At 62.2% G+C, this 56,978-nt stretch carries 54 protein-coding genes (2 of these 54 running past the window's edge); 31 read left to right on the top strand and 23 right to left on the bottom strand.

Features of this window, described 5'->3' with window-relative positions; genetic code table 11:
* From OCW50_RS06105 to OCW50_RS33185, 3 genes are all read left to right on the top strand, one after another.
* Nucleotides 1-8 carry the 3' end of a hypothetical protein gene (locus tag OCW50_RS06105; RefSeq protein WP_173950363.1) on the top strand. It extends 349 nt beyond the left edge of the window, so only the last 8 of its 357 coding nucleotides appear in the window; the start codon falls outside the window, past its left edge; it ends in the stop codon at nt 6-8.
* A 200-nt stretch (nt 9-208) separates the two neighbouring features.
* Complete coding sequence (locus tag OCW50_RS06110; RefSeq protein ID WP_262296818.1) at nt 209-916, top strand: glutathione S-transferase N-terminal domain-containing protein; 708 nt, start codon at nt 209-211, stop codon at nt 914-916.
* A gap of 82 nt (nt 917-998) precedes the next feature.
* Nucleotides 999-1,709 carry a DnaJ domain-containing protein gene (locus OCW50_RS33185; RefSeq protein ID WP_315974401.1) on the top strand — a complete coding sequence of 237 codons (711 nt, stop codon included), beginning with the start codon at nt 999-1,001 and terminating at the stop codon, nt 1,707-1,709.
* 194 nt (nt 1,710-1,903) lie between these two features.
* Here the strand turns inward: OCW50_RS33185 and OCW50_RS06120 are convergent, their stop codons facing one another.
* Nucleotides 1,904-3,502 (bottom strand): SPOR domain-containing protein, encoded by a 1,599-nt coding sequence (locus OCW50_RS06120; RefSeq protein WP_262296819.1) that lies wholly within the window; start codon nt 3,500-3,502, stop codon nt 1,904-1,906.
* 255 nt (nt 3,503-3,757) lie between these two features.
* Between OCW50_RS06120 and OCW50_RS06125 the strand changes: the two genes are divergently transcribed.
* The 4 genes from OCW50_RS06125 to OCW50_RS06140 all read left to right on the top strand — a co-directional run bounded on the left by OCW50_RS06125 (nt 3,758) and on the right by OCW50_RS06140 (nt 7,519).
* The gene (locus OCW50_RS06125) at nt 3,758-4,093 is read left to right on the top strand and encodes a phasin family protein (protein ID WP_262267886.1); all 336 of its coding nucleotides are present in this window, start codon (nt 3,758-3,760) and stop codon (nt 4,091-4,093) included.
* 290 nt (nt 4,094-4,383) lie between these two features.
* Nucleotides 4,384-4,776, top strand: a complete 393-nt coding sequence (gene clpS / locus OCW50_RS06130) for an ATP-dependent Clp protease adapter ClpS (protein WP_262297022.1) — start codon at nt 4,384-4,386, stop codon at nt 4,774-4,776.
* Nucleotides 4,777-4,805: 29 nt separating this feature from the next.
* Nucleotides 4,806-7,271 carry an ATP-dependent Clp protease ATP-binding subunit ClpA gene (gene clpA / locus OCW50_RS06135; RefSeq protein ID WP_262267885.1) on the top strand — a complete coding sequence of 822 codons (2,466 nt, stop codon included), beginning with the start codon at nt 4,806-4,808 and terminating at the stop codon, nt 7,269-7,271.
* Nucleotides 7,268-7,519, top strand: coding sequence for a hypothetical protein (locus OCW50_RS06140; protein ID WP_262267884.1), 252 nt, complete (start codon nt 7,268-7,270; stop codon nt 7,517-7,519). The genes clpA and OCW50_RS06140 overlap by 4 nt, the downstream gene beginning before the upstream one ends.
* A gap of 72 nt (nt 7,520-7,591) precedes the next feature.
* Here OCW50_RS06140 and OCW50_RS06145 read toward each other — a convergent pair whose 3' ends face one another.
* Nucleotides 7,592-9,553, bottom strand: a complete 1,962-nt coding sequence (locus OCW50_RS06145; RefSeq protein WP_262296820.1) for an HWE histidine kinase domain-containing protein — start codon at nt 9,551-9,553, stop codon at nt 7,592-7,594.
* Between the two features lie 566 nt (nt 9,554-10,119).
* On the opposite strand from OCW50_RS06145, the gene OCW50_RS06150 reads away from it, so the two are divergent.
* Nucleotides 10,120-10,707, top strand: coding sequence for an NADPH-dependent FMN reductase (locus tag OCW50_RS06150; RefSeq protein ID WP_262267882.1), 588 nt, complete (start codon nt 10,120-10,122; stop codon nt 10,705-10,707).
* 88 nt (nt 10,708-10,795) lie between these two features.
* On the opposite strand, the gene OCW50_RS06155 is transcribed toward OCW50_RS06150, so the two are convergent.
* From OCW50_RS06155 to OCW50_RS06165, 3 genes are all read right to left on the bottom strand, one after another.
* Nucleotides 10,796-11,971 carry a GNAT family N-acetyltransferase gene (locus tag OCW50_RS06155; RefSeq protein WP_262296821.1) on the bottom strand — a complete coding sequence of 392 codons (1,176 nt, stop codon included), beginning with the start codon at nt 11,969-11,971 and terminating at the stop codon, nt 10,796-10,798.
* Nucleotides 11,972-12,047: 76 nt separating this feature from the next.
* Entirely contained in the window at nt 12,048-12,800 is a 753-nt protein-coding gene (locus OCW50_RS06160; RefSeq protein WP_262296822.1) for a glycerophosphodiester phosphodiesterase family protein, read from the bottom strand.
* Nucleotides 12,797-13,267, bottom strand: a complete 471-nt coding sequence (locus OCW50_RS06165; RefSeq protein ID WP_262296823.1) for a RidA family protein — start codon at nt 13,265-13,267, stop codon at nt 12,797-12,799. The genes OCW50_RS06160 and OCW50_RS06165 overlap by 4 nt, the downstream gene beginning before the upstream one ends.
* A 125-nt stretch (nt 13,268-13,392) precedes the next feature.
* Here OCW50_RS06165 and OCW50_RS06170 point away from each other — a divergent pair, with 125 nt between their 5' ends.
* Nucleotides 13,393-14,232, top strand: coding sequence for a cell envelope integrity EipB family protein (locus tag OCW50_RS06170; RefSeq protein ID WP_262267878.1), 840 nt, complete (start codon nt 13,393-13,395; stop codon nt 14,230-14,232).
* A gap of 685 nt (nt 14,233-14,917) precedes the next feature.
* On the opposite strand, the gene OCW50_RS06175 is transcribed toward OCW50_RS06170, so the two are convergent.
* Nucleotides 14,918-16,186, bottom strand: a complete 1,269-nt coding sequence (locus tag OCW50_RS06175) for a DNA polymerase IV (RefSeq protein WP_262267877.1) — start codon at nt 16,184-16,186, stop codon at nt 14,918-14,920.
* Nucleotides 16,187-16,199: 13 nt separating this feature from the next.
* Nucleotides 16,200-16,490: a DUF3572 domain-containing protein gene (locus OCW50_RS06180; RefSeq protein ID WP_262267876.1), complete on the bottom strand. Its 291-nt coding sequence runs from the start codon at nt 16,488-16,490 to the stop codon at nt 16,200-16,202.
* A gap of 100 nt (nt 16,491-16,590) precedes the next feature.
* Between OCW50_RS06180 and OCW50_RS06185 the strand changes: the two genes are divergently transcribed.
* Together OCW50_RS06185 and OCW50_RS06190 are read left to right on the top strand one after the other, a co-directional pair.
* Nucleotides 16,591-16,974: a response regulator gene (locus OCW50_RS06185; protein ID WP_262267875.1), complete on the top strand. Its 384-nt coding sequence runs from the start codon at nt 16,591-16,593 to the stop codon at nt 16,972-16,974.
* A 609-nt stretch (nt 16,975-17,583) separates the two neighbouring features.
* Nucleotides 17,584-19,425, top strand: coding sequence for an adenine deaminase (locus OCW50_RS06190; RefSeq protein ID WP_262296824.1), 1,842 nt, complete (start codon nt 17,584-17,586; stop codon nt 19,423-19,425).
* 193 nt (nt 19,426-19,618) lie between these two features.
* Here OCW50_RS06190 and OCW50_RS06195 read toward each other — a convergent pair whose 3' ends face one another.
* The 3 genes from OCW50_RS06195 to OCW50_RS06205 form a co-directional block, all read right to left on the bottom strand.
* Nucleotides 19,619-20,740 (bottom strand): FUSC family protein, encoded by a 1,122-nt coding sequence (locus OCW50_RS06195; protein WP_262296825.1) that lies wholly within the window; start codon nt 20,738-20,740, stop codon nt 19,619-19,621.
* Between the two features lie 67 nt (nt 20,741-20,807).
* Nucleotides 20,808-20,990, bottom strand: a complete 183-nt coding sequence (locus OCW50_RS06200; RefSeq protein WP_262296826.1) for a hypothetical protein — start codon at nt 20,988-20,990, stop codon at nt 20,808-20,810.
* 68 nt (nt 20,991-21,058) lie between these two features.
* Nucleotides 21,059-21,433, bottom strand: a complete 375-nt coding sequence (locus OCW50_RS06205) for an SPW repeat domain-containing protein (RefSeq protein ID WP_262296827.1) — start codon at nt 21,431-21,433, stop codon at nt 21,059-21,061.
* A gap of 139 nt (nt 21,434-21,572) precedes the next feature.
* On the opposite strand from OCW50_RS06205, the gene OCW50_RS06210 reads away from it, so the two are divergent.
* The 19 genes from OCW50_RS06210 (at nt 21,573) to OCW50_RS06295 (ending at nt 38,654) form a co-directional block, all read left to right on the top strand.
* The gene (locus OCW50_RS06210; protein ID WP_262296828.1) at nt 21,573-21,836 is read left to right on the top strand and encodes a hypothetical protein; all 264 of its coding nucleotides are present in this window, start codon (nt 21,573-21,575) and stop codon (nt 21,834-21,836) included.
* A gap of 126 nt (nt 21,837-21,962) precedes the next feature.
* Complete coding sequence (locus tag OCW50_RS06215) at nt 21,963-22,598, top strand: SGNH/GDSL hydrolase family protein (RefSeq protein WP_262296829.1); 636 nt, start codon at nt 21,963-21,965, stop codon at nt 22,596-22,598.
* A gap of 117 nt (nt 22,599-22,715) precedes the next feature.
* Nucleotides 22,716-22,877: a hypothetical protein gene (locus OCW50_RS06220; RefSeq protein WP_262296830.1), complete on the top strand. Its 162-nt coding sequence runs from the start codon at nt 22,716-22,718 to the stop codon at nt 22,875-22,877.
* A 175-nt stretch (nt 22,878-23,052) separates the two neighbouring features.
* Nucleotides 23,053-23,664, top strand: a complete 612-nt coding sequence (locus OCW50_RS33190) for a hypothetical protein (RefSeq protein ID WP_315974402.1) — start codon at nt 23,053-23,055, stop codon at nt 23,662-23,664.
* A gap of 240 nt (nt 23,665-23,904) precedes the next feature.
* A complete protein-coding gene (locus OCW50_RS06230; RefSeq protein ID WP_262296831.1) occupies nt 23,905-24,996 on the top strand; it encodes an ABC transporter ATP-binding protein in 1,092 nt (363 codons plus the stop codon).
* Nucleotides 24,989-26,122 carry an ABC transporter substrate-binding protein gene (locus tag OCW50_RS06235; protein ID WP_262296832.1) on the top strand — a complete coding sequence of 378 codons (1,134 nt, stop codon included), beginning with the start codon at nt 24,989-24,991 and terminating at the stop codon, nt 26,120-26,122. The genes OCW50_RS06230 and OCW50_RS06235 overlap by 8 nt, the downstream gene beginning before the upstream one ends.
* Before the next feature lie 92 nt (nt 26,123-26,214).
* Entirely contained in the window at nt 26,215-27,048 is an 834-nt protein-coding gene (locus OCW50_RS06240) for an ABC transporter permease (RefSeq protein WP_262296833.1), read from the top strand.
* Complete coding sequence (locus OCW50_RS06245; protein ID WP_262296834.1) at nt 27,045-27,926, top strand: ABC transporter permease; 882 nt, start codon at nt 27,045-27,047, stop codon at nt 27,924-27,926. The genes OCW50_RS06240 and OCW50_RS06245 overlap by 4 nt, the downstream gene beginning before the upstream one ends.
* A gap of 13 nt (nt 27,927-27,939) precedes the next feature.
* Entirely contained in the window at nt 27,940-28,782 is an 843-nt protein-coding gene (locus tag OCW50_RS06250; RefSeq protein WP_262296835.1) for an endonuclease/exonuclease/phosphatase family protein, read from the top strand.
* A 592-nt stretch (nt 28,783-29,374) separates the two neighbouring features.
* Nucleotides 29,375-30,655, top strand: coding sequence for a tyrosine-type recombinase/integrase (locus tag OCW50_RS06255; RefSeq protein WP_262296836.1), 1,281 nt, complete (start codon nt 29,375-29,377; stop codon nt 30,653-30,655).
* Nucleotides 30,652-31,287 carry a hypothetical protein gene (locus tag OCW50_RS06260; protein ID WP_262296837.1) on the top strand — a complete coding sequence of 212 codons (636 nt, stop codon included), beginning with the start codon at nt 30,652-30,654 and terminating at the stop codon, nt 31,285-31,287. Before OCW50_RS06255 ends, OCW50_RS06260 begins: the two co-directional genes overlap by 4 nt.
* A 90-nt stretch (nt 31,288-31,377) precedes the next feature.
* On the top strand, nt 31,378-31,548 hold the full coding sequence (locus OCW50_RS33330; RefSeq protein ID WP_373371327.1) for a helix-turn-helix transcriptional regulator: 171 nt from the start codon (nt 31,378-31,380) through the stop codon (nt 31,546-31,548).
* Between the two features lie 10 nt (nt 31,549-31,558).
* Nucleotides 31,559-32,536, top strand: a complete 978-nt coding sequence (locus OCW50_RS06265; RefSeq protein WP_262296838.1) for a hypothetical protein — start codon at nt 31,559-31,561, stop codon at nt 32,534-32,536.
* A complete protein-coding gene (locus tag OCW50_RS06270) occupies nt 32,533-32,778 on the top strand; it encodes a DUF6074 family protein (protein WP_262296839.1) in 246 nt (81 codons plus the stop codon). Before OCW50_RS06265 ends, OCW50_RS06270 begins: the two co-directional genes overlap by 4 nt.
* The gene (locus tag OCW50_RS06275; protein WP_262296840.1) at nt 32,775-33,248 is read left to right on the top strand and encodes a winged helix-turn-helix domain-containing protein; all 474 of its coding nucleotides are present in this window, start codon (nt 32,775-32,777) and stop codon (nt 33,246-33,248) included. Before OCW50_RS06270 ends, OCW50_RS06275 begins: the two co-directional genes overlap by 4 nt.
* 1,215 nt (nt 33,249-34,463) lie before the next feature.
* Nucleotides 34,464-35,918: a GmrSD restriction endonuclease domain-containing protein gene (locus OCW50_RS06280; RefSeq protein ID WP_262296841.1), complete on the top strand. Its 1,455-nt coding sequence runs from the start codon at nt 34,464-34,466 to the stop codon at nt 35,916-35,918.
* Nucleotides 35,902-37,011, top strand: a complete 1,110-nt coding sequence (locus OCW50_RS06285) for a DUF3696 domain-containing protein (RefSeq protein WP_262296842.1) — start codon at nt 35,902-35,904, stop codon at nt 37,009-37,011. Before OCW50_RS06280 ends, OCW50_RS06285 begins: the two co-directional genes overlap by 17 nt.
* A 3-nt stretch (nt 37,012-37,014) precedes the next feature.
* A complete protein-coding gene (locus OCW50_RS06290; protein ID WP_262296843.1) occupies nt 37,015-37,887 on the top strand; it encodes a hypothetical protein in 873 nt (290 codons plus the stop codon).
* A 314-nt stretch (nt 37,888-38,201) separates the two neighbouring features.
* The gene (locus tag OCW50_RS06295; protein ID WP_262296844.1) at nt 38,202-38,654 is read left to right on the top strand and encodes a very short patch repair endonuclease; all 453 of its coding nucleotides are present in this window, start codon (nt 38,202-38,204) and stop codon (nt 38,652-38,654) included.
* On the opposite strand, the gene OCW50_RS06300 is transcribed toward OCW50_RS06295, so the two are convergent.
* From OCW50_RS06300 to parE, 10 genes are all read right to left on the bottom strand, one after another.
* The gene (locus OCW50_RS06300; RefSeq protein ID WP_262296845.1) at nt 38,624-39,085 is read right to left on the bottom strand and encodes a restriction endonuclease; all 462 of its coding nucleotides are present in this window, start codon (nt 39,083-39,085) and stop codon (nt 38,624-38,626) included. The genes OCW50_RS06295 and OCW50_RS06300 overlap by 31 nt on opposite strands.
* A complete protein-coding gene (locus OCW50_RS06305) occupies nt 39,076-40,983 on the bottom strand; it encodes a DEAD/DEAH box helicase (RefSeq protein WP_262296846.1) in 1,908 nt (635 codons plus the stop codon). The genes OCW50_RS06300 and OCW50_RS06305 overlap by 10 nt, the downstream gene beginning before the upstream one ends.
* Complete coding sequence (locus tag OCW50_RS06310; protein WP_373371317.1) at nt 40,980-42,479, bottom strand: putative Ig domain-containing protein; 1,500 nt, start codon at nt 42,477-42,479, stop codon at nt 40,980-40,982. Before OCW50_RS06310 ends, OCW50_RS06305 begins: the two co-directional genes overlap by 4 nt.
* Nucleotides 42,480-43,012: 533 nt before the next feature.
* The gene (locus tag OCW50_RS06315) at nt 43,013-44,332 is read right to left on the bottom strand and encodes a DNA (cytosine-5-)-methyltransferase (protein ID WP_262296848.1); all 1,320 of its coding nucleotides are present in this window, start codon (nt 44,330-44,332) and stop codon (nt 43,013-43,015) included.
* Between the two features lie 349 nt (nt 44,333-44,681).
* Nucleotides 44,682-45,194, bottom strand: coding sequence for a hypothetical protein (locus OCW50_RS06320; protein ID WP_262296849.1), 513 nt, complete (start codon nt 45,192-45,194; stop codon nt 44,682-44,684).
* Nucleotides 45,195-45,810: 616 nt separating this feature from the next.
* Nucleotides 45,811-45,978: a 50S ribosomal protein L33 gene (rpmG, locus tag OCW50_RS06325; protein ID WP_173950390.1), complete on the bottom strand. Its 168-nt coding sequence runs from the start codon at nt 45,976-45,978 to the stop codon at nt 45,811-45,813.
* A 203-nt stretch (nt 45,979-46,181) separates the two neighbouring features.
* Nucleotides 46,182-46,907 (bottom strand): NUDIX hydrolase, encoded by a 726-nt coding sequence (locus OCW50_RS06330; protein WP_262297023.1) that lies wholly within the window; start codon nt 46,905-46,907, stop codon nt 46,182-46,184.
* The gene (locus OCW50_RS06335) at nt 46,885-47,367 is read right to left on the bottom strand and encodes a DUF983 domain-containing protein (RefSeq protein ID WP_262267862.1); all 483 of its coding nucleotides are present in this window, start codon (nt 47,365-47,367) and stop codon (nt 46,885-46,887) included. The genes OCW50_RS06330 and OCW50_RS06335 overlap by 23 nt, the downstream gene beginning before the upstream one ends.
* A 15-nt stretch (nt 47,368-47,382) precedes the next feature.
* Complete coding sequence (gene rnr, locus OCW50_RS06340; RefSeq protein WP_373371328.1) at nt 47,383-49,662, bottom strand: ribonuclease R; 2,280 nt, start codon at nt 49,660-49,662, stop codon at nt 47,383-47,385.
* A gap of 739 nt (nt 49,663-50,401) precedes the next feature.
* Entirely contained in the window at nt 50,402-52,462 is a 2,061-nt protein-coding gene (parE, locus tag OCW50_RS06345; protein WP_262296851.1) for a DNA topoisomerase IV subunit B, read from the bottom strand.
* Between the two features lie 244 nt (nt 52,463-52,706).
* On the opposite strand from parE, the gene OCW50_RS06350 reads away from it, so the two are divergent.
* On the top strand, nt 52,707-52,895 hold the full coding sequence (locus OCW50_RS06350; protein WP_262267859.1) for a hypothetical protein: 189 nt from the start codon (nt 52,707-52,709) through the stop codon (nt 52,893-52,895).
* Here OCW50_RS06350 and OCW50_RS06355 read toward each other — a convergent pair.
* The 3 genes from OCW50_RS06355 to OCW50_RS06365 all read right to left on the bottom strand — a co-directional run.
* On the bottom strand, nt 52,892-53,389 hold the full coding sequence (locus tag OCW50_RS06355; protein WP_262267858.1) for an MgtC/SapB family protein: 498 nt from the start codon (nt 53,387-53,389) through the stop codon (nt 52,892-52,894). The genes OCW50_RS06350 and OCW50_RS06355 overlap by 4 nt on opposite strands.
* Nucleotides 53,390-53,394: 5 nt before the next feature.
* Complete coding sequence (gene topA, locus OCW50_RS06360) at nt 53,395-56,103, bottom strand: type I DNA topoisomerase (protein ID WP_262296852.1); 2,709 nt, start codon at nt 56,101-56,103, stop codon at nt 53,395-53,397.
* A gap of 137 nt (nt 56,104-56,240) precedes the next feature.
* A protein-coding gene (locus OCW50_RS06365) for an isovaleryl-CoA dehydrogenase (RefSeq protein ID WP_262296853.1) crosses the window boundary here: on the bottom strand, nt 56,241-56,978 show its end. Its footprint extends 897 nt past the window's final position; only the last 738 of its 1,635 coding nucleotides appear in the window; its start codon lies beyond the right edge, outside the window; it ends in the stop codon at nt 56,241-56,243.

Here is a 56,978-nt window from a genome sequence, read left to right on the forward strand (position 1 = left end):
TGCACTGAATCCTGATCGGCTTCCGGTCCGGGTGCGTGTGCAAGCCGGGCCGCCCGCTCGAACGCATCGTGCGAACCCAAAGGGTCCGCCCCGAACGATTGGCCGCTTACGGGTTTGAGCATCGGATCCGCTCCCGAAAGTGGGTCCACTTTTGGGTGCGATGCTCTAGCATCCCTCCATCACGACTCACGCCGATGATGGAGTTCCCATGGCTGATCTTTCGTCCTTTCCGATCGCGACCCGCTGGCCTGCCCGGCATCCCGACCGGATCCAGCTCTATTCCACGCCGACGCCGAACGGGGTCAAGGTCTCGATCATGCTCGAGGAGACCGGCCTGGCGTACGAGCCTCATTTCATCAATATCGGCCAGAACGAGACCTGGACCCCCGAGTTCCTGTCCCTGAACCCCAACGGCAAGATCCCGTCCATCATCGATCCCGACGGACCCGGCGGTCGGCCGCTTGCCCTGTTCGAATCCGGCGCGATCCTGCTTTATCTCGCCGAGAAGACCGGCAAGTTCCTGCCATCGGATCCCGCGAGGCGGTATGAGACCGTCCAATGGGTGTTCTTCCAGATGGCGGCCGTCGGTCCGATGTTCGGTCAGCTGGGCTTCTTCCACAAGTTCGCCGGCCGGGAGATCGAGGACAAGCGTCCGCTCGAACGCTACCGCAACGAGTCGAAGCGCCTGCTCGGGGTGCTCGAAACGAGGCTCGAAGGGCGCGACTGGATCATGGGGGAGGATTACACCATCGCCGATATCGCGCTGCTCGGCTGGGTCCGCAACCTGATTGGGTTCTACGGTGCCGGGGAACTCGTGGAGTTCGACACCCTGAAGCGCGTGCCGGCCTGGCTCGAACGTGGCTTGGCCCGGCCGGCGGTCCAGCGCGGCCTGGACATCCCCAAGCGGCCCGAATAGCCCTTCGCCGCAGGCACCATTCCCCGAACGGCAATTTACATCCGCCCCATCCCGGCCCACATGTTGGGATGGGGAAAAAACGATGATGCTGCTTCTTGGAATCCTGGCGGTCGCGCTTCTGTGGTGGCTCGCCAAGTCTTATACGCTGACGGACCCTAAGTCCCTGGCCAAGGGCGTGAAAGCGGCGGCCGGCATCGCGGCGCTCGGTGCGGCCGTGCTCCTGGGCGTCAAGGGACGCTTCGACATGGCGCTCCTCCTCGGCGGCTTCGCCGCCTGGGCCTTGGGGTGGGGCGCCCTGAATCTCCCGGGGCCCTGGAGCAAGCTCCAGCAGGCGCGAGGCCGTTTTTCACGCATCCGGTCGGCCATGATCGAGATGGAAATCGACCACGCCACCGGGGCCGTGGAGGGCAGCATCCTGGTCGGGGCGTTCGCGGGGCGCCGCCTCTCCAGCCTCGACCCCGAGAGCCTGCGCCGTCTCTACGATGAATGCAGCGCCCACGACCCCCAGGGCGTGCCGCTCCTAGAGGCGTATTTTGATCGCCGGTTTGCCGGCTGGCGTGAAAACGCTCAGGGAGATCGCGACACGCGGACGCGCACCCAGGCGCATTCGGGCATAATGACGAAAGAGGAAGCCTATCAGATCCTGGGCCTTCAGCCGGGTGCGAGCCTCGACGAGATCCGAAAAGCGCACCGGACGCTGATGAAGAAACTCCATCCCGACCAGGGGGGGACGGCGTATCTCGCGGCTCGCGTGAACGAGGCGAGAGAAGTCCTGCTGGGCCGACATCGCTGATACTCCACGCGCGATCCGGTGTGTCTGGAAGCTGCGACGGCGCAGGAACGCACGCCGTCGCGAAGTTCGCTAAAGCCTCGGACCCAAAAGTGGACTTGCACTTTTGGGATCCATCCGATGCTTTCTTCTTGAATGAGAGCATCGGTCAGGACGGAAAACCGGATCCACTTTTCCGTCCGATGCTCTAGGTTCGGTCAGCCACGTGCGGCGAAGCAGTTGATGCCGGCCTTCTTGAGCTGCTTGCAGGCATTGGCAGCATCGTTCGACTCGGAGAATCCGGAGAATCGGGCCCGGTACAGGGTGCTCCCGTCGACCGTCACCTTCTCGGTGAACGGGGAGGCCTTGCCCAGAACCTTGCCGAACCGGCTGCGAGCGGAGTCGAGCATGGCCTTGGCCTTATCTTCATCGTCCGTCGCACCCAGCTGAACGACCCAGCCGGCGACGGCCTTCCGGGGCTCGGGAGCCTCGGCCTTGGGAGCCTCAGGCTTGAGGGAGGCCGTCTTGGTCGCCGCGGGAGCGGCGGACGGTGCGGGCTCGGAAGCCTTCGCCTCGATCTTGGCCTGGAGAGCCGCCTTCTGGGATGCCGGGATCGGCGCGGATGTCGGAAGGGCCGCATAGGCCTGGGCGTTCAGCGGCAGGGGTTCCTGGCCCTTCTGCCACCGGACCGAGGAGGGCGTGGTGGTCGAACTGGCCCCGGCAGCCGAGGCCACGACCGGCCGCAGCGTGTTCAGGTCGAGCGGCTTGCGGTCGGGGGCGGCCTGAGGCGTCGAGGCCTGAGGAGTCGAGGCTTGGGCGACCGGTGCCTGGGCAATGGCCGAGGCCACCTTGACGGGTGCTGCGATGGGGGCGGGCTCGACGGGACGCGGCGCCGGAGCCTCGGCCACCATGGCGGGCTGGTTCTCGACCACTGAAGGTGCGGTCCGGGCACCCGCATAGGCCCGCGGCAGATGATTCTCGATGAGCCCCGCCATCTTCTGGTCACGGGATGCGCCGGAGCGGCCGCCGAGCACCACGGCCACGATGCTGCGGGTGTCGGTGTTCACCGAGGTCAGAAGGTTGAAGCCGGACAGGCGGGTATAGCCGGTCTTGATCCCGTCGACGCCGTCGATCTTGCCGAGCAGCCGGTTGTGGCCGCGGATCGTGCGCTTGCCATACTGGAACGATTGAGTCTGGAAGTAGGCGAAGTACCGTGGGAACCGGTCCTGGATCGCGCGGCCGAGGATCGACAGGTCGCGGGCCGTCGTGATGTTCGGCGGCTCGTGCGGCAGACCGTGCGGATTGTAGAAGGACGACGAGCTCATGCCGAGCTCCCGCGCCTTGCGGGTCATCATCTGAGCGAAGGCGTCCTCCGAACCTGCGATATTCTCGGCGACCACGACGGAGACGTCGTTCGCCGAGAGGGTCACCATCGCCTTGATCGCGTCGTCGACCTCGATGGTCGAGCCGGGGCGGAGGCCGAGCTTGGTCGGCGGCTGGCTGGCGGCATAGGCGGAGACGGTCAGGGGGGTGTCGGCGCGCATGCGGCCGCGCTCGAGCTGCTCGAACAGGAGATAAAGGCTCATCACCTTCGTGAGGGATGCCGGGATGCGCGGTTCATCGACGTTCTCACCTTGGAGAATTTTGCCCGTCTTGGCATCGACGACGATGGAGGCGGAAAGGGGGCTGTAACCACCACCGGCCGGGCTGGCCTTGCGGCGTGCCGCATCCGCCGGGGAAGCGACCGCGACGGCAAATGACGCAACGATACCAACAAGAGCCCATGTCTTTCGGCGTCCCATCCAAACCGAATTCATGCTGCAACAATCCCTGTTTCGTTTGGTTCTAGGCCCTTGCGCCCGGTTCTCTCGGAGGAACCGTTGCCGGCGCAACACATACCCTGACGGTAAGAGATTGCGGTTACGGGCCGGTTAACGGAGGAAAGGAGAGGAATCTGATTTTTGTGCATTGCACAATAAAACTTGACAGAATTTTGTGCGCTGCACATATTGACTTCGTTGGCTGACCAGCGGCGCCAACGGTCATTTAACGCCTTATTGCCGAGGTTCACAATGCTTCAGCCGTTTACCCAGATTCAGAAGTTCGGCCAGGATAACCTGGATGCCACCGTGAAGGCGCTCGGTGCCTTCTCCAGCAACAGCCAGGCCATCGCAGCCGAGACGGCGGATTTCGCCCGCAAGTCCTTCGAGCAGACCTCGTCCACGGTCGAAAAGCTGCTCGGCGTGCAGACCCTCGACAAGGCTGTTGAAATCCAGACCGCCTTCGTCAAAGGCGCCTATGACAGCCTCGTGAGCCAGGCGGCCAGGATGAGCGCCCTCTATTCGGCCCTCGCGACGGAGACGATGAAGCCTTACGAAGGGCTACTGTCCAAGGCGGCAGCCGCGTAACGAGCGGATCGAAAGGTTTTCTCCCATGAGGCGCCCGGGCTTGTCCCGGGCGTTTTGCGTTGGGCCAGGCATGCCTTCAGGGCTTGGCTTGCAGGGCTTGGCTTGCCAATGCGGCCGGTGGCGCGGGCATGGCCAAGATGTCGCTCTTTTCATCACGGCTGCGACCACCCATCTGGTTGATCTGGCAAACCGAATGGAGCGACTATACATTTGGCTTGATGCCGATCGCCCGGAACAGGACGGGCGGGAGGCCGAGGGCCGAAAACAGAAGAAGGGGCGGTCGTTCGAATATGCTGCGGTTAGCACAAGGTAGTTTGACCCTGTCGGAGACGCATCCGGTATCCGCTGCCGGCGGGGCACAGCCGCCTGGCGGCGACGACGGCGGTCGCTCGAACACGGCCATCATCACGAAAACCAAACCGCGCACGAAACGGCCGAACCTTTACCGCGTTCTTCTCTTGAACGACGATTACACCCCGATGGAGTTCGTGGTGCACGTGCTGGAACGGTTCTTCAACAAGAACCGCGAGGATGCGACCCGGATCATGTTGCACGTACACCAGAACGGCGTCGGGGAGTGTGGAGTTTTTACGTACGAAATTGCCGAGACGAAGGTGACCCAGGTGATGGATTTCGCCCGGAAACATCAGCACCCTCTGCAATGTGTCATGGAAAAGAATTAGCCGAGCCCCGTCTCATAAAGGACAAGCCGTTGCCGAGCTTTTCTCGCAGTCTTGAACAAGCCCTTCACCGCGCTCTCGCTCTCGCAGGAGAGCGCCGCCATGAATACGCAACCCTCGAACACCTCCTCCTGGCCCTGATCGACGACCAGGATGCTGCGGCCGTCATGCGAGCCTGCAATGTCGATCTCGATGTTCTCCGGCGTAACCTGGTCGATTATGTCGACAGCGAACTGGCCAATCTGGTGGCCGACGGGCGTCAGGATTCGAAGCCTACCGCCGGGTTCCAGCGCGTGATCCAGCGGGCCGTGATCCATGTCCAGTCCTCCGGCCGCGACGAGGTGACCGGCGCCAACGTGCTCGTGGCGATTTTCGCCGAGCGCGAGAGCCACGCCGCCTATTTCCTGCAGGAGCAGGACATGACCCGCTACGACGCGGTCAACTACATCAGCCATGGCATCGCCAAGCGTCCCGGCCTCACGGAGAGCCGGTCTCCGCGCGGCTCCGAGGAGGAATCCTCGAGCGAGCGGCCGACGCAGGAGGAGGGTGACGCGCGCCAGAAGAAAAAGGGCGATGCTCTCGATGCTTACTGCGTCAATCTCAACAAGAAGGCGAAGGAGGGTCGGATCGACCCGCTGATCGGCCGCGAATCCGAGGTCCAGCGGACCATCCAGGTCCTGTGCCGCCGCCAGAAGAACAATCCGCTCCTGGTCGGCGACCCGGGCGTGGGCAAGACCGCCATCGCGGAGGGCCTTGCCCGCAAGATCGTCCAGGGGGAGGTCCCGGAGGTGCTCAAGGGAGCCACCGTGTTCGCCCTCGACATGGGGACCCTTCTGGCCGGAACCCGCTACCGGGGCGACTTCGAAGAGCGCCTGAAGCAGGTCATGAAGGAGATCGAGGCCCATCCGAACGCCATCATGTTCATCGATGAGATCCATACGGTGATCGGCGCTGGCGCCACCTCCGGCGGCGCCATGGATGCGTCGAACCTCCTGAAGCCCGCCCTGGCTCAGGGCAGCCTCCGCTGCATCGGCTCGACCACCTACAAGGAATACCGCCAGTATTTCGAGAAGGACCGGGCCCTCGTCCGCCGCTTCCAGAAGATCGACGTCAACGAGCCGTCCGTGCCCGATGCGATCGAGATCGTGAAAGGCCTGAAGCCCTATTTCGAGGACTTCCACAAGCTCAAATACACCAACGACGCCGTGAAGGCGGCGGTCGAGCTGTCGGCCCGCTACATCAACGACCGCAAGCTGCCGGACAAGGCGATCGACGTGATCGACGAGACCGGCGCGTCCCAGATGCTCCTGCCCGAAGGCCGCCGCAAGAAGACCATCGGCATCAAGGAGATCGAGGCCACCATCGCCACCATGGCCCGGATCCCGCCCAAGACCGTGTCGAAGGACGACGCCGAGGTGCTCGCGCACCTGCAGGATACCCTGAAGCGGGTCGTCTACGGCCAGGACAAGGCCATCGAGGCCCTGTCCTCGGCGATCAAGCTGGCCCGGGCCGGCCTGCGCGACGCGGAGAAGCCTATCGGCTCCTACCTGTTCGCCGGCCCGACCGGTGTCGGCAAGACCGAAGTGGCCAAGCAGCTGGCGGCCTCGCTGGGGGTGGAGCTCCTGCGCTTCGACATGTCGGAGTACATGGAGCGCCACACGGTCAGCCGCCTCATCGGTGCGCCTCCCGGCTATGTGGGCTTCGACCAGGGCGGTCTGCTGACCGATGGCGTCGACCAGCACCCGCATTGCGTGCTCCTGCTCGACGAGATCGAGAAGGCGCACCCGGATCTGTTCAACATCCTGCTCCAGGTCATGGATCACGGGAAGCTGACGGATCACAATGGCAAGCAGGTCGACTTCCGCAACGTGATCATCATCATGACCACGAATGCGGGCGCCGCCGACATGGCCCGTCCGGCCTATGGCTTCACTCGCTCCAAGCGTGAAGGTGACGATACGGAAGCGATCAACAAGCTGTTCACGCCTGAGTTCCGCAACCGTCTCGATGCCGTCATTTCCTTCGCCCACCTGCCTAAGGAAGTGGTCCAGAAGGTGGTCGAGAAGTTCGTCATGCAGCTCGACGCGCAGCTGGCCGACCGCAACGTGTCGATCGAACTCACGGACGATGCCCGGGACTGGCTGGTCGAGCATGGCTACGACGAGGCCATGGGGGCTCGCCCGATGGGCCGCCTGATCCAGTCGACGATCAAGACGCCGCTGGCGGACGAGGTTCTGTTCGGACGCCTCAAGAACGGCGGAGCCGTCCGCGTGGTGGTCAAGACGGACGAGATCGGCCTCCAGAGCCTCGGCTTCGAGTATGTCGAGGGTCCGGTCAAGCCGAAGCCCGAGAAGGACGTCACCAACGCGGCCAAGAAGAAGCCCAAGGCCAAGTCGGCTGCATCGAAGACGAAAAAGGCCGTGAAACCGAAGGGATCCGATGGTAATGGAGGCGGAGGTGTCCGCACCGTTCCGAAAGTTCCGTTGGTTCGAGCATGACGAGTGAGATTCACGAGGGACCCCTCGAGGCGTCCCGGACCTATGACGCTCCGGCGAAGCTGTCCTGGCGCGAGAAGCGCTACCAGCGTCGGCGCCGGCGCGTCTGGTTCGAGGAAGTTCTGGGTTGGATCCTCGTGCCGGTGATCCTGCTCGGCTGCTATTGGCTGCTGAACCTCGGCCTGAACGCGGTCGGCACATCGCCGGCTGCGATCATGGAAGGGATCGAGGCGATCATCTCCAGCCTGTGAGATCCATCGCCTGAGACTTCTTACGTAGAAAGCCGTACCGGCCCACAGCCGGTGCGGCTTTTCCGTTGGCGCTCACGCAAAGGCGGCTTCGACCGTGCAGATGATCCCGGCCGGAGCGAACGTGATCTGGGCCTCGCCGTCGAGATCCTGCGCCAGGCTCCGCTCGATCAGGCGGGTGCCGAAGCCGCGCCGCCGCGGAGCTTTCACCGGCGGGCCGCCGGTTTCGGTCCAGCTGAAGCGCAGGCGCTTCTCACCATTCTGCTCGACCAGCCATACCACGCGCACCTCGCCCGAGGCGTTGGAGAGAGCGCCGTATTTCACCGCGTTGGTCGCCAGTTCCTGCAGGGCCATCGCGATGGCGAGCGCCATCCGGGGCGAGAGGCGGACATCCGGGCCCTCCACGTGCAGCCGGTTCTCGCGCTCGTGGCGGTAGGGAGCCAGCGCTTCCCGCACGATCTCGACCAGTCCGGCTCCCTCCCAGTTCTCACGCGTGAGCACGTCGTGGGCGCGGGAGAGCGCCAGCAGGCGCGCTTCCATGGCCGAGCGGGCCGCTTCCGCGGTTTCCGCATTGCGCAGGCTCTGGGAGGCGATGGATTGCACGGTCGCCAGGGTGTTCTTCACCCTGTGATTCAGCTCGTTGATGAGAAGCTCCCGATGCTCCTCGGCCTTCTTCCGCTCCGTAATGTCAACGCAGACGCCCGGGAACCGAATGGGCTGACCGGCCGCCCTGTAGCAACGTCCCTGGGCGAAGACCCAATGCACCTGCCGGTTCTTGTCGATGGTGCGGTACTCGGCGGCCAGGGTCCGACCCGTCTCGACCGCGTCCCGGATCAGGTCTCCGATCCGCCCGATGTCGCTCGGATGAATGCCCTTGAGGAAGCTGGCGAGCGGGGCGCCCCTGGCGGCGGCTTCCGGGTCGACGCCGTAGAGCGTGGCGAAGCGCTCGTCCGCATAGACGAGATCGGACTGGATGTCCCAGTCCCAGGTTCCCACGACACTCGACGCCTCGAGGGCGAGTTGAAGGCGCTCTTCGCTCTTGCGCAGGGCGGCTTCGGACCGGATGCGCTCGATGGCGTCCCAGGTTCGCTCGGCGACGTCCTCGATGAGCTTGACTTCGCTCTCGCTCCAGAGGCGCGGCTCCCGGTTGTGAACGTAGAGGGCCGCGACCATGCGCCCGCGTTTGATCAGGCTGACGGTGACCACGGAGGCGAACTCGAGATAGGCGAAGGCGGCCAGGTGTTCGGGCGAATTGGTCCGCGGGTCGGCGGCGGCGTCATGGACGATCAGGGTTTCACCGCGCTTGAGGGCGCCATGAATCTCCGGGCCGAATGACGCCAGGTCGTGCGTCCCGGTCCGGTGCTCGACCGTTCCGTCCGTCCAGTTCCGCTCCGTGGTGAAGTAGCGGGCGGTCTCCTCCACCTCTCCATAGCCGACGCGGCTGGTTTGCAGGTGCTCGCCAAGCATCGCCTGGGCGGCCGTGATGACCTCGAGCAGCTCGTTCAGCCCGCGCAGGCGGTCGCTCAGGTGGACCAGAAATCCCAAGCGCCGTTCGCCCTGGACCTTCGCGGTCGTGTCGTGGACGATACACAGGATGCCGCCGACGCCGCCGGTCTCATCGTGGATCGGGCTGTAGGAGAACGTCCACCACGTCTGCTCGGGATATCCATTACGCTCGATGGTGATCGGCAGATCTTCGAAATAGCTCGCCTGGCCCAGGAGGGCTCGTTGGGCAATCGGGCCGACCGTGCCCCATGCCTCGGCCCAGACATCCCGAAAGGAGCGCCCGAGGGCCTCGGGCTTCGATCCCAGCATCGGAGCATAGGCATCGTTGTAGAAGCTCGTCAGATCGCGTCCCCACGCCATGTAGGTCGGAAACTTGGAGTGCAGGATCATGCTGACGGCCGTGCGCAGGGAATGCGGCCATGTTTCGATCGATCCGACCGGTGTGGCCGACCACGCGTGGCCGCGGATGCGCTCGCCCATGACCCCGTCGCTGGAGAGGAAGACATGGGGAGGTTTCACATGTTCCTGCATCAAGGATGCTCACGGGTGACGCAGGCGGAACAAGGGCTCATGAAAATCTGGAATGTCAGCGGGACGTCGTGTGGTCCATAGTGCACATATGAACCGATGTCCTGCTTTTTCTAGACGGGCGGTCGAGACCGGGTGACGCAACTTCGGGCGGGATCGGCAGCCTTTCCTCGGTTCGACGCGCCGGGTCCCGAACCCTGACGCATCGTGTGGGCCCTCTGGGTCCGCCCCGAACGATGCGCCGCTTCAGGATGGGGCATCGGACAATCGGGATGGCCGGCAAGAGGCGAATGATGACCGGCCGGCCATGACCTGTGGAGGGTGCATCATCCGCTCACACCACCCTCCACGTCTTCACCGGGACAAGCCCGGTGAACGCGATCGGAAGACCGCCGAGCGCATCGGGCGGACGAAAGCGGGCCGCACTCAACGGTGCGCCGGCCAAGAGTGGAGCATCGGACGGGAGAAGTGGGTCCACTTTTCCCGTCCGATGCTCTAGCGTCCCAAGGAGGGGCTCCACGGGAGCGGCCCGCTCCGGGGCGCGAAGTCAGACAGCGGAAGAGGTCGACGTGACGAAACTGATCGGCATTTCGGGAAGCCTGCGCCAAGCTTCGTACAATTCCGCTCTGCTGCGGAACGCCGCCGGCCTGATGCCCGAGGGCGCGGAACTGGTCGTCGAGACCATCCGCGGGATCCCGCTCTACGACGGGGATGTGGAAATCCAGGACGGCATTCCGGCCAGGGTGACCGAGCTGAAGGACGCCATCGCGGCTGCGGACGGCCTTCTCCTCGTCACGCCCGAATACAACAACTCGATCCCCGGGGTGTTCAAGAACGCCATCGACTGGCTCTCCAGGCCGGACTCGGACATCAAGCGCGTCTTCGGCGGCAGGCCGGTGGCGGTCATCGGCGCGTCGCCGGGCGGGTTCGGCACGATTCTGTCCCAGGATGCGTGGCTCCCGGTCCTGCGGACGCTCAGAGCGGATTTCTGGGCCGGGGGACGGCTGATGGTGTCGCGGGCTCAGACGGTCTTCAACCAGGACGGCAGCTTCGCCGACCAGAAGGTCGAGGACCAGCTCCGCAAGTTCCTCGAGGGGTTCACCGCGTACGCGACGGCGGCAGGGCGAAACGCTAAGGTGTCTCGAGCCGGCGGCTAGAGCTGCTTCCACTCACGTGGAATCACCTCTCTTCTTGGCTATGCCGCATTTTTGACGGCGAACCGGATCCACTTCGCCGAAAAATGCTCTAATCCTCTTCGCGGTGCCGGAACGGCGTGGCCGCCGCCAGTTCGCCGGCAGCTTCGGAGACGTAGAGACGCTCCTGATCGAGATAGGCCTGAACGGCCCGGCGCAGGGAGGGGTCCGCGATGTCGTGCGCGGAGGATGTGATGACGGGCTTGTAGCCCCGGGCGAGCTTGTGCTCGCCCTGGGCTCCGGCCTCGACGCGATCCAGCCCGCGCGCAATGGCGAAATCGATGGCCTGATAGTAGCAGACCTCGAAATGCAGGAAGGGATGGTCCTCGATGCACCCCCAGTTGCGTCCGTAGAGCCGCCTGTCGCCGACGAAGTTGATCGCCCCGGCGATGTGCCGCCCGTTGCGCTTGGCCATGACGAGGAGAATGCGGTCGGCCATCCGTTCGCCGACCAGGGAGAAGAAGCGGCGGTTGAGATAGGGGCGGCCCCACTTGCGGGAGCCGGTGTCCATGTAGAAGGCGAAGAAGGCGTCCCAGTGCGCCTCCGTGATATCCTTGCCGCTCACCCACTCGACGGAGATGCCGTTCGCGAGGGCGTCGCGCCTCTCGCGCCGGATCGCCTTCCGCTTGCGGGAGGCCAACGCACCGAGAAAATCGTCGAAGCTGCCATAGCCTTCATTGAACCAATGGAACTGCTGATCGTCCCGTCGAAGAAATTCTTCGGACGTGAGAGCCTCGAGATCGGTCTCCTGCAGGAAGGTCGCGTGGATGGAGGAGGCGCCTGTCTGGTCGCGCACGGCCCTCAGGCCGGCGATCAGGGCGGAACGGATCTCCGACGAGCGCGGTCCGTTCCCGGCGAGCAGGCGGGGGCCGGTGACCGGCGTGAACGGAACGGCCACCTGGAGCTTCGGGTAATAGCGGCCCCCGGCCCGGGCATAGGCATCGGCCCAGGCATGATCGAAGACGTACTCGCCCATGGAATGGGATTTGAGGTAACACGGGGCGGCGCCCAGCAGCCTATCGGACTCGTCCTCGATGAGGACATGAACCGGCGCCCACCCGGACCGTCCGCCGACGCAGCCGGAATCCTCCAGGGCGGACAGGAAGGCGTGAGACAGGAAGGGGTTGAACGGGTCGTCGTCGCCGGAGCCCGTGTCGAGCGCGCAGGCGTCCCAGTCGGCAGCCGGGACAAGCTTCAGGCCTGGTGCGATTTTGGCTTGGAAGGTCACTGGGTCGAAGGATCCCGCCGTCAGGCATTAAGAGCTAGTGTCTCGGCGGGATCCTGGCAACCGTTGCGGCAATGCGTCAGGGCAGGAAGCCCTCGAAGACCATCTGGTCGGCGTGCTTCTCGGCCCGGGCACGGTCCTCCGGCGTCCGCACCGTCCAGGTCATCACGGGCAGGTTGCCCAGGATCCGGCTGAGATGGGTCGAAGCACACGGAATGTCCTTCACCCGCCAGGACAGGAAGTGCGGCTGCGTGTCCGAGAAGTGCAGAAGATTGGCCATCCGGTGCTTCATCTCGGGGGTCAGGAAGCTGTCGGCCTTCGAGGCGTATTCCAGCTCTCCGATGAATCCGCGCGTGATGTTCGGAGCATTCGCCCGCAGATAGGCCACGATATCCGGATCGAACGACTTCACCACGAAGGGGCCGCCGTAATCCGCCAGGATCTCGATGACCCGTTTGGTCAGGCGCATGTCGCCGTTGAACTTGCTCTTGACCTCGATCACCAGCGGCGTGCGGCCGGCGATCGTGGCGAGATAGTCGGTGAACGCCGGGATCCTGTCCCCGCGCCTGGCGCCGGCGATGGCGATGGCGCTCAGGTCGGAGAGCTTGCGCTCCGCGACCAGCCCCGTCTGACCGGTCAGGCGGTCGAGCTCGAAATCGTGGAACACGATGGCTTCGTTGTCGGCGGTCAGCTGAACGTCGAGCTCGATGGGGAAACCACGCTCAATCGCGGCTTCCGCCGCCGAGACCGTGTTCTCGATGACGCCTTCCGCCTTGTTGTGGAGGCCGCGATGGGCGATGGGCTTCGCGACGAGCCAGCTCGGGGTGCTCATTGGACTTCAAACATCCCTTCGACTTCGACACAGGCGTCGAGCGGCAGCTCGGCAACCCCGATGGTGGAACGGGCATGGCGACCGGCATCGCCCAGAACCTCGACCATCAGGTCGGAGGCGCCGTTCATCACGGGAGCAAGGGCCGCAAAGGTCGGCACGGCATTGATGAAGCCGCCGAGGCGGACGCAGCGCGTGACCTTGTCGAGGTCGCCCACGGCGGCCTTGAGCTGCGCGAGCAGGTTGATTGCGCAGAGCCGCGCCGCCTCCTGGCCGATTTCGGGAGAGATCTCGGCGCCGAGCTTGCCCTTGTGCGCATCGGCCAGCTTGCCGTCCAGCCCGAGGCAGAGCTGCCCGGAGATGACAATCAGGTTTCCGGTCCTGACGAATGGGACGTAATTCGCGACGGGCGCGGCGGGAGTCGGGAGCGTGATCCCCAGATCCTGAAGCTTCTTGTCGACTGCACTCATGGGAGCCTCGATTTGTGACATCATCCGGACGGAGTAGTGGCGGATGAGCCGTAAGGACGCAAGCGGGAACATTGCCCTGTCCGCAGGAGGACCCTATCCTGCCTGGCATCGGATCGGGAGAAGACATGCGTTTCGTCGTTGCGGCCTGTGGCCTGTCCATCGCTTTGATTGCCTCGGCGTCTGCCCAGACGGCCAGGCCTTCGGTCCAATTGGTTCCTCACAGGGCGGTTTACGACCTCTCCCTGTTGCGGGCCGGCGGGTCCAATGGCGTCGATCATGCGACGGGGAGGATCGCCATGGAGTTCGGGGGCGATGCCTGCGAGGGCTACACCCTCAAGTACCGCCAGGTGACGATCCTCAACAGCAGTGACTCCGGCTCCAACACGCTCGACATCCAAACCGCCACGTACGAGACGGGCGACGGCCGATCCATGCACTTCAAGTCCAGCTCGTTCCGGCAGGGCATGATCAAGGACGGCGAGGTGGACGGCGACGCCAAGCTCACGCCGCAGGGCAGCCTCAACGTCGACCTGAAGCAGCCGAAGAGAAAGGCGTTCGAAGCTCCGGGCGAGACCGTGTTCCCGACCGAGCACCTGAAGCGCTTGATCGAGGCGGGACGTCGGGGGGACACCACCCTGTCCGTGAAGGTGTATGACGGCTCCAACAAGGGCGATAAGGTGTACGAGACCCTCGGGCTGATCGGCCGGAAGATCGAGGCAGGCGCCGCTTCTGCCTCGCTCGAGGACGTGGCACGGGGCGAAAAGCTCGCCTCCGTCGCGCGCTGGCCCATCACCATCAGCTACTTCGAGGAAGGCAAGGCCGACCGGACGCCGGTCTACACGATCTCGTTCCAGCTCTACGAGAACGGCGTGAGCCGGGACCTGAAACTCGATTATGGGGACTTTGCTCTCAAAGGTGAGCTGAAGAGCCTGGACATGCAGGCGCCGAGCTCGTGCAACCACTAGCGCACCGTGCGGACGAAAGCGGGCCAGGCGCGTGAAAAGTGGACCCGGTACTCGCTGGCGCGGCCCTTCGGGTCACTGGCGTGGCCCTTTGGGTCCGCCCGGAACGATGCGCCGCTTCAGGATGTGAGCATCGGATCATCGGAATGGCCGGCAAGATGCGGGTGATGACCGGCCGGCCATGACCTGGGAGGGTGTTGTCACCGGGCCACACACACCACGTCATCACCGGCCTTGTGCCGGTGATCCCGATACAGGACAGCGCCGCGCCCTACCGCATCGGGATGGCCGGCACAAGGCCGGCCATGACGTGGGAAAGGTCACGCCACAGCAAGGATCATCCTCCACGTCATCACCGGGCTTGTCCCGGTGATCCCGCTTCTGTAGGGCGCCGCGCTTCACCGGATCGGGATGGCCGGCCATGACGTTGGGTGGGTGTCATCTTCAACGAATGAGCCTCGGACGTGAAAAGTGGATGCGCTTTTCACGTCCGAGGCTCAATTCCTTAAGCGGCGCATCGGAAGACGCGGCTCGCTGGGTCCGTCCGAGGCGCTAGAGCATCGGACGGAAAAGTGGATCCGGTTTTCGCTGGCGCGGCCCGCTGGGTCCGTTCCGACCGATGCTCTCATTCAAGAAGAAAGCATCGGATGGATCCCAAAAGGGCAAGTCCACTTTTGGGTCCGATGCTTTAGCGTTTGCGCAGCACGATGCCCTTCTGTACGGCATTGGCCCCGAATTTGTCGCGGAGTTTGTCGATGGCGGCTTCCATATGGGCCTGGCGGACGACGCTCTGATCCGCGAGGTCGCCCTTGTCCGCGTCCGCCGGGTCGCAGAGATCGGCCGCCCCGATCCCGATGAGGCGGAAGGCGGTTCCGTCGCAGGCGGCTTTCAGGAGCTGCCGAGCCGGATCGAACAGCCGCGCAGCCAGCTGCGTCGGCGCCAGGCCCGACCGGGTCCGGGTCAGAAGCCGGAAATCCTTGTCCTTCAGCTTCAAGGTTACGCTCTGGCCGGCAAGGCCGGCCACCTTCAGGCGGCGCGAGACCTTCTCCGAGAGCCGCCACAGGATCGGTTCGAGATCCTCGAAGGATCGCAGATCGGTCTCGAAGGTCGTTTCCGCCGAGACGCTTTTGGTCTCCCGCTCCGGGGTGACGGGCCGGCTGTCCTCGCCCCAGGCGAGACGCGAGAGGCGCTGCGAATCCCGGCCGAGGGCCTCGAACAGGGTTTTCAGCGGCACGTCCCGCAGGTGGGAGATCCGGGAGACTCCGACCTTTGCAAGCCTGCCCTGGGCCGAGGCGCCGATCCCGGGAATGATCCCGACCGGTTTGTCCGCGAGGAACCCTGCGGCCTCCTCGCGTCCGATGATGGAGAATCCCCGCGGCTTCTCCAGGTCCGAGGCGATCTTGGCGAGAAACTTGTTGTAGGAAAGGCCGACCGAGATGCTGATCCCGATCTCCCGCTCGACCTTGCGGGCAAAGCGGGCGAGGGTCAGGGCAGGGCTGCCGTGGTGCAGCCTTTCCGTCCCGGTCAGGTCGAGGAAGGCCTCGTCGATGGAGACAGGCTCGACCAGGGGGGTCAGCTCCCGCATGAGCTGGCGCACCTCCCGGCCCGCCTTGCTGTATTTTTCTCCGTTCGGCTTGATCACGGTCGCGTCGGGGCAGAGCTTGAGCGCCTGGAACATCGGCATGGCCGAGCGGACCCCGTAGGTCCTGGCCACATAGCAGGCGGTGGACACGACCCCTCTCTTGCCGCCGCCGATGATGACCGGTTTGTCCGCGAGGCTCGGGTCATCCCGCTTCTCGACAGCGGCGAAGAAGGCATCGCAATCCACATGGGCGATCGAGAGGGCGTCGCGCTCCTTGTGCCGCAGGAGGCGGGGAGACCCGCAAGCCTGGCACCGTCCGGCCGAGGGATCGGCGGAAAGCGTCAGGCAGTCGCGGCAGAAGGGGGCTTCGCTCATCGGCGGACGGGGATTATTCGAACTCGGACGGCGACAGGGTCCAATGAGCCTGCATGATGTGCTCCGGCTTGGTATTCAGGTCCTTGGCCAGGGCGATCAGCAGGGGCTCGTCGGAGACGACGTAATCCAGGATACCAGCGAAGAAACCAGGCGACGAGGCCGCCGACCGGATGGTGTCCGGTTGCAGGCCGGACACGGCCATGAAGCGGCCGAGGCGCTCCTCGTCGGCGGTCAGGAAGGAAAACGCCTCAAGTGCGACATTTTCGGCCTCCTGGCGCGTAACTCTTTTTAAGGGAGTGTTCATGCTGTCAATTTGCATTTCATCAATAGGTTGGGTCCTAACTATATCATCAAATGAACCATTGGGCCGGTGAAGTACATCAGGAGCCCCGGGGAAAGCGGCCATGAAGAAGACTGTGCTCATCGTTGAGGACAACGAACTCAACATGAAGCTCTTCAACGACCTCCTCGAGGCTCACGGCTATGCGACCTTGAAAACCAGCCACGGGATCGAGGCCATGGAGCTGGCCCGGGCCCACAAGCCGGACCTGATCCTCATGGACATCCAGCTGCCCGAGGTGTCGGGCCTGGAGGTGACCCGCTGGCTCAAGGCCGATGAGGAGCTGAAGTCGATCCCGGTCATCGCCATCACGGCTTTCGCCATGAAGGGGGACGAGGAACGCATCCGGGAGGGGGGCTGCGAAGCCTATATGTCGAAGCCGATCTCGGTGTCCAAGTTCATCGCAACCGTGAAGACCTACCTCGAGGCCGACAGCCGGGCGCCATAAGTGGGCCGAAACCATGGCGGGGTCCCATCCGAAGCTTGAAGACGGGGATTCATCTCCTTGAGATGACTTGGCTTTAAGTTTTTTGGGAAAATGCCGCTTTTTGGCCACACGGGCGCTTGCATCGTTCCATGGTTCCTATAGGTTCAGCGCAAGTCTCCGCCTCAGCGCATCGTGCGGACCTCGAGGGCCGCGCCGGCGAACAGTGGTTCCGGTTCCCGATTGCACGGTGCTCTCCGCGGAAGTCATGCCCTACGGATGCTCAGGTCCGCCGCATCTCCTGGGACTTCGGGGGCTCGGCCAGCCTGGGGGCAGATCGTTGCCTCCTCAACGCTGCCCCCGGCTGGCCACCATCTTCATTGAGCTGAATTCAGGCGCCGCAAGGCGCCTTTTTCGTTTTGGCCTGCGCCCGAATCGACCCTTGGGACGACGGATTCCCTTGTCCGTTCGGCGGGAGCCTGCCCTCGCGAGGCGCGAGGCGCGAGGCGCGAGGCGCGAGGCATTGGCGCGTGCGCCGTTCGCGAAAGTTCCGGAAGCCCGTCGGATCCGAGATGCGGTTCCCGCCGTGTCCTGCTACGTTGCGGCAACAACGTTCAACCGGGACCAGGGATCATGGATCATCGCACACCTCCGTTGCCGCCCAGGACGGCCCTAACCCGCTTCTCCGTGGCCCCGCTGGCGACCATGACCCGCCGGCTCGCCGATGTCGCCTCGGGCCGGGCTCCCGCCGACCTCGTGATCACGGGAGCCCGGGTGCTGTCGACCTACAGCGAGCGGATCGCGCCCGAGCGGGAGGTCTGGATCGCGGGAGGGCGCATTGCGGCCGTCAAGCCTGCCGGTGCCTATCGCCAGGTCCGCGGAGCGCCGGGCCGTGTCTACGACGCCAGGGGCGGGATCGTCGCGCCGGGCCTCGTGGATCCGCATATCCATATCGAGAGCAGCATGATCACGGCCTGCGCCTACGCGGAAGCGGCGCTGCTCAACGGCACCACGACGATTTTCTGCGACAGCCATGAGATCGGCAATGTCATGGACGCTGCCGGGATCGAGATGATGCTGGAAGATGCGCGCCATGCGCCGCTCTCCATCTTCCTCACCGTGCCGAGCACCGTGCCGGCCACCTCGCCCGGCCTGGAAACGGCGGGCGGCGACCTGACGCCCGACAAGATCGCGGCCCTGTTCGACCGCTGGCCGGAGGCGGCGGCGCTGGGCGAGAAGATGGATTTCGTCCCCGTCACCATGGGGGACGAAAGAAGCCACGCGATTCTCGCGGCGGCCCTCGAGCGCGGCAAGCCGGTCTCGGGCCACATCTACGGCCGTGACTTCGTGGCGGCCTACGCGGCGAGCGGCGTGACGGACACCCATGAGGCCATCGACCGGGACATCGCCGACGACCTGCTCGATGCCGGCGTGTGGATCTTCCTGCGGGGTGGGCCGCCGACCACGCCGTGGCACTCGCTTCCCGAGGCCATCAAGACCATCACGGAGCTCGGCTCCTCCCACAAGCGCATCTGCGTGTGCACCGACGACCGCGACGCGGACGACCTGATGGCGTTCGGCATGGACTGGGTCACGCGCGAGGCGCGCCGGGCCGGCATGGGTCGCGAGCAGGCCTGGAGCATGGGGTCCCTGCACCCGGCCACACGCTTCGGCATGGAGGGCGAGATCGGCGGTCTCGGCGGCGGACGCCGCGCCGACGTGGTGCTGCTCAACGACGCGCTCGAGGTGCAGAACACCTGGTACGGGGGTGAGCTCGTGGTCGAGGGCAGACGGATCGCGCCCGTGCTCGATGAGGCGCTCTCCAACCGCTATCGCTATCCCGCCGAGGCTTACCGGACGGTCCACGTCGCGAAGCGCCCGAAGCTGATTCCGGAACTGCCCGATGCGGACTGCGCGGCCAACGTGATCCGCGTCGCCCTGCCGGGCATCGTCCTCTTCCACGACAAGATCCGGCTCCAACCGGAACGGGACTGGGACACGCTTCTTGCGAAGAACGATCTTACCTTCGTGTCCGTCATCGAGCGCCACGGCCGCACCGGCGGTGCCGGGATCGCCCATGGCCTGCTCAAGGATTTCGGCCTGAAGAGCGGGGCCGTCGCGAGCAGCGTCGGGCACGATTCCCACAACCTGATCGTTGCGGGAACCAACGAAGGCGACATGCAGGTGGCGCTCGACGCGATCATCGAGGCGCAGGGGGGCGTCTGTGTCGTCGACCAGGGCAAGGTCATCGCCATGGTGCCGCTTCCGATCGCGGGTCTGCTCTCCGACAAGCGCGTGACGGAAGTGGCCGAGGAGACCCGGACCTTGAAGGCCGCCTGGGAGAAGGCGGGCTGCAGGATCCCCTATATGGGCTTCAACCTCATCCCGCTCTCGGTCATTCCGGAGATCCGCATCACCGACAAGGGTCTGGTGCTCGTGCCGGAGATGGAACTCGTGCCGCTCTACGAGCGGTGAACGTTCATCGCGTAGCGCCGGCCCGGAATGGCTGACGAGCCCGGCATCAGCGCATCGTGCAGAAAAGTGGACCCGGTTTTCTGCCCCGAACGATGCGCCGCTTAAGGAAGTGAGCATCGGATCCGATCCCAAAAGTGGGTCCACTTTTCACGTCCGATGCTCTAGCCGAACTTGAACATCTGCGTCGCGCGCTTCACCGCTCCTCGGGCTGGGGCGTGCGGTCCAGGGCCAGATCCCCGGTTCGGAGAAGAAGATCCCCCAGGTCCTGCCTGAACTGTTCGAGCGCAAAGCCAAGGGCGACGACCTGCCCGAAAGCCTTCCCGGGCAATTCCCGCATGAGGGAAGGGGACCGGAGCGCTTCCGCTTCGACCGTGAAGGCGTTCAGAGCATCCTCGAAGGCGACCGCTCCGTGGGGCGTCGTGCGGTTGTGGAGGGCTTGCGCAAGATCCAGAAGGAGCCTGCGGGTGGTTTCGTGCAAGGCTTTGAGCGAGGGGTTGAGTCTCTCCCGAATGAGGGGCGGGAGCGGTCCGGAGGCCGCGCGGCCGATCATGACGAGGTCGTGGCGCACCCGATACAGGGTACGGATCAGAGGCTCCGGGTCGGGTGCTTCCGTGAGACGGCTCTTTCTCTCCCGCGTCGCCTCCTCGGCGGCCGCCTCCGCCTTCTTGAGGGCGGAGCGGATCTGCGGGTGAAGCGTCTGCAGGGAGGAGCGGCCCGTCGGACCATCGGTGAGTTCTTCCATGAAGATGGAGAACAGGTCCGCGTTCAGGGACACGACCCTGGCCGCGGCCTCCGTCATCAGGGTATGGGCCCGCGCCGGCAGGACGAACAGGGAGACCACGACACCGACGATATTGCCGAGGGTGATCTCCAGCACCCGGTCGAAGGCCGATGCAATGGGGCCGATCGCCTGTCCGGTGGGAGGCAGGAGCATGATGAGCGAGGTGATCGGCGCGACCCGGAACGCTGGCTTGACGGCCGCCAGAAGGGCCAGCGGAAACAACGCCACCAGGATGGCCAGACCCAAGGTCACCGGCGAGGCATGAGGAACGAGACCGGCGACCAGGCCGCCATAGACAGCCCCGGCCAGCGTGCCGCTGAACCGCTCGACGGCGGCCTTGAGCGAGCCGCCGACGCTCGCCTGCATCACGACAACGGCCGTGATCACCGCCCAATATCCCTGCGGCAGGTCGAAAAGCTTCGTTACGGCATAGGCGAGGGCGCCCGCGATGGTGACGCGAAACGCCAGCTTCAACTCCGCAGGACGCACTCCGACGAGGCCGCCTATCCGTTCGATCCACCCAGACGATGCCATGCGATTCTCCGCATGCAGAGCATAGAGGGTGCCTCGCAACGCAAGCTACGGCGATTATGATCGGATCTCATTCGGCCGGCAGCACGACCAGGCTCGATCCGCAATCCTCGCAGGTGCCGAGAACCGGGGAGGCGATCATCTGCGTCGTCCGGCACTCGGGACAGCCTTTCAACGCCATGTGAAGCGATCCCTGCATCTGATGCCCGCTTTGGCGGAACGCCTCACTCATTTGGACGGCCTGCTCGAACATGGGCGCCTCCATCGAGGGCCCTGATGCTGCGCCTCCGGGCGGCCTCCGTCAATCATGCTTTGGAGCGGTCAGGCAGGCTCCCGGCGGCCTGTCGGCAGGATCGGCTCCAGATCCGTGGTCAGGCTCGCCGCGACCGAGAAGAGGCCGAAGAGGACGTGCGGCCAGTAAACCCGATCGGCGAAACCGAACAGGAAAGGCGATGCCGCAAGGACCAGCCCGGCCAATCCGTCGAGGATGAGATGCAGGGGCATCGGCAGAAGCTTGAAAAGGCCGAGCTCATACGCGGTGACGGCCGAGTACAGGATGGCTCCCAGGCCGAAGGCGACGGCGGTCCATTTGGCCGCCGCGACATCCGCGAAGCCGAAGAGCCACGGCGTGGACAGAAGCGCCAATCCCCAGAGATAGTCGATGATCCCATGCACTCTGGTGGGAAGAAAACGCATGGATGGATCTCCCGTGCCGCATCGCGCCTCCTCCAACGTTTCCCCGATGAAACGCGTTCCTTGCCGAGCCGGCTGCGGCTTGTGGGAGGGTGGAAGCGCTCTAATTGGCAGCATGCTTCAGGGAACGGCAGACGGGTCGATGAGCAGGATTCGGTGGCAGCAGGACCAGGTCGCGGGCGTTCCGCTCAACCGCCATGTGGGCTTCGTAGGCCCGGTCGAGGTCGGGAATGTGGCCTATGACGGCAGCAATCGGTTCTGGATCTGGTCGACGCCCCTGCAGGAGGATGCCTGGGGCTATGGGCCGACGGAGCACGCCGCCAAGGCGGCTCTGGAGGTCTGGCTCGCCTCCTGGCTCGGCCATTTCGCGCCGTTCTTCCGACCCGACAGCGGCCCTCAGGCCTGATCGGCGGAGGACGCGGAGTCAGGAACGCCGCTGTGCTCCCCGAACGCTCGTGGCGTACCGGCCGGATCATATCGGACAGGAACAAGGGTATGTCGCGGGAGGTTGTCGCGCGACGGGAGGAGCCCGATGAGCCATGTCATCCTGCTCGGCGACAGCATTTTCGATAACGGCGCCTATGTTCAGCGTGGCGAACCCGACGTCACGGCGCAGGTCCGGGCGAGGCTGCCGCAGGGCTGGAAAGCGACTCTCTGCGCGGTCGACGGCGCCGTCACCATGGGGGTCCGGCAGCAGCTGGCCCGCGTTCCCACGGATGCGAGCCATCTCATCGTCAGCGCCGGCGGCAACGATGCCTTGCGCAACAGCGGAATTCTGCGGGAAGGTGCGTCCTCCGTGGCCGAAGTGGTGACCAGACTTGCGGATGTCAGGGACGAGTTCGCCCGCAATTACCGGACCATGCTGGATGCCGTCCTGGATCGGCGCCTGCCGGTCGCTCTTTGCACCATCTACGACGCCCGGTTTCCTGATCCGCAGGAGCAGCGTCTGGTCGTCACCGCGCTGTCGATCTTCAACGATGTCATCATGCGCGAAGCCTTTTCGCGACGGCTTCACCTGATCGACCTGCGCCTGATCTGCGACGAGCCCGCGGACTATGCCAATCCCATCGAACCGTCGGCCAAGGGCGGGGACAAGATCGCCTCGGTCATCGCCCAGGTGGTCGCAGGGAATACGATCTTCCCGAGGTCGCAGATCTACGCGCAGTAGCGGGTTTCACGCCTGCGGCGTCGCATGGCCCGCAGGACGGATCCAGGAACTTCCGGCCGCCTGCCTCATTAAGTCGGTCCTTCCGGAATTCGTCATCGACGAGGGTACGATTCTGCCATGAAAGAAGCCTCCTGCATCTCGCAACATATCGAAGACCTTGCCGTGTTTCTGGACCCCGTCGCGTTCGACCGCCGGCACGACATCTCCCTGGCCAAGCGACGCGACGCAGCCTGGCGGGAGGCAGCCAATCGGGTCGGACCGGCGAGGCCTCAAGACTAGGAGCCGTCCGTCGGGCCGGATGGCTGTAATTGCAAGCAATTATGAACGAATTGTCAGAAACGACTGGTCAGACAGAATAAATCCCATGCATTCGCTGGCCAAGCTTCGAACCAAACTCCACCGGTTGAATTGTTGTTGCGAGGATTGCTCTTCGTCACTTCTTGAGAGGTCGACCATGAGGAAGTTCGCTTTATTGGCTGGTATTGCCATCATCACGTCAGCTGGTATCGGCACGGCGGAGGCTCAGCACTGGCGCGGAGGCGGCTGGCGCGGGGCGGGCTGGCATGGCGGCGGTTGGAATGGCGGCTATTATCCCCGCTACTATCGCGGCGGCGGATGGGGCAACGGGGGCGCGGTCGCGGCCGGGCTCATCGGCGGCGCGGTGCTCGGCGGTCTTCTGACCGCAGCCACGACCCCGGCCTACGCCTATCCGGGCTATGGCTATTCTTATGGATACCCGGCCACTGGATACGGCTACAGCTATGGCTATCCTGCCGCCTACAATGACCCCGCCGACAGCTATCCCGCCTATGGGTACTATTCGGCCCCTGTGACGCGGGTCGTCTACCAGCCGGCCCCCGTCTATCGGACCCGCGTGGTCTATCGCCAGCCGGTCTACGGCAGCCGTGTGGTCTATCGGCAGCCCCGGACGGTGACGCGCGTCGTCTACCGCGACCCCCAGCGCGCCGGCTTCGTCCGCTCCGTCAGGCGCGACGTGGTGACGACCGGCTCGGTCAACCGACGCGACGTTCAGCGGATCCGCCGGATCGACGGCTTCTACCGCTGAGAGGCGGGGCCTGCCGGGACGGGATCGTCCATTCTCGACGCCAATTGGGAAACCGCCCCGATCGGGGCGGTTTCATGCGGAAGGCTCGCGACACGGAAGGGAGGCCCCATCTCACCCCCGGCCGGATAGCCCTTTAGAAGCGTCGGCGCTGCCGTTCGGTTAGTCTTTCCACTGACATTCAAATGTGATCTTCTCCTCCGATAAGAGACGCGAAAAGCGCACTCGGGAGGATACTTGCACGTGGACAGCCCTGTCTCCGCCGCGATCGATGTCGATCATCTCCAGGTCAATTATGGCAGCCAGCGCGTGCTTCATGGGGTCAGCCTCTCGGTCTCACCCGGAGAGTTCATCGCCATCCTCGGTTCGTCCGGCTGCGGGAAGACGACCCTCTTGCGCACCATCGCGGGATTCCAGAAGGCCGCCGGCGGCGCGATCCGCCTGTTCGGCCGGGATGTGGTGAACACGCCGCCGGAGAAGCGCGGCATGGCCATGATGTTCCAGTCCTATGCGCTCTGGCCGCACATGACCGTTCTCGGCAATGTCGGCTACGGCCTTCGCCTCCGCGGCCTATCCAAGGATGAGATCCGCTCCCGGGTCGCGGCTGTTCTGAAGATGCTGAACCTGTCCGGTCTTGAGGACCGGAAGGTGACGAATCTGTCGGGCGGTCAGCGCCAGCGCGTCGCCCTGGGGCGGGCTCTGGCGATCGAACCGCGGATCCTGCTTCTCGACGAGCCCCTGTCGAACCTGGACGCCAAGGTGCGCATCCAGCTTCGGTCCGAAATCAAGGCTCTTCAGAGCCGGCTCGGCTTCACGGCGATCCACGTCACGCACGACCGCGAGGAAGCCATGACCATGGCCGACCGGATCGTCGTGATGGATGCAGGTCGGATCGCGCAGGTCGGCGCCCCGAAGGAGGTCTACGACCACCCGAACTCGCCCTTCGTGGCCAGCTTCATGGGAGCCGAGAACACCCTCGACCTCGATGTCCGCCCTGCCGGCGCCGGCGTGGAGGTGAGGGCCGGCGACGGCAGCGCGGCAAGCTATGGCGGCCCGGTGCCCGTGGGCCCCGTCACGGCCTATTTTCGCGACGACAACGCTTCGCTCGACGATCCGCAGGCGCGGGTCGACGGGGCGATCGTCCTACCTGGAACAATTACACAGAGAACGTATCCGGGAGGACACTACAGGTACGTGATCGCGGTCGGCGACCGTCACTTCACTGTGACGGACGATCGCTATCACGAGCTCGACCGACCGGTAGGCCTGCGCCTCCCGCTGGCGTCGTTGCACCTGTTTCCCCAAACCCAGACTTCGGGAGGATTCCATGCGTAGAAGCTTGTTGGCTGCGGGTCTCGCGGCCTTTTTCTTGAGCAGTGCCGCCAGTGCGCAGACGCTCAATGTCGCGACGGCCGGCGACCAGAACATGGTCGATTACATCAAGGACTATCTCGGACCGCTGTTCGAGAAGAGCCATCCGGGCGTGAAGGTCGTGGCGGTCGGCACCGGGCCGGGCGACGGCGGCTCGCAGAAGATCTTCGAGAAGCTCGATGCGCAGAAACAGGCTGCGAGCGCATCCGACTTCGACGTGGTGGTCATCCACCAGAAGGCCGCCGGCACGATGGTGCAGGGCGATCTGCTCAAGAAATATCGGGACGTGCTCCCCACCGGCAAGCTCGTGACGCGCGACACCGCCACGAACTCGCTCGGCACCGACGTCTCGGGCTACGTCATGCCCATGTTCCATTCGCAGACGGCGATCGCCTACAACCCGGACCTGATCAAGAACCCGCCCAACAACTATGCCGAGTTGCGCGAGTGGGTGAAGAAGAACCCGAAGCAGTTCGGCTACAACGGCATCAAGGGCGGCATGTCCGGCGTCGCCTTCGTGACCGGCTGGATCTCGGCCTTCGGCGGCGATCCGGCGAAGCTCGAGAAGGGTCCCTACGATGCGGCCACGAAGGCCACCTGGGACAAGGCGATGGCCGATCTGAAGGAGTTCAACCAGAACGTCGTCATCACGCCCGGCAACGCCGGCACGCTCGACATGCTCAACCGCGGCGAGATCGCCATGGGGCCGGTCTGGGTCGACATGTTCTATACCTGGAAGGCCGACGGCAAGCTTCCGCCGAACATGCGCCTGAAGCTGGTCTCGCCCGGCATGCCCGGCCAGCCCATGTATTACGCCATTCCTGCGAAGACCGCTCAGGAGAAGCTCGCCGCCGAGTTCATCGCCCTGGCGACGAGCCCGGACGTCCAGGCCGAGGGTATCGTGAAGCGCTTCAACTGGTACCCGGGCATCGACGCCAAGAACCTGGAAGGCAAGCTCGATCAGGCGGCCTGGAACCAGCTCTTCGCCGATATCCCGCCGGACACGCTCGCGGCGAACGGCAAGCCGTTCCCGATCGGTCCGTACTTCAACGACATCCTCGAGACCTACGAGAAGAAGGTCGCCAACTGAGGCGAACGGCCCCACGGCAGGCGGTCCGTCCGACGGGCCGCCTGCACGACACCATGTCCGATGCCCCATCGTGACCGGAACAGTTCCAGATCATGGCGAAACCGTCACTCCTCGGCCTCCTGCTCGTCGCACCGGCGCTCGCGATGATCGGCGCGCTGTTTCTCTACCCGCTCGGCTTCTCGCTCGCGGCAGCCTTCACGGAGCCGGGAGGCGGCCTGTCGCTGATGCACTTTCAGAAGGCCTATGAGCTCTATTCGACGGACATTCTCTTCACGCTCTTCATCGTGGTCGTCTCGACCCTTCTGACGGCTCTGTTCTCCATCGCGATCGCGGGAATCCTCACCCTCGGCGAGACGCCCTGGCTCGTCGCGGCCCTGCGGGCTCTCTATCGCTGGCCGCTCTTCATCCCGTTCATCGTGGCGGCCCAATGCATGCGGACCTTTCTCGCCAAGAACGGCCTCATGAACAATTCCTTCGTGGCGCTCGGGCTGATGGAGCCGCTCCAGGCCACGAGCCTCCTCGATTGGCGCGGCATCATCATCACCTTCGTGTGGAAGCAGGTTCCGTTCGTGACGCTGATGCTGGCCGGAGCCATGGCGTCCATCGACCGGGCCACCATCGAGGCGGGACGAAATCTCGGGGCCTCGCGGATCCGGGTTCTCTTGGAACTCGTGCTGCCGCAGGTGGGGCAGACGCTCCTCGTCGGGCTCGTCCTGTCCTTCGTCACCATGCTGTCGGTGCTGTCGGTCCCGATGATGGTCGCGGGCTCGCAGCCGACCATGCTCACCGTGGACATGGCCTTTCGCATCAACTCCTACGGGGATTATGCCACCGCCAATGCGCTCGGCGTCATCTCCTATGCCATCGCGGGCACGGTCGCGTGGATCTATCTCCGCCACAGCGTGAAGCGCGAGGTGCAGGCATGAGCGGCAAGGTCCAAGCGTCGTCCGCTCTCGCGCTCGCCGGGTCCGGGGCACGCCCCGACACCGAAGGCAGGATCTGGGCGTTCGGATCCACCATCCTGAAGGTCGCGGGGCTCGCAGCGTTCGCCTTCCTGCTGTTCGGCCCGCTCGCCAACCTCGTCCTGTGGTCGGTGGCGGAGCGCTGGTACACGCCGTTCAAGCTGCCCGTTTCCTACGGCCTTCGATACTGGGAGGTGGTCTTCCGCCCGACCGGAGACGCCATGACGTCGCTGATGACGAGCGTGGGCATCGCCTGCCTGACGGTCCTCGTCGCGCTCGCCGTCTCGATCCCGGCCGGCTATGCCCTGGCCCGCCTCAAGCTGCCCTGGCGCACGGCCCTGATGATCCTGTTCCTGCTGCCCCAGGCCTTCCCGTCGGTGGCGATCTACATCAACGTGGCCCGGGTCTTCTACAGCATCGGGCTCACCGGAACGATCACCGGCGTCGTGCTGGTGCACGCGGCCCATGGCCTCGTCTACTCCGTGTGGATCGCGGCCGCGGCGTTTGCGGCCGTCGACCGGGACCTCGAGCTCGCTGCCCGCAATATCGGCGCCTCGCCGCTGCGGACCTTCTTCACCGTGACCCTGCCTCTCGCGGCACCCGGCATCATGGCGAGCGCGATCTTCGTGTTCCTGGAATCGCTCGACGAGTTCACCGGCACCTTCTTCGTCGGCGTCCCTCAGGTGACGACGCTGCCGCTCCTGCTCTACAACGCGAGCATGGGCGGCAACTACCAGATTGCCTCCATCACGGCTCTCATCCTGCTCGTTCCCTCGGTGGTCTTCATGCTCGTCATCGAGCGCTTCCTGAAGGCCGACGTGCTGAGTAAGGTCGGCCAATAGGAATCGGCGCGGCATGCTCAGAATCATCACCTGGAACATTCAATGGGGCTTGGGGATCGACGGGAATGTCGACCTGCGAAGGCTGGTGGACGAGGCACGCGCCATCGCGGATTTCGACGTGCTCTGCCTCCAGGAGGTCTCGGACAACTTTTCCGATCTCAAGGGGAACGATGGAGGAAACCAGTTTGCCGAACTGGCGGATCTCCTCCCGAACTACACGGCCGTCGAGGGCGTGGCCCTCGACGTTCCCGACGGGGCAGGGCGCCGGCGGCGCTTCGGCAACATGATCCTGTCCCGCCTGTCGGTGGCCCAAGTGCTGCGCCATACCCTGCCGTGGGAGGCCGCCCCGACCCGCAACATGCCGCGTCTCCTTCTCGAAGCGACGGTCGAGACGCGGTCCGGGCCGCTCCGGGTGATGACGACGCATCTCGAATACTCGTCCGACAAGCTGCGCCGGGCCCAGGTCGAGGGTATCCGGGAGGCCCATCGCTGTGCCTGCGAGCGCGTCGCGATCCCGCGGGAGGATGGGCCGGGCACCTATGCGCGGTTCCCCACCTCCGCATCCGCCGTCCTGACCGGGGACTTCAACATGCGGCCGCCGGATCCGGCGAAGCAGCGGATCTCCGAGCCCTTCGGCCATGGGGTGCCGGCCCTTCGCGACGCATGGCAGGTAGCCTACGGGGCGCAGCCCCATCCGACCTCGTTCTGCCTTTTCGAACAGTCGAACGGACCGCCCCATTGCTGCGATTTCGTGTTCGTGTCCGACGACATCGCTTCGAGGGTCAGGCGGATAGCCTACGACCAGGAGACACAGGCTTCGGATCACCAACCCGTCTTGCTGGAGCTTGACCTGTAGCAGACCGGCCGCACCGATGGCGACCTCCGCCAGGTCCATCCCATCGCCGCCATCAGCCACGACGAGGTCGGCTGACACCCATGTGCCGCCGGGCACATCCCTGGCCGGCGCTCGCCCGTATCCTGCGCCGCATTCAAACAGGGGCTGATGCGCTTCAGCGGCCCCGAGGCGTCAAGGGGGCCTGCCATGGACCAGACCAAAACAGCGGCACATTCGACCAGGCTGACAGCCGCAGAGTGGATGATCATCGCCACGTCTCTCGCATTCATCACGCTCTGGCTCGGGATTTCCTTCTCCTGAGCGGGAGTATTGCGATCCGGACGAATCTCTTCCGTGGACATCTGGCCAGCGCATCGTGCGGACGCTGCGGGTCCGTTCCGAACGATGCGCCGCTCAAGGAAGTGGGCATCCAGGAACGAAAAAACCGCCCGGCGGGGGCGGTTCGTCGAATGGTTCAGAAGCTTGGCGTCAGCCGATCACTTGATCTTGGCACACGTGAATACATTTTTCATGTCGTTGCAGATGAACCGGCAGCGTTTATTTATCAATGGGTTAACTGTCCAAACTGTTGCGCTTTGTTCCATCCAGTGGCATGTTGCTGTTACCCATGTGTTACCCAGGCCTCACTGCCGACTTCACGAATGCACTGGACATCATGCCTGCCAAGACCCTCACGGACGTCGAGGTCCGCTCTCTCCGTGCCACAGCCGACCAGCGGCTTGAGCTTTTCGACGCCAAGGCTCGCGGTCTCTGCCTGCGAGTGACCTCCGGCAAGAAGACCTGGAGCTTTGTCTACCGGGCGAAAGGCAGTCTGAGGCTGCGCCGATACACTATCGGCGACTACCCGGCTTGGTCGTTGTCAAAGGCCAGGGAGAAAGCGCTCGCTTTGAGGCAACAGGTCCAGGACGGCAGCGATCCAGTAGTCGAGACCAAGCTGCGGCGGGACGCCCTGACTGTGGCCGGACTCGTCGACCGCTTCATTGAGAAGTATGCGAAGGCGAGGCTTCGCTCCTGGAAAGATTATAACGCGGTGCTGCAGCGCGACCTGGTCCCTGCTCTCGGGGAGAGGCCCGCTAGGGAGGTAACTCGTACCGAGGTCGCGGATCTCTTGGACCGGGTCGCAGTGCGTGCGCCAGTTTTGGCCAACCGTCTGCAGAATACGATTTCATCGGTATTCTCCTGGGCCTTGTCGGAAGGCCTTGTCACGACGAACCCGGTGACCGGCCTGCGGAAGCGGACCCAGGAAACCCCAAAGGAGCGGGTGCTGAGCGACAAAGAGATCCAGCGTTTCTGGCAGGCGACGGAAGGAGCGTCAGCGGCGTTCCGCGACACGCTGCGATTGATCCTGCTCACCGGCCAGCGGCCCGGAGAGTGTGCTGGGGTCCGCGCGGAAGAAGTGGATCTCGCTGCGAGCCTTTGGACGATCCCGGCGAGCCGGACCAAGAACAAGATCGAACATACAATTCCCTTGGTCGGCCAGGCGCTGGAGATCGTCCAAAGGCTGGCTGAGAGCAGGGAGTCCGGTCCCTTGATCGTCACGCCTCGCGGCAAGGAGCTGACGTCACAGAACTTGGCTAAGGCTATGGAAGCCCTACGAGAAGGGGTGTTCTCCGAAACTGTGACGCCGCATGATCTGCGGCGGACGGCGGCCACCCTGCTCGGGCGGCTCGATATTGACCAAATGACAATCGCACGGGTACTGAACCACGCTAGCACGACCAAGGCCACGGTGACAGGCTCAGTTTATGATCGACATTCGTATGTCCCGCAAAAGAGGCGAGCGCTGGAGGCGCTTGATGACGAGATCAAACGGGTCCTGATCGGCGCCTCCGCGCCCTTGAATGTGGTCCCACTTTCTCGGAAGCGGACATGACTCCAGAAGTGCTGAACGATGAGGAATGGTCCCGCCTGCTGATGATGGCGAACCCTACGATCGATCCCTTCGGGGAGCAGGGGGCGGCGCTCCGGCGGCAAGTTGATTGGATCATCGCAGGTGTTTTCTCTCAAGCGCAAGCGAAGTCCGGCTCTTTGGACGAGACTGAGACGTTTGCGAATTATGCTGCCGCTGGGGCGCAATTTATCCGTGGCATGCGCGCGTTGGACTCTGCCCATGCATCAATTGCGATGACAGTGTCCCACTTCGACGCAAAACCTGCCCGCACCCCTACTCCCCTGTTTGATGGGGAGCTGGCATCGCGCATAGAATGGTTCTGCGAAGCTTTCCGACGAGTCGAAGAGGTTCTAAATCGCTCCGTGGATGACGAGCCATCGGGTCCAAACAGTAAGCCTTGGCTCCACGCGGGAGTGTCGTTCCTTTTTGATCTCTGGCGCGACGAACTTGGCCAAGAGAAGAGGTCTAAGAAGGACTTTTTGGACTTTGCTTATGCCGTGCTTGGACCGTTGAGAATTGGAGTCACACACAACAGTGTCCTCGAGAGCTTCGACCGGCATGTTAAGAAAACAAAGCCCATAAGGCGGCGCTTGAGGCAATTGCGCACAAACTAATCCTCAAATGCCTTTTTACCGGCTGCAAAAGTCTGCATAGTCTTGGTGTCGCTTTGAACATGGAGCGACACGATGAATAAAGTAGAACGGATGGTTCGCTGGTCCGAGGTGAGACAGCTGACCGGACTTAGTCGAACGACAACTTGGAGAATGGTCAGAAAAGGTAGGTTTCCGGCTCCTGTGAAGTTGACGGAACACGCCATTGGCTGGCGCCAGTCTGATTTGGACGCCTGGCTCGCATCTCGCGAAAAGACGGCGTGAGGAGGCGGTGATGAATAAGACCACTGCCTTCGTCCAAGCTCACTTCGAAGCTGAGGCGCTTGACCTCGACCCCGAGACATTAGAACTGCTGAACAGGCTTCGCCGCGTAGGAGCGGACAAGGGCGTGATAGAAAATCAGGTCATGGAAGCAGCTGGAGATTTGTCGTTTCTCAGTTGTCTCGAGATCACCGGAGCGGACTTCTGGCAGGTTATGGGACCTCTCAAGGGTACACCCAACTATGATCTGCTTCGGTTCGTAGTACCTGCGGCACACGCCATCCTGAACGACATCGTCAAAGCCTGCCCCGAAGATGCTCCAGGTGGAGCAACAATCCCTGATCCCGAATTTCAGGGGCCACGGTCAAACGGCACCTCGAATCAGGAGTTCCAGATGAAACCCGCTTATTCGCGGGGGTCGGGACCAGGGCTAGGAAGCGAATTAAATAGCCTCAAAATCAAAGATATCGATGGCCGAGAGACGCCCCTCGACCGGAACGCTTCTTCCCCTCAGAGCGGCGGCTGCAGCGCCGCCGCTCGTGGCCTAAACCCTCACAGATCCACATCCCGAAGGCTCAGCTCCAAAAAGCGCGGGTCTCTCCTTGTCCTTGTCGTCAAGGCCTGTCGCGACGGGCGCTTCGAGGCCCGTCTCGATGGGGAGCTACTTTGCAAATCTAGAACCCCGCTGCTGTCTGCCGCTCGGATTCTCCTCAAACGCGAGCATCATCCTGACAGTATCATCAGCATGCAGCATGACGGCTCCAGCACGATCGCAATGCAAATACGCCTAGAGGCTGCTGCAGGTCTGGCTGTTGATGAGGGTGGCAGCACACCGCGCTTCGTTCGATACCATCCCCCAGCCAATGAACGTGGTCAGAAAGTGGGGGGCTATCGACCGCAGACGCCGATTCTTCATGCCTCGGCCACCCTAGTACCGGACACCGCCTCAGACGCTCCCCTGAACAGTGCTGCAGTGGAGGAAATCCATTGAGCGAGATTTCCGCCCTTCCAATCCCATCTGTGCTAGTCCGCAAGCTCGCCCTGCGCTTTGTTCAATATGACGACAAGCGCGCTCAGTTCTTCCTGCGGAGGGAGCTGGAGCAGATCGCGTGCCGCCGCCTCAGTGCGGGGGTGCCTGAGGCTATTGTTGCCCATCAATGCGCTCAGCTCGAAACGGCGGTCTGGTCCGAGATCCTTCGCCTCGAAGCTGAAACCAATGGAGGCGCAGCATGAGCCAGATGCTGAAACCCAGCTCCGTTAACAGTCGGGCCGGGACTGATTTCGAGAGCGGCCAAGGAAGTCATGGACCCATAGTCAATGTGCAAGTTACTGAAAAGCGCAAGCAAGCCCGCAAGCGGAAGGCTAAGATCCGCCAGGATTACATCGCCTGGCCGCTGAAATGGGAAAAGGGTCGCAAGATGGCTGCTATGGAGCAATGGACTAGGAGGTTTCTATCATGGGACTTGGACAAGTCGGACGTTAAAATCGCCTGTGCGCTGAGCTACCTCTTCAACAGCGAGAATGGACGCTGCTTCGCCAAGCGTCAGGAGATTGCCAACTTCGCCGGCGTGTCGGTAGGAACGTGCCGGAACGCTCTCACTCGGCTGGAGCAAGCGCGTCTGATCCTACGGCGACGGGAGACGATCAGGGGAAAGCAGATGACAGTCATCTACCCCGCCATGCCGGAGTACAACCCCGCCTGAACTGCGATCAAGCCGACGGTCACTTCACGACAATCGTGCGGTGGCCGTCACGACTGTAGTGAGCCATGTATCCCAGAGTGATCCCTGAATCCCTTCTCTTAAAGGTTAGAACTCTATGGCTGCGGGCGTCCGCGAGAGACTTGAGACTGAAAGCAGGAACAAGGCGTGGAAAGGGCTACCGGAATGACGGAGGCTCCAGCGCTGAACCAGGAAGCGTTGCGCGTATGGGAGCCGAGGCAAGGGCAAACTGGCTAGAGCAGCAAGGGAAAGGGGGAGGGGGTAAAAGTCTCCAGCCTCTAAAGGACACCAACCGCATAAGGATTCACGTACATCGTTTTTGGTGTCACCCGAGAAATCCGGACTTCGAATGCCTACAAGGTAGAAATCGACCGAAACGATGGGGGCTTTTGAGCCTAGATTGAAAAGAGCAAGCTTACGAAGGCTTAAATGCCGTAATTGCCCGAGAATCGGGATGTTTCGCGCTATTTGCGCACCACACTTGCATCGTTTCTGCCCATGAGTTGCTCAGCACCGCCTTTTGCAGGCTTGGCGACAAGGAACCCCCAGCCTCATGCCGGTGCGAGAATGGGCGTCACTAGTACGACTTCAGGTCCAAAACTATCTCACTTAGGGAATCGGTTAAGTCCCTCCCTCGCGATGCTGCCTCACTTAGCTAACAGCTCCCGGATTATTCGTCCAAACGGAGTCTAAGATGGTACGAGAAGGTAGCCGGTCTGGAATTTGCTGAATAGGCATGCAAATCGACGCCAGGTAGCAGTGTCGGCGCAGTCTTTCGCCCCGGTGAATTGCTGTTGGAATACATGCTGAAGACTGATCGGCAACGGAGGTGTAGCGCTGAGTCGCAACAATGGGACAGAAGGGCGAAACCTTGGTGATGTGATCCAGCCTAGTCGCTGTGGGCGCCCTCGGCGGAGTAGCTACGGAGCCAGGTCAGCGCTGATTTCAGGGTGAGTGTTTCAGTAAGATATAGTGTTGCCTATGCGTCATGTAACGGGGTAATAGATTGATGAGGCCTGCAATTTACAAGAATGAAGTCAGTGACTTGGATTGCCGGAGGGGAGCCAAGCAACTTTCCACTAGCCGAAAATTTCTCTGTATGGGAGATGTCAGGCGGAAAGCTAGAGCTTTGGTGTGAGCGAAATGACTTTTGACGCGGAACGGAGCCGTCGCACAGTCCCTGAGGCGGAAGAACTCTTGAAGGCTGTCCTGCACGCCGTGCAGGCTGCGAACGGCGAAAAAAGTAAGTTGGTCGCGCTCCTCAGAGCTGGGTATGGGTTGCCACCGGATGAGGTCGGCGATGGCTTGGCCCGCCGGCCCGTATTCGACCAGAACATCGAGGCGGCTATCGATCACCTCGCCCATGCGAGGCTTGTCGAGCATGCATCCTCAGGAAGTATAACATTAACTGAACGCGGCAGAGAATCCGTATCCGAGAATGTTGATCTCGATTTCGAGTACCTCAAACAATTTGAGGATTATCGGCACGCCTCCGAGAAGATGCACGTTGGTGCCGAAGAGTTCTCAGACGGCAGGTTCCTTGGTATCGAGCAAGACGAGGATACGGATGATCCGGATCTTCGGAATCCCTATGACCCGAAGGCCATCCGCGTCGATCCACGCGTCTACTCTGTTCGGCAACTCTTGGACATGATCGACGACGGCGAGATCGATGTGGCTCCTGACTTTCAGCGCCTTAAGGTATGGAAGCCATGGCAACGCAGCCAGCTCATAGAGTCTCTCCTTCTTCGTATTCCTCTTCCGACTTTCTACTTCTCATCCGACGAGGAGGGGCGTCTGCAAGTTGTCGATGGTGTTCAAAGATTAACTACAATCCATGACTTCGTGCGGAAGAATGAGTTCAAGCTTAGCCATCTTGAATATCTCGGCGACGCAGCTAACGGCAAGACATTTGGTGACCTTGAGAACACTGTATGGTCAAGGCGAATACTCAATACACAGATGAGCGCGTTCGTCATCGACCCACAAACCCCAGTAAGGGTGAAATTTGATATCTTCCGACGTATCAATACTGGGGGAAGTCCGCTAAATTCCCAAGAAATTCGCCACTGCATGAGTCGAACCCGCTCTCGCAATTTTCTTGGGTTACTTGCACGGAATGAGAGCTTCCAGCGTGTAACAAACGGCATTTTCTGGAACCATGTACGCATGGTTGATCGGGAGCTTGCCTTGCGGTTTGCTGCGTTCCGTCTTCTAGGTGACGTTGAAAAGTACGAACGCTTTGGGACGATGGATGAATTTCTTACAGCGCTCACGACTGATCTCGATAACCCATCTCGTGTTTCCGACGAAGACTTAGTTCAACTTGCTAATGACTTCTCGCTGTCAATGGAAAACGCTGAGGAGATATTTGGAAGGTATGCATTCCGAAAGTGGTTCGCGCTTAGCGAGACCCTGTACCCTGTGAACCGCGCGCTATTCGATGTGTGGTCTGTAGAGCTATCAAAGTTACCAAGGTGGGTCGTGAGTAGGCACGCGGAAAAGTTGCAAGCCGACGCAAGAGCATTGTTTGCTGATGCCGCATTCCTCGATTCAATCACAACCAGTACCGGATCGCCGACGAAGGTCGCAACCCGATTTCGCAAAGTGCAAGCTGTTCTAAATGGAGTCTTGAGTGATCCGCGCAATTGAGTTCAAGAACTTCAAACGTCTATCCGGCGAGGAAGTTAATTTCGGGGACCTCACACTGCTAACAGGTGCCAATGCAACCGGTAAAAGTTCCGTTATCCAGGCGATATTACTCACAAAGCTTGCTCATTCAACGCCCTCAGGTTCAGTCCCGTTAAACGGAGAATTTGGACTAGCGCTGGGAGAGGCAAATGATGTTGTCGCACATGGTAAGGGTGAAACAACTGTATCGTTCGGATTCACGTTTGATGCCGGCCGTTCTGACGTAAGTTTTACCGCTGAAGAGGGGCGCCGATATCTCAGGCTTACCACTGAGCGCCAATCCCTTCCGCAGCTGGGTGTGCCAGGCACAGGCGGGTTTACCTATCTTGCCGCAGAGCGCGATGGCCCGCGAGAAAGCTATGACTTGCCATCGGCCGCCTCCGATGTCCTGAACGTAGGCCAGCGAGGGGAGAATACCGCGTCCATTATTATCGAGTACGAGCGCGCGAACGTAGATGAGAAGCTTGAGCATCCTAAAGCTCCTAAACTTAGGTTCGCAAAACAGGTGGAGGCATGGCTTGGCGAGTTTGCACCCGGTACTCAGCTAAGGATCGAAGCGAATCCTGAGTTCGGCAGAGCGATCCTGAGGTTCAAGTGTGGTGACGTTGGAGCCGAGTGGCTTCGTCCCGGTAACTTCGGATTTGGCGTAACGTACTGTTTGCCAATTATCGTCGCGGGCCTTCTTGCAAGGCCGGGATCACTTCTTCTGATAGATAGTCCAGAGGCGCACCTTCATCCAGCGGCACAATCTGCAATGGGACGCTTTCTCTCGAAGGTTGCCAGTACTGGTGCGCAGGTGATCATAGAGACGCACAGTGATCATGTCTTGAACGGCGTTCGTCTGGCCTCGCTCGAGGAGGGCCAATCATTGTCTCGAGAGAAAATCCTTATCAATCATTTTTCACGGACAGACGGGCCGGTATTAAGTCGCATAGAAATCACGGCACGTGGAGAACTTTCGGCCCATCCAAAAGACTTCTTCGACCAGACAGAGAAAGACTTGGCGGAGATCGTCAAACGTCGGCTTGGTAGCAAATTGCCTGTCAGGGGGTAAGGCGTGTCGATTGAGATGTATCTTGACGAGGAATGCCTCGTCTCCACTAATCTTGGCCAAGATTTCACACAAATCTCAACCTTAATCTATGATGCAGTCAAGGAAGGGTTCAAACCGCGCAAGAAAAGCACGATTTATTCCGCCTTAGTTGCTGCTGAACTCGACATCGCGACGCTTCTTTTCAGTCCGGGATCTCTTGATGAGGATCTGCGGAAGTCCCTTATCGTCCAATTCGATCGTATGAATGATTGGGACGAGGCCTCAGAAGAGCAAGCTTCGACAACTAGAACATTCGCCGAAACCCGCGCGCGCGATGGTGTAGCGCCAGTTTGTTTCGTCATGCAGCGCTATTCAGAGCCGAGGATCGTCAACAAAGTTTGTAACGCGGCGCATTTCGAAGCAGTGCGGTTGTTTTATAGAGATCTCCCAGATCTGCTGGATCTGGGGCCGGAGGCATTGATCAACAACTGTGTACGCGCGTTCCCGAACCTCTATTTCAAATCGGAAATCGCTGGAGAGATTAAGAATTTTTCCCGTAGTTACCGCGATATCCGCGATGATCTGCATCAAGCGCTTATTGCACTCAATGATGAGTTACCACGCTTAATTGAAGCTGGAGTTCCACATCAAGAGCTGGGTGCAAGATTTGCAGCTGTTAGTGGCTTTGACTTCAGCCCAGAGTCTCCAAAGACACATAGGAACAAAGATGCAATGAAGGAGCGCAACGTATCGCTTGGCGATAAGACGTTCTGCTGTGAATGGCACTTAAAGATCGAGCCGCACCGTGATCGTATCCATATACATTTTTACGATCCTTGTATAGGAAATGGTCGCCAGATATTAGTTGGTATTTTCTGTGAACATCTTACCACTTAGCACGACGCGTGTACTGTCGTAGTTAAAACAGACAACTGGATTATCTTGTGACTCTAACAAGAACTTAGAAGCGGAGGTGCCAGGGTTTAGATTTTACTTTGCGCCGTACTATAGGTCGGTTCGAGCAACAACTAACTTTATGTATGAACCGGAACGGCCGGGTCCGCGTTGGTCGAGGCAAACAGTGTTGCTGTTGAACCTACCTGTAAGGAAAGTCATATTGGCGGTGCTGTGACGTTGTTCCATTCTGGGGGATTGCCAGCGTTGTACGCTTAGCTTTTTAGGTGCCTACGAGAGGTTTCGGATGCTTTAGAATGGATATTCTTACGCCGGAAAAGCGGTCCGCGCATATGTCCCGGATCCGAAGCAAGAATACGCGACCCGAGATTGCCGTTAGAGCTTTAGCGCATTCGCTGGGATACCGGTTCCGATTGCATAGGCGTGACCTACCCGGAACGCCTGATCTAGTTTTTCCCTCTCGTCGAAAGGTCATATTTGTCCATGGCTGCTTTTGGCACGGACATGAGGGGTGTCGGTGCGGCCGTCTTCCGAAGACTCGTACCGAGTTTTGGCAAAAAAAGATTGAGGGTAATCGGCACAGAGACGAGCAAGCGATACGAACTCTCAGTGACGCGGGTTGGAGTTCGCTCGTGATTTGGGGCTGCCAGACAAAAGACCGGGCATCACTGACTGAAATCCTCTCAAACTTCCTCGGCCCGAAAGGAAGGGGTGGTCCTCAGACAGAAGCAGTTGGCCGCACCTCGTAGCGCTCCACTGCCTGACTTAGCATCTCACTGACCGTCTTGGCATTTTTTGCGTCCTGCCCGAGGACTTCGTGAAACTCCCACAATGGATCATGTCCAGCAGAGTGTATTGCGGCTGCCCACAGCCTCGCTGAGCTTGCCTTGATCCGAGCTTCTGAACCTGGGGCGCCCCAGAGATTCTCGCCCTTGATTTCCAGGACGCCGTTAATCTGCAAGCCCAGCCGCTTAGCCGAGTAAAGGAAGTCCGGCTCGAAAAAGCCGGCTGGGGTCGCAATCCTGAAAATCACAGGGTCGTTCCGCAGCCACCAGATCACCGATGAGTCAGCGTCCAAGAGTTTTGCAGCTCGAAATTCCGGTTCGCTTTCAAAGCTGGCAGCATCATGAATGCAGCGCTTCCAGCCCCCGATGGGTATGCGCCAGTACTTCACCGCCACTCACCTATCGTCGATACATCAGGAACTGCGTCGAACTCCTCAGGGATATTTGCTTCATACGAAACTGGCTGCAATTTGCGTGTGCTTGAAGTCGCGACATAGATAGGCTGCTTCTGTCCAAGTCGGGTTCGTATCTCCGCCTTGACAGCAAGTGCCAGCTTTAGTGGATCTGTCGCTATCTCCATACCAGGCCTTCCGCCAAGCGCTTCCAAGACACGCGATATCAAGGCCCGAACCGCATTACCGTGCCGTACGGGATCTAGGCTCTTAATATCTGCAAGAACTCTCGCTGACGCGATGCGTACCACAGTCTCAAAAGAGTGTCGAACTACCTCGTCGTCCAGGCTCAAGCGATCCCCGGATATCAAATCGAAACCAGCGACATGGGTCGAAATATCTTTAGCAAAAGCTGGATCAAAGTCTAAATCTGGTTCCACGGGCGCGCGATGTACCTCAGGGATCTCAATCACGATATCGCCCTTAACGCTGACGAGAACCGGCTTAGTAGGCGGCGGTGATTCTCCATCTCTTATTTTCACAGAAATTGCCGCGGAAGCGTCGGTACCCCCACCGAACTCCTCAGTGGCCTTCCTCACGATCGTCTCGAAATCTTCCTTACCAAAGCAAAGTACATCTAGCGTATCGACTTCCGGATCACCTGTCCGGCGGCCAGCTGGCAGCCTGAGTCCTCGTCCCATTGTTTGGATGGCATTCTCGAAGGTGGCCATTGCTCTCAATGGAGCGACGACCCAAACGTTAGTGACGTCCCAGCCCTCTGAAAGCATAAATACGTTCACCACAACTTTGATCTTGCTATTCTCGTTTTCAATCGACACGAGTTTCGCGATCGTGGCATCCACGTTGGACTGGTTGGAGTGGGCAACCAGAAGCTCGTCCTCTCCGATGTCGCGCCGTTCCTTCAACCAATGCGCAATGCTATCTGCGTGAGCGGTATCCTTCGCCGCAATGAGCAGAACAGGTTCGCGATATGGTACTTCTGGTTTCCGATTCACTAGGTCTGCGAGGGCGCGCTTCTTAGTCTCTAGCCTTTGCAGCCCGAAATCGATGATTGTCCGATCCCAATCGTCGTCCGAGACCGCGGCAGGCTTATTTTCGACCCACAGGCGAACAGCTTTCGTATAGAGACCGTCCCTTAAACACTCCTGGAGGCTGTAGGAGTATAGCGGACGCGTTTTTGCCGTCTTGGGGTGGGTCGCAGTAAAGCCAAGTAGGAGCTTCGGCGATAGATCCGCGATAGCCGCGCGCCACGCCGACTGACGTTCACCCGCACCATCTCGCAGGTGATGGGACTCATCGGAAAGTACCACTAGATCGGGTAGGGCGGCGAGCTGGTCCCGCAGGGCAGGCGCGAAGTCATTGCTCCTGGCGAATTTCCGGTTTGTGCCTGTGATCGTTTGAGGCGACAAAATGTAAATGTTGAAGCCGTTGGGATCCGGATTGAAGGACTCCAAATTCGAACGAAGGCAAACGTTTGGGGGAGAGATAAGCCCAGAGTCGAGGAACAGATACTTCGAGGATGTAGGATCTACCTCCCTTTCGAGTTTGTCCAGAATAGCAGTCCTTGGTGCCAGAATCAGACAGTTTCGCGTCTGGCCAGATAGGAACAGGTATGTCGCGATCGCGCCCTTCAATCGGGTCTTGCCGACACCTGTTGCCAGCTCGAAAATAAGCTCGATCGGAAGGTCGCCGCCCTTAATCCCAATATCATTAAAGCGCTCCAGCAGCTCCGTCGGACTCATGCCCGGCAGATCCTTGCCCAACATTCGGATTATCTGATGCAGCTTATCGAAAGCTAGGAATTGCGGCTTCCGGAAGCGGGCCGCAGTGTTAACGCGATCGAATGCCTTGCTCAGGCGCATGTCCCGAAGCTCATTCATGGCTTCGTTCCTTCTTGCAGCATTTCGAATGGCACCCGATAGAACCGCACTACGTCGGAGTAGTTTACAACTTCTAGGTCTTCCGAGGACCTAAAGTAGTAAACTGATATCCGATCATGCGCTTTGCTCATCTGGGCTGAACTTGCAATCTCGGCAGCGATTTCGGGTGTTAGAAACTCTGAGGGAGGTATGACAATAGCCCTGCGCTTTCCCTCGATCGATTGCCCCTCTGTGCCAAGTTCCGAAGGGATGAATCCTGCAGTACCTAGCACCCGCTTACACAGCGTGAGATCATCATTATCGCTTAGATCGGCAATGGTTGCGAGATCTTCATTCTTTGGCAGCTCAATGAAGGTTCCTCCGACCTCGCTAACGGCAAAAGCGCCGCCTCCTTCAAAGGGAATGTAGGAGTCCGGTGAAAGACGAATCTCGGACGTCCGGTTCTCAAGATCGCGATCTTCTCCTTCGACGACCGCGCGTAGTCGCGGTATCGCACAAGCCTCAGCAAGCTCACGATCCCGCCGCGAAGCGCCTTGGAGGGCAACGAATGCACGTCCCTGTTTGAGGGCAACTGCGGCAAGATCAGCCGAACTAGACAGTGCTTCAAGCACAACGTCGCCGGGGCGTGTGAAGATCTCGACCAATCTCCGCAACAAGGGTTCGGGCTTGGCAGTGGAAACCTCGGTTTTAATCAGGCCTAGCGCCTTCATTGCTTTCAAATGCTTGGTTGCGTCCTCGGTGTACCCTGCCAGGGTTGTTCGTTTGCTGCCATCTCCAACTCGACCCGGCCAAACTGTTTGCTGGTTCTCAATTTCGAGGACACCTTCAGCTGGAGCGTACTGTTTCGGATGTGGGATTGCCGTGGGTTGACGACTACCGAGATACACGGAGTCACGCTGGTAGGCGTCGATAAGCGTCGCCTTCGCGAACTCCCAATAGCGTCCCGAGGTCGGACGGATCGGGTCTCCCGTATACGGTGTCCCGCCATCTGCTAAGAGAATCGCCGAGTACTCCGCACCCAAGCGAGCAGGTGGGAGCGTCTCTGTCGAAATCCGCAGTTCCCCTTTCGTATCGATTTGTTCGAACAGCCACGGAATGGACGGCCTAGCAGGCTCAGCGACATCAGGAGCAACGTCAATTTGAAGCTCGCGTGTTGTGCTTTTTCCTTTGCGGTCTCTGACTTCCACCTTGAACTTGAAAGTGCCGGCTTCAGTCGGGCTGCCCCAGATCACCCCCGTAAAGGGGGATATCCGCCAGAGACCAGGTGGAAGGTGGCCATCAACTAACTCCCACCGGTAGGGAGGCTGGTACGTGTCGAAGTCGCTGTTAGCTCGGCGGGCCTTCGCACCTTTATGTTCGGCCTTCCAAGCTCCACGGGGGTCGCCGTCTGAGTTGCTGTAGCCCTTGGGTGGGCGACTGAGACCTACAGGCGGGAGAGCGTCCTTATTCCTTGCAAAAAGGTGGATTAAGTCGTGAGTATCCGTAAACTCTTTCATGCCCTTCATGTTCTGAGGGCCATAGGCCTTTTGCCAGACAACTGTCCCTACGTGTTGCCCTCGAAGAACTTCCTCGCAAATTAGGCGCGCGTATGCGCTTTCAGCGTCTCCGCAATGAACTGCTACTACGCCGTCTCTCCGCAAGAGCGACTTGCTTTGGGCTATTAGGAACCGCGCTAAGTGCAGCCAGGCTGTTACGCGGCGTGCAGGGTCCGCAGCAAAACCTGCGCTTTGATCGTCAACGTCTAAGCGCGGTAGGTCGATGTAGATGAGTTTGAAGATAGGGCCACTGAAGCGTCGGAGCGTGTTCAATGCGTCGGAACGGGAGCCGATCACAAGATTCGAAAATGGCCCGTTCTCCGGGCGTTTCGGAAACCACTCAAATCCAGTGAACGGGGCTAACTTTAAACTGCCGTCATCCGGCGCCAAGAACCAGACGCCGTCCTCTCCCTGGGCTGGAGTAACCGAGTCCCCCTTTAGGGGCCAATCCAAGGTTATGAACGCTGCGCCCGAAGGCGGATTAGTTGCGGAGGTCATATAACACTCTCGTTGTTATCTTCGGCAGGAACTAGCCCAAGCCATCGACGCCATCCGTCCCGATGGCCTAACGGCTCGATCGCCTCGCCAATTGTTTTCCAATTGCGCAAGCCAGGCGCGACCTCGGCTTGCGGCTTATGAGTACGCCGCGCGTAAATTCGATCGAAACAGTGAGAAACTGATGCTGCCGATGAGTCGCGAAAACCAATGATGAACACGCGCTCTCGTATTTGCGGGACACCGAAATCCGCGGCGTTCAAGACCGCGGCCAAAACCCCATACTTCATGCCGGGTCTTGGCTCTCGGAGCCGCTCGACGATTGCGTCGAAGTAGCTCTTGTTTTGACCTGCGATCAAGCCTGCTACGTTCTCGAATATGAAAGCTTCAGGCTCGAGCTGGCACAAAAGATCCGGAGTCCAACTCAGCAGGTCCCGTTGATCCTCGTGTCCCAACCGCAACCCAGCAGCTGACCAAGGCTGGCAGGGTGGTCCACCAGCAAGCAAGCCAACCTTTCCCCGGTACTCGGAGTAATCGAACTCGCGTGCATCACCGATATGCACCTTCGCGCTTTTAGCGGGCGAGTGGTACATGAGTAGTTCGCCACAGATTGGATCGGCATCGACCAAGGCGAGACTCTCGAAGCCTGCAGCGGTAATCCCTCGGCTAAGACCTCCAATCCCGGCGCAAATTTCTACCGCGGTTTTGTTGAGCCAGGTTCTTGATTGGAGAACGCCTTCCGCTACGGCCTGCGCTAGCGGTGGAGGGACGGCATCTCCAAGAGCTGCGATCCTCTGCCGATTGGTTAGATTGGGAACGTCAACAATGTCTGGGGCAAAGCCCTGAATGACCGCAATCTCGTCAGCTGCAAGACGCCTGTACCATTGACATTCAGAATCTAGGATATGCGCTTCCTGTGGATATTTACGCCAGTCGCGGCGAACCGTAGACGACGGGCGGTTCCACAGCTGAGGTCGGTGCTTGGGATCAAGAGCTACCTCGAAGCGCCAGTGCATGTCTTCGTTCAGGTCTTGAACCCGGGCATGCGACCGCTCCTGAGGCACATCGAGGACGGCGGACTCAGGATCGGATGAGGTAGGGACGAGCTCCAAGATGCCTTGGCCGTCACCGGACTTCCCGAACTCCCGCAAAAAACTGTGGAGATCGCTTACGCGGTAGAGCCGATAGCCGTTGATCGGATGCCGTACAGGGTGAAGATGGCCCGACCTATCCCAGTTGCGCAGAGTTCTTTCGGAGATGCCGAGGATCTCGGCGGCCTCTCCAATACGAACATAATCTCTTCCAGTGAATGACTTCATTGGAAAACCTTACCAAACATTGCCATACCCATCAACTTGGCCATGTGGAAAACTGGCGCCCGGATTTCTTGCCTGAGCAGAGTAAGGGTTCAGCGAGGGAGTTCGCCTTGTGAGCAATCCGGCTGGTCAATCTACGCCGAGAAGGATGGATGGAATGTTACGGGAGGGTAGCTTTTGCGCTTGAGGAGTCGGATGGCAGACCTAAAGAGAGCTTTCTGTGGGTTTGCGCATCAAACCGTGGCCAGCGCTGTCGCATATCGGCTTCAAACGTCAAAGGCTCCAAAATAACCTAGCAGGGCCAGCATGGGCCTCGGCGGGTCGATCCCGCCGAGGCCGCTTCTCATTCTCGTTAGAGCAGGTCTGCCACCTCATCGTGATCATCTGCCCCGTACAGCCTGCTCATAGTCTCGGTTAATACGTAGGGGCCGTCATGCGTCTCGATCTCCACCGCGACTTGTTCCAAGATGTGTGGGAAGAGTGCTGCGAGCTGGGGATCTCGTTCCTTGAACCACTCGAGTACATCTAGATTGAAATCCTCGACCAGATCGCCTGCATAGGGTTTGTCGTCGTATGCATATACGATCTTTCCTGCCCGTCGCGCCTCTCGGAACATCTCTTTCCAGAAGCGATAGACAGTCTGCCGGGTCCACCCTGACAATCTGCTGAGAGGGCCTTCCACGAGCCACTCGCCGGCTTCAAGGTCTTCGATCATACTTGACCAGCGCGAGTACCCGTGTTGCTGAGCGGCCTGTTGTTGGGCCTGCATCCGCTTTAGGCCTTCTTCTTTCTTGAGAAGAGCTACGAGTCCCCTTAGCTGCTCAATAAGCAGTGTGTTGTCGGCAGGACCCCATTCGTCCTTCATGATCGACTCCATCTGATAACAGGTTTCGCCGAGTGTCCACATTCGATGAAACCCGCTCCAGTGCGGAGTAGGTCATGAGAACATTAAGAAGAATGAGCTTGCGTTACACTTTGCCTGGGTGGACACGCTGGACTGCTCAGAAAGCCCATCAACAAGGATAAAGATTTTTCCGGGACATGAAAGCTGAATCTAACCTCTTCTTACCTGTGTAGGGCGCGAGAGAAGGTTGCAATGTCCATAGCAGGGTGACGTTCTTGTACAACGGGTCCGATGCTGTCGGCGGCCCGGCTCACTGGGTAGCCGGCTTGTTCATGATTGGTGCGTTCCTGGGTCAGTAAGAAATAGTTTGCTGCTGAGGGGAGGATCGAGTCCACGAGACGGCAACGGCAGTTTTGGATTGCCGTGGAGAAAGAGTGTCGGCCGATCTATGCGTAATTCCGTTTCGTGGTGTCGCGGGCCGCTTTTTCGGCATCGTTGCTGGGCAGGTGCCTGAAATCAGCATACCCAACCATCGCAGCGCGAGAGTACAGTTACCCCTATGTTACCCAGAACGAAAAAACCGCCCCTGTTATGAGGCGGTTTTGTCAATATTTTCAAACGCTTACTGGGGAGTCAATTACTTGATCTTGGCTTCCTTGAACTCGACGTGCTTCTTCGCGACCGGGTCGTACTTCTTGAAGCTCATCTTCTCGGTCATCGTGCGCGAGTTCTTCTTCGTCACGTAGAAATAGCCCGTGTCGGCGGTGGAGACGAGCTTCACTTTGATCGTTGCGGCTTTGGCCATGGTCGGGACCTCTTGTTCGGTTCGGCGCTCGGTTGGCCCCAGGGCCTAGCCGAAACGCAAAGGCCGGGCGAGCCCGGCCGGAAAATCGTGCCGTTCCCATGCCCGATTACGGGCGGGCAGTCAAGGGAGAAGGGGACCTCCCGGTGCTTTCCGGGCTCCGGCAGGCGACGTTCCGGTCGAAAACCCCCTGTGCGAGCGCCCTGTCACAGACGCTCCCGCACGAAACGGCCGCGCTGTTGGTGGAAGAAGGGGACTGGCAGCTCATGGGCGAACCCGGCGGCGATTCTGGCTTCCAGCTCATCCAGGACAACCGTCGTGATCGGCGGCAGATCGAGGGCCTTGGCCTGGGCGATGGTCACCCAGGCGAGTTCCACCAGTTCGGCCTCCGGCCCGACCACGCCCTCGACCTCCGCGGCGATGGACGCGCGGTCGGCCGCGAAGAAGCGGGTATCGAAGCGCCTGACGCGTTTGGGAGGCGTGATCGCCCGGCCGATGAAATGCAGCGCCTCGAGGTCCGGGAAGACGCCATGCTCCCGGAACGACTCCCAGACGGTCCCCGCGGGGACATTCTCCGGCGCACCATAGTCCCGGGTCCCGAGCAGCAGCCCCGTCTCCTCGAAGGTTTCGCGGATCGCCGCCAGAGCCAGCGCCCGGCTTCGCTGGGCCGAGGGACGGGCGACCCGCCCCATGAGCGCGCGTTCGGCGCGAGGGTGGAGCGCGCCGGCGACGGTCATCGACCGGTCGCCGGCCTCGATCCGCCCGCCCGGGAAGACGAATTTACCCGGCATGAACTTCAGGCCCTCATGGCGCTTGCCCATGAGGACCTTCGGGTGCTTGCCCTTTCGGTCGATGACGATGAGGGTCGCAGCGTCGACGGGACGGAGTGTCGGGAGGGTGGGATTGGTCTCAGCGGAAACGAGGCGATCCATCCTCGCCAGGGTCTCGGTGTCCGTCACGGGCATGGTCCTCGTCGGCGTTCGTCTTGGCTCGGGCAGCGCCGAAGCCGTGCATCCCTAACGCGTATTGCAGCCCGACGACAGCGCCTTTCACCGGCTGGAGCAGGGCCAGGCACAGGATCAGCGTCAGGGCCGGCCAGGTCGCCAGGTGCACCCACATGGGCATCTCGAGCTTGGTCTCGGTCATGAGGATGCCGTACCCGATCAGGTGTCCCACGAGGAAGATCACGATATAGGGCGGGAGGTCGTCGGCCCGGTGATGGTGAAACTCCGTCCCGCAGACCTCGCAATGATCCACGACCTTGAGGAAGCGGCCGAAGAGCCGCCCCTGGTCGCAGGCCGGGCAACGGCCCATGAAGCCGCGTCTCATGGCCGGAATGGCCTTCACCTCATGCCGGCTGGCCGGGGAGGCGGTCTCGATCGTCAACGTCATCCATCGATCCTTCCGTCAGCCGCGTCCGCGCCGCTTGACCTTCACGCGGGTCGGCGGGCGCCCCGGAGAGCGGCCCCTGGGGGACGGCCCGGCGCCTGGTGTTGCTCCGCGCGGGGGACGCTTCGCGCCTTGCCTGGACGCTCCGCTCCGGCCGGTGAAGCGTCCCTTCGTGAGGATCTCGAAGCGCAGCGCGCCGGCGACGGGGGCCGCCTCGACCAGCTTCACCTCCACCCTGTCTCCGAGACGATAGGTTTCCCCCGTGTCGTCCCCGCGCATGGAATGGGTCTTCTCGTCGTAGCGATAATAGTCGTCGCCGATCGTGGCCGCCGGAACGAAGCCGTCCGCGCCGGTGTCGCTCAGCTTGATGAAGAGGCCCGCCTTCGACACCCCCGAGATCTGTCCGGAGAATGTGGCCCCGATCCGGTCGGCAAGGAAGTGCGCGATCAGGCGGTCGATTGTCTCACGCTCCGCCGCCATCGCGCGGCGCTCCGCGGCCGAAATCTTGGCGCTGATCTCGATCAGCTCGGCCCGGGTCGTGTCCGGCGGCAGACCGTCCCGGCCCAGCTTGTTCGCGGCGATCAGCGCCCGGTGGACGATCAGGTCGGCATACCGGCGGATGGGAGAGGTGAAATGGGCGTAGCGCCGGAGATTCAGGCCGAAATGGCCGTAGTTCTCCGCCGCGTACTCGGCCTGGGACTGGGAGCGGAGCACCACCTCGTTGATGAAGAGCTGGTGCTCCGTGTTCTCGACGCTGCGCAGGATGCGGTTGAACAGTTCCGGCTTGAGTGCCCCCTGGCTCGGGACCTTGAGGCCGATGGAGGCAAGCACCTCGCTCAAGGACCGCATCTTCTCGAGCGAGGGCTCGTCATGGACCCGGTAGATCAGGTCCGAACCGGCCCTCTCGAGGCTCTCGGCCGCGGCCACGTTGGCGAGGATCATGAACTCCTCGATCAGCCTGTGCGCCTCGAGGCGTTCCGGCACGAACACGCGGTCCACGGTGCCGTCGGGGTTGAGCACGATCTTGCGCTCGGGCAGGTCGAGGAACAGCGGCTCGCGGATGTCCCGGGCTCTCTTGACCAACGCGTAGCCGGCCCAGAGAGGCTTGAGGATCGACTCGAGGATGGGCTCCGTCACGGGGTCGGGCCGGCCGTCGATGGCCGCCTGGGCCTGCTGGTAGGACAGCTTCTCGGCCGAGCGCATCATGACCCTGTGGAAGCTGTGCCGGATCTTGCGGCCGTCGGGGCCGATCACCATCCGGACCGCGAGGGCAGGGCGGTCTTCGCGCGGCCTCAAGGAGCAAAGGTCGTTGGAAATCCGCTCCGGCAGCATCGGGACGACCCGGTCGGGGAAATAGACCGAGTTGCCACGCTCCTGCGCCTCCCGATCCATGGCCGAGCCGGGGCGGACATAGGCGGCGACGTCCGCGATGGCCACCGTGAGGACGATGCCACCCCGATTGTCCGGGTCATCGTCGGGTGCCGCATGGACGGCATCGTCGTGATCCTTCGCATCGGGCGGGTCGATCGTGACGAGGGGCAGGTCGCGCCAATCCTCGCGACCGTCCAGGGCCGCGGGCTTCGCGCCTGCGGCCTCGTCCAGCACCGCTTTCGGAAATTCGTTGGGGATGTTGTGGGCGTAGATCGCGATCAGGCTGATGGCCTTCTCCGATTGGATCGTGCCGAGGCGCTCCTTCACCTTGGCCGTGGGAAGGCCGAACCGGCCGTGCCTCACGACCGCCACGGAGACCAGGTCGCCGTCCTTCGCCTCGCCTTCGTCGCCGGGCCTGATCTGGAGTTCCTGATCGCGCGCCTTCTTGTCGACGGGCACGAGCCGGCCGCCGCCTTCGGGCAGGGCTCGAAACAGGCCGAGCACCTGGGCCTGCTTCTTGGCGATAATCTTGGTCACGCGGCCGGAATAGCGGTGGATGTCGCCGGGCTTGAGCGGGTCGACCCGCAGCAGCGCCCGGTCGCCGACGCCCGCGACGGGCATGCCGGGGCGCGGCTTGCGCGGCGACAGGATGATGATCGTCGGGATGGAGCCGTGCTCCTCCTCGTCCCACTCGGTCGGGACGGCAATCAGTTCACCGTCCTTGTCCCGCCGGGTGATGTCCGCCAGAACGACCGGAGGGAGCTGACCGGCCTTGTGCACCGTCTTGCCCCTGCGATCGAGGACTCCCTGATCCTCCAGGTCTCGGAGGACCTGCTTGAGCCAGACCCGGTCGTCGCCCTTGATGCCGAAACGCTGCGCGATCTCCCGTTTCCCGACCTTGCCCTGGGCATGGGTGATGAAGGACATCACCTCCTCGCGGGAGGGAAGGGACGGCTGGTCGGCTTTCGGGCGTTTGGGCAAGGGGCGTTCTCGTCAGGTTCACGGGGTCTTGTCGCATGCAAGCCTGGCCGCGGCTAGAGCATCGGACCCGAAAGTGGAATCCACTTTTGGGATCGGATCCGATGCTCAATCCCTTGAGCGGCGCACCGTTCGACGCGAAAAACCGGGTCCACTTTTCCGTCCGATGCGCTAGTCCAGCCGGCCCGCCATCCTGAAGACGCCCCGGCACGGCAAGAGATCCATGGGAGGCAGGATCCACAGGAGGCAGGATCCACAGGAGACGGAAGCTGCACGGCAAAAAAATAAGGCCCCGAAACCGGAGCCTTTGAGGGACCGGCCCGTGGGGGCAGAATGAGCCGGTGAGCTTGTAGAACGCCATGGAACGGGGTTGGTTCCAGCGGTTCCGAAAATTTTTCGAAATATTTTCGTGGAGCCGGTCCGACACCCTCCCACGTCATGGCCGGCCAGTGATCACGCGCTTCTCGCCGGCCATCCCGATAAGGTGAAGCGCGGCGCCTCTCAGAAGCGGGATCACCGGGACAAGCCCGGTGATGACGTGGTGTGTGTGTGAGCGGGTGATGACACCCTCTCACGTCATGGCCGGGCCTGTCCCGGCCATCCCGATCGGAAGAGCGCCGCGCTTCACCGAATCGGGATCACCGGGCCGGTGACGCCATCGGACCGCGGACTCTCAAGAGGAACCCGATCAGATATCCAGATCCGCCTCGTCCGCGAAGGCTGCGCGCTCCTGGATGAAGGCGAAGCGGGCCTCGGGCTTATTGCCCATCAGGCGCTCCACGGCGTCGCTGGCCTCCGGCTTGTCGTCCGCCTCCACGACGACCTTCAGCAGCAGGCGCTTCTTCGGGTCCATGGTGGTTTCCTTGAGCTGGCCGGGCAGCATCTCGCCGAGGCCCTTGAACCGGCCGATCTCGACCTTGCCGCTGCCCTTGAAGACCGTCTTCATCAGCTTTTCCCGGTCCGCGTCGTCCCGGGCATAGGCCGATTTCGAGCCCTGGGTCAGCCGGTACAGGGGCGGGACCGCCAGGTACAGATGCCCGTCGTCGATGAGCTTCGGCATCTGCCGGTAGAAGAAGGTGATCAGCAGGGACGCGATATGGGCGCCGTCCACGTCCGCGTCGGTCATGATGACGACCTTCTCGTAGCGCAGGTCCGTGGACTTGTAGTGTGAGCCCGTCCCGCATCCCAGCGCCTGCACGAGATCGGAGAGCTGCTGGTTCTGGTGCAGCTTCTCACGCCCGGCCGAGGCCACGTTCAGGATCTTGCCGCGAAGGGGAAGCACCGCCTGGGTGGCGCGGTCCCGCGCCTGCTTGGCGGAGCCGCCCGCCGAATCGCCCTCGACGATGAAGAGCTCGGAGCCCTTGGCGCCGGCATTCGAGCAGTCGGCGAGCTTGCCCGGCAGGCGCAGCTTGCGGGTGGCGGTCTTGCGGGCGACCTCCTTCTCCTGGCGGCGGCGCAGGCGCTCCTCCGCCCGGTCGATCACCCAGTCCAGCAGCTTGTTGGCCTGCTGCGGGGCCGCCGCGAGCCAATGGTCGAAGGTGTCGCGGATCGCGTTCTCGACGATGCGACCGGCCTCGACGGTGGCCAGCTTGTCCTTGGTCTGGCCCTGGAACTCGGGCTCGCGGATGAAGACCGACAGCATCGACGCGCAGGTGGCCATCACGTCGTCGGTGGTCACCGCCGCCATGCGCTTGGACTGGCCGACGCGCTCCGCGTGCTCGCGCAGGGCGCGCAGGAGGGCGATGCGAAGCCCATTCTCGTGGGTGCCGCCCTCGGGGGTCGGCACGGTGTTGCAGTAGGAGGTGGAGAACCCGTCCTCGTTCGCCATCCAGGCGACCGCCCATTCCAGCGAGCCATGGCTGCCGGGCTTGGTGATCTTGCCGGCGAAGATCTGGTCGGTGACCAGCTCCTTGCCCTCGATGTCGTGGAGCAGGTAGTCCTTCAGGCCGTTCGGGAACTTGAAGGTGGCTTCCGCCGGTACGTTCTCCAGGCCTTCGATCAGGGACGGAGCGCATTTCCAGCGAATCTCCACGCCGCCGAAGAGATAGGCCTTGGACCGGGCCATCTTGAACAGGCGGCGGGGCTGGAAGTGGGCCTCCTTGCCGAAGATCTGCCAGTCGGGCTTGAAGCGCACCTTCGTGCCGCGCCGGTTGAGCACGCGGCCCACGGTCTCGAGCTTGCCCTGGGGAAGGCCGCGGGCGAAGATCTGGCGGTACAGGGTCTGGCCGCGCGCCACCTCGACCTCGAGAATCTCGGACAGGGCGTTGACCACGGACACGCCGACGCCATGCAGACCGCCCGAGGTCTCGTAGACCTTCGAGTCGAACTTGCCGCCCGCGTGAAGGGTGGTCATGATGACTTCGAGGGCCGACTTCTTCGGAAATTTCGGGTGCGGGTCCACCGGGATGCCGCGCCCGTTGTCCGTCACGGACAGCCAGCCGCCTTCCTCCAGCTCCACCTCGATGAAGCTCGCATGTCCTGCGACCGCTTCGTCCATGGAGTTGTCGATCACCTCGGCGAAGAGGTGATGCAGGGCCTTCTCGTCCGTGCCGCCGATATACATGCCGGGACGGCGGCGGACGGGCTCGAGCCCCTCCAGCACCTCGATGGCCGAAGCGTCATAGCCGGCTTCCCCCGGCGTGCCCTGCTGGGGAGCGGGCCGGGACACCTTCACGGCGGCGTTGCGGGCCGAGGCAGGCGCCGCGCGCTTGGCGCTCGCGCCCCCGAAGAGATCGTCGTTGTCTGTCATTGGGACCTTGGTCCGGGCTGATGATTCGCGTTTCTTTACACTATTTCTCATTCCGTTTTTATACGAGAACAAAACGGAAACGGGAAGGGCGGTCGGCACGAAAAGGGGACAAATGTTCAATCAGGTTAGGCCGTAAAGGTTACCAACGTTTGCCTCTAAAGAATGTCTTCCGGCTGTCATGCGGAACTGTTTAAATTCCATTCACGTTGAATGGTTAAGCATGAGCTTAGCAGGAGAAACGGACGTGACGACGCGGACGAGCTTGGGACCGGCGCAGAAGCTTCATTTGGACCGCGCGGCACGCAATGCCGGCGAGGCCTTCGCGTTCGACGAGCCGGATGTCACGCGCACGGCCCACCGCTCCTACGGGTCGAGCCTGATCTGGCTCTCCATGGCGGCCGTGGCCGTTCTGGGCCTCGGGCTCGTCTTCTAATCGTCCTCATCGGCGTCTTCGCTCCGGCCGAAGACGCGGATCAGGATTTCCTCCATCCGCTTGCCGAACGTCAGAAGAAACAGGGTCACCAGGGTGCCCGTCACCGTGATGAACCAGGCGCCCAGGCCTGCCGTCACGCCGAGGCCCGCCGCAATCCAGACAGTCGCTGCCGTCGTCAAACCCTGCACCTGCATCTGGTCACGACCGCGGAGAATCGCGCCGGCGCCCAGAAAGCCTAGGCCGGTCATGATGCCTTGGACGACGCGGCTGACCGCGTCCTGACCGAAGTGCAGGCCCTCATAGACCGAGCCGGACAGAATCACGAGGGCGGCCCCCAGGGCCACGAGGCCGAGCGTGCGCATCCCGATCGGCTTGTTGTGGATGTCCCGGTTGATACCCACCACCATGCCGGCGATGGCTGCGCCGCACAGGCGCAGCATCATCTCGATCTGGTCGTCATATTCGACCGACAGCCAGGACAGCCACTCCCGCATCGGGATCAGCCTGCCTTGGCGGTCTTCTTGGCCGGGGCCCTCTTGGCCGCCGGCGTCTTGGCCGCTGCCTTTTTCGCCGCCGTCTTGGGAGCGGCTTTCTTGGCCGCAGACTTCTTGGCCGCAGGTGCCTTGGCGGCCGCCTTCTTGGCCGGGGCCCTGCGGCCGCGGGCGGCCTTCTTCGACGGAGCGGCGGCGCGACGGACCTTCAGAAGCTCGACGGCCTCGTCCAGAGTCACCGCATCCTGGGCCATCGTCCGAGGCAGGGTGGCGTTGGTCTCGCCGTCGGTCACGTAGGGGCCGAAGCGTCCCGCCTTGACCACGATGGGCTTGCCGGATTCCGGATCGTCGCCCAGCGCCCGGCCAGGATCGCCCGCCCCGCGTCGGGCCCCTCCGCCGCCGCTCTCCTTGGTGACGATCAGGTCGATGGCGCGGTTGGCCCCGATCTCCAGCACGTCGTCGCCGGGCCCGAGATTGGCGTAGGTCTTGCCGTGCTGAACATAGGGCCCGTAGCGGCCGATGCTCGCCAGAATCGGTTCGCCCGATTCCGGATGGGTCGCCACCTGCCGCGGCAATGCCAGCAGCTTCAGGGCCTTCTCCAGATCGACGAGCGCCGGCGACAGGCCCTTGGGCAGGGACGAGCGCTTGGGCTTCTCGCCTTCGCCGAGCTGCACGAAGGGACCGAACCGACCGTCGCGCAGGGTGACGTCCAGACCCGTCTCGGGATCGGTGCCCAGCACCTTCACGCCAGGCTGCCCGCCGTTCTCCGACGAGCCGTCGCCTTCGCCTTCCACGCCGCTGGCGGCAAGCTGTCGGGTGTACTTGCACTCCGGGTAGTTCGAGCAGCCGATGAAGGCGCCGAACTTGCCGAGCTTCAGCGAGAGCTGGCCGGTGCCGCAGGTCGGGCAGGTGCGCGGGTTGGATCCATCACCCTTGTCCGGAAAGATGTGCGGCCCGAGAAGCTCGTTGAGGGCATCGAGCACTTCCGTGGTGCGCAGCTCCTTGGTCCCGCCGATGGCGGCCGAGAAATCGCGCCAGAAGTCGCGCAGCACCTGCTTCCAGTCGATCTCCGAATTGGAGATCCGGTCGAGCTGCTCCTCGAGGTCCGCCGTGAAGTCGTATTCCACGTAACGGCGGAAGAAGCTTTCCAGGAACGCCGTGACGATCCGGCCCTTGTCCTCGGGCACGAGCCGCTTCTTCTCGATCCGCACGTATTCCCGGTCGCGCAGGGTCTGGAGCACGGCCGCGTAGGTCGAGGGGCGTCCGATGCCGAGCTCCTCCATGCGCTTCACGAGAGAGGCCTCCGAGTAGCGGGGCGGCGGCTCGGTGAAGTGCTGGGAGGCGTTGATCCGGCGGCGCTCCAGAGGATCGCCCGCCTTCATCGGGGGAAGACGTCCCTCGTCCTCGTCGCCCTCGTCGTCCTTGCTCTCGTTGTAGAGCGTGAGGAAGCCGTCGAACTTGATCACCTGGCCGGTGGCGCGAAGGTCGAGCTTGCGCGGCCCGACCCGGGCGGCGATGTCGGCCGTGGTGCGCTCGAGCTCGGCCGATTCCATCTGGCTCGCCACGGTGCGGGTCCAGATCAGGTCGTAGAGACGGGCCTGCTCGGGCTCCAGGTACTTGGCCACAGCCTTCGGCAGACGGCCCATGTCCGTCGGCCTGATGGCCTCGTGGGCCTCCTGGGCGTTCTTGGCCTTGGTCGAGTACTTGCGCGGGGCGCCGGGAACGTAGCGCTCGCCGTATTCCTTGCCGATCACCCGGCGGGCCGCCTGGACGGCTTCGGGCGCCATGTCCACCCCGTCCGTTCGCATATAGGTGATGAGGCCGACCGTCTCGCCCCCGATATCGACGCCTTCGTAGAGACGCTGCGCGATGCGCATGGTCTGGGCCGGCGCCAGGCCGAGCTTGCGGGAAGCCTCCTGCTGCAGGGTCGAGGTCGTGAAAGGCGGATACGGATGGCGCTTGGCCGGCTTGGCCTCGATGTTGGCCACCGAGAAGGTCGCCAGCTCCAGGTCCTTCTTGAAGGCTTCCGCGTCCTTGCCGTTGCCGATGTCGAGGCGCTGGATCTTCTTGCCGTCGGCGCCGACGAGCCGCGCGTCGAACACTCCGCCGTCCTTCGTCGCCAAGGTGGCGATCAGCGACCAGTATTCCCTGGGCTTGAAGGTCTCGATCTCGAGTTCCCGGTCGCAGACGAGGCGCAGGGCCACCGACTGCACGCGGCCGGCCGAGCGGGCCCCCGGCAGCTTGCGCCAGAGGACCGGCGAGAGGGTGAATCCCACGAGGTAGTCCAGGGCCCGGCGGGCCAGATAGGCGTCGACGAGCGCTTGGTCGATCTCCCGCGGCTGGCGCAGGGCGGCCTGGACGGCATCCTTGGTGATGGCGTTGAAGGTCACCCGCTCGACGGGCAGGTCCTTGAGGGCGCGCTTCTCGCGCAGGGCTTCCAGGACGTGCCAGGAAATGGCCTCGCCCTCGCGGTCGGGGTCGGTGGCCAGGATGAGCTTCTCGGCCCCCTTGATCGCCTTGGCGATATCGGAGACGCGCTTCGAGCCCCGGTCTTCGAGCGTCCAGATCATGCGGAAATCGGCATCCGGGTCGACCGAGCCGTCCTTGGCGGGCAGATCGCGGATATGCCCGAAGGAGGCCAGGACCTCGTAATCCTTGCCGAGATATTTGTTGATCGTCTTGGCCTTCGCAGGCGACTCGACGACGAGGACTTTCATGAACGACTTCCTAAAAGCGGGAGCAGGCGGATGCCCTGTCTCCAGGGCAGATGCGCCGGTCAGCCCTTGGCCAGCGCAGGGCGGGATAAGTGGTAGATGATCGCCGACAAGTCAAATCGGACTTGTACGGATGTTTCCTATATGGCCACGAATGCCCGCTCCAGCAAGGGATTCACCGCTCCTCCCAGGTCGTTGGCGCCGATCATCCGCGACGGAACGGCAAGGCGGGTCAGGGCATAGACCTCGGCGATGTCCGGCGGTGCGGACCGGGTCAGGGCCGCGGCGGCGGCCAGGACGAAAAGCCGTTCGGCCACGAATCTGGCCTTCGCCTCCGCGTCGGTGGATTGCAGGGCCAGGACGATGTCCCGGGCCGCATCCGAGGCGCCCGGAAGATCGCCGGCATCCTTCATCAGGCGCTCGAGAACGGAGGCGGCGACCTCGGGCTCCCGGTTCTCGGCGCGCAGGATGTCGAGGGCGATCACGTTGCCGGAGCCCTCCCAGATCGCGTTGACCGGCGCCTCGCGATACAGCCGGGGCAGGGCGCTCTCCTCCACGTAGCCGTTGCCGCCGAGGCACTCCATCGCCTCGTAGAGGAGCCGCGGGGCAGCCTTGCAGATGCCGAACTTGGCCGCCGGGGTCACCAGACGGGCAAAGGCGGCCTCGCGGCCGTCCGCCTGCCGGAGGTCGAAGCTGTCGGCCACCCGCAATGCGAGGGCCGTCATGGCCTCGCTCTCCAGGGCGAGGTCGGCGAGCACCATGCGCATGGCCGGCTGGTCGACGAGCCGCTTCTGGAACACGCTGCGGTGCCGGACGTGGTGGGCGGCAAGGGCCAGTCCCATCCGGACGAGCCCGGCCGAGGCCACGGCACAATCGAG

It is taken from the genome of Microvirga sesbaniae, assembly GCF_025460805.1.
GTDB classification, from domain to species: Bacteria; Pseudomonadota; Alphaproteobacteria; order Rhizobiales; family Beijerinckiaceae; genus Microvirga; species Microvirga sesbaniae.

Excerpts from the sequence above, each read along its gene's own strand:
- OCW50_RS06110 (WP_262296818.1), top strand. The coding sequence starts at position 209 with ATGGCTGATCTTTCGTCCTTTCCGATCGCGACCCGCTGGCCTGCCCGG.
- OCW50_RS33185 (WP_315974401.1), top strand. The coding sequence starts at position 999 with ATGATGCTGCTTCTTGGAATCCTGGCGGTCGCGCTTCTGTGGTGGCTC.
- OCW50_RS06120 (WP_262296819.1), bottom strand. The coding sequence starts at position 3,502 with ATGAATTCGGTTTGGATGGGACGCCGAAAGACATGGGCTCTTGTTGGT.
- OCW50_RS06125 (WP_262267886.1), top strand. The coding sequence starts at position 3,758 with ATGCTTCAGCCGTTTACCCAGATTCAGAAGTTCGGCCAGGATAACCTG.
- clpS (WP_262297022.1), top strand. The coding sequence starts at position 4,384 with ATGCTGCGGTTAGCACAAGGTAGTTTGACCCTGTCGGAGACGCATCCG.
- OCW50_RS06140 (WP_262267884.1), top strand. The coding sequence starts at position 7,268 with ATGACGAGTGAGATTCACGAGGGACCCCTCGAGGCGTCCCGGACCTAT.
- OCW50_RS06145 (WP_262296820.1), bottom strand. The coding sequence starts at position 9,553 with ATGCAGGAACATGTGAAACCTCCCCATGTCTTCCTCTCCAGCGACGGG.
- OCW50_RS06160 (WP_262296822.1), bottom strand. The coding sequence starts at position 12,800 with ATGAGCACCCCGAGCTGGCTCGTCGCGAAGCCCATCGCCCATCGCGGC.
- OCW50_RS06165 (WP_262296823.1), bottom strand. The coding sequence starts at position 13,267 with ATGAGTGCAGTCGACAAGAAGCTTCAGGATCTGGGGATCACGCTCCCG.
- OCW50_RS06170 (WP_262267878.1), top strand. The coding sequence starts at position 13,393 with ATGCGTTTCGTCGTTGCGGCCTGTGGCCTGTCCATCGCTTTGATTGCC.
- OCW50_RS06175 (WP_262267877.1), bottom strand. The coding sequence starts at position 16,186 with ATGAGCGAAGCCCCCTTCTGCCGCGACTGCCTGACGCTTTCCGCCGAT.
- OCW50_RS06180 (WP_262267876.1), bottom strand. The coding sequence starts at position 16,490 with ATGAACACTCCCTTAAAAAGAGTTACGCGCCAGGAGGCCGAAAATGTC.
- OCW50_RS06185 (WP_262267875.1), top strand. The coding sequence starts at position 16,591 with ATGAAGAAGACTGTGCTCATCGTTGAGGACAACGAACTCAACATGAAG.
- OCW50_RS06190 (WP_262296824.1), top strand. The coding sequence starts at position 17,584 with ATGGATCATCGCACACCTCCGTTGCCGCCCAGGACGGCCCTAACCCGC.
- OCW50_RS06195 (WP_262296825.1), bottom strand. The coding sequence starts at position 20,740 with ATGGCATCGTCTGGGTGGATCGAACGGATAGGCGGCCTCGTCGGAGTG.
- OCW50_RS06200 (WP_262296826.1), bottom strand. The coding sequence starts at position 20,990 with ATGTTCGAGCAGGCCGTCCAAATGAGTGAGGCGTTCCGCCAAAGCGGG.
- OCW50_RS06205 (WP_262296827.1), bottom strand. The coding sequence starts at position 21,433 with ATGCGTTTTCTTCCCACCAGAGTGCATGGGATCATCGACTATCTCTGG.
- OCW50_RS06210 (WP_262296828.1), top strand. The coding sequence starts at position 21,573 with ATGAGCAGGATTCGGTGGCAGCAGGACCAGGTCGCGGGCGTTCCGCTC.
- OCW50_RS06215 (WP_262296829.1), top strand. The coding sequence starts at position 21,963 with ATGAGCCATGTCATCCTGCTCGGCGACAGCATTTTCGATAACGGCGCC.
- OCW50_RS06220 (WP_262296830.1), top strand. The coding sequence starts at position 22,716 with ATGAAAGAAGCCTCCTGCATCTCGCAACATATCGAAGACCTTGCCGTG.
- OCW50_RS33190 (WP_315974402.1), top strand. The coding sequence starts at position 23,053 with ATGAGGAAGTTCGCTTTATTGGCTGGTATTGCCATCATCACGTCAGCT.
- OCW50_RS06235 (WP_262296832.1), top strand. The coding sequence starts at position 24,989 with ATGCGTAGAAGCTTGTTGGCTGCGGGTCTCGCGGCCTTTTTCTTGAGC.
- OCW50_RS06240 (WP_262296833.1), top strand. The coding sequence starts at position 26,215 with ATGGCGAAACCGTCACTCCTCGGCCTCCTGCTCGTCGCACCGGCGCTC.
- OCW50_RS06245 (WP_262296834.1), top strand. The coding sequence starts at position 27,045 with ATGAGCGGCAAGGTCCAAGCGTCGTCCGCTCTCGCGCTCGCCGGGTCC.
- OCW50_RS06250 (WP_262296835.1), top strand. The coding sequence starts at position 27,940 with ATGCTCAGAATCATCACCTGGAACATTCAATGGGGCTTGGGGATCGAC.
- OCW50_RS06255 (WP_262296836.1), top strand. The coding sequence starts at position 29,375 with ATGTTGCTGTTACCCATGTGTTACCCAGGCCTCACTGCCGACTTCACG.
- OCW50_RS06260 (WP_262296837.1), top strand. The coding sequence starts at position 30,652 with ATGACTCCAGAAGTGCTGAACGATGAGGAATGGTCCCGCCTGCTGATG.
- OCW50_RS33330 (WP_373371327.1), top strand. The coding sequence starts at position 31,378 with ATGGTTCGCTGGTCCGAGGTGAGACAGCTGACCGGACTTAGTCGAACG.
- OCW50_RS06265 (WP_262296838.1), top strand. The coding sequence starts at position 31,559 with ATGAATAAGACCACTGCCTTCGTCCAAGCTCACTTCGAAGCTGAGGCG.
- OCW50_RS06275 (WP_262296840.1), top strand. The coding sequence starts at position 32,775 with ATGAGCCAGATGCTGAAACCCAGCTCCGTTAACAGTCGGGCCGGGACT.
- OCW50_RS06295 (WP_262296844.1), top strand. The coding sequence starts at position 38,202 with ATGGATATTCTTACGCCGGAAAAGCGGTCCGCGCATATGTCCCGGATC.
- OCW50_RS06305 (WP_262296846.1), bottom strand. The coding sequence starts at position 40,983 with ATGAATGAGCTTCGGGACATGCGCCTGAGCAAGGCATTCGATCGCGTT.
- OCW50_RS06310 (WP_373371317.1), bottom strand. The coding sequence starts at position 42,479 with ATGAAAGAGTTTACGGATACTCACGACTTAATCCACCTTTTTGCAAGG.
- OCW50_RS06315 (WP_262296848.1), bottom strand. The coding sequence starts at position 44,332 with ATGAAGTCATTCACTGGAAGAGATTATGTTCGTATTGGAGAGGCCGCC.
- OCW50_RS06320 (WP_262296849.1), bottom strand. The coding sequence starts at position 45,194 with ATGAAGGACGAATGGGGTCCTGCCGACAACACACTGCTTATTGAGCAG.
- rpmG (WP_173950390.1), bottom strand. The coding sequence starts at position 45,978 with ATGGCCAAAGCCGCAACGATCAAAGTGAAGCTCGTCTCCACCGCCGAC.
- OCW50_RS06330 (WP_262297023.1), bottom strand. The coding sequence starts at position 46,907 with ATGGATCGCCTCGTTTCCGCTGAGACCAATCCCACCCTCCCGACACTC.
- OCW50_RS06335 (WP_262267862.1), bottom strand. The coding sequence starts at position 47,367 with ATGACGTTGACGATCGAGACCGCCTCCCCGGCCAGCCGGCATGAGGTG.
- rnr (WP_373371328.1), bottom strand. The coding sequence starts at position 49,662 with ATGTCCTTCATCACCCATGCCCAGGGCAAGGTCGGGAAACGGGAGATC.
- parE (WP_262296851.1), bottom strand. The coding sequence starts at position 52,462 with ATGACAGACAACGACGATCTCTTCGGGGGCGCGAGCGCCAAGCGCGCG.
- OCW50_RS06355 (WP_262267858.1), bottom strand. The coding sequence starts at position 53,389 with ATGCGGGAGTGGCTGTCCTGGCTGTCGGTCGAATATGACGACCAGATC.
- topA (WP_262296852.1), bottom strand. The coding sequence starts at position 56,103 with ATGAAAGTCCTCGTCGTCGAGTCGCCTGCGAAGGCCAAGACGATCAAC.